Below are 57671 nucleotides of genomic sequence, written 5' to 3' on the forward strand. Positions count from 1 at the left end.
AGGACGGATATCAAATCCCCAACGTAAAAAAGCCCCAGTCTTTCGAGGGGGACGCCTAGTCTGAGGCTTTGCGTCAGTGAGAAATTATCAGAACCCTGAATAGCAAAAAACCCAGCCATTGCTGACTGGGTTTCTCTAAGAAGTGGCGGAGCGGACGGGACTCGAACCCGCGACCCCCGGCGTGACAGGCCGGTATTCTAACCAACTGAACTACCGCTCCACACGGCTGAAACCAGACTGTATCTGATTTCTAAATAGGGCGCCTGGCGATGTCCTACTCTCACATGGGGAGACCCCACACTACCATCGGCGCTGCTGCGTTTCACGTCTGAGTTCGGCATGGGATCAGGTGGTTCCACAGCGCTATGGTCGCCAGGCAAAATTTGTTCAACAATCTCGGAAAAATCTGACTAAAGTTCTCAGCACATCATTCAAGTGCTCATGGAGTCCGTACTTAAAACCCCTTGGGTGTTGTATGGTTAAGCCTCACGGGCAATTAGTACAGGTTAGCTGAGCGCCTCACAACGCTTACACACCCTGCCTATCAACGTTCTAGTCTCGAACAGCCCTTCAGGAGACTCAAAGTCTCAGGGATGACTCATCTCAGGGCCAGCTTCCCGCTTAGATGCTTTCAGCGGTTATCTGTTCCGAACTTAGCTACCGGGCAATGCGTCTGGCGACACAACCCGAACACCAGCGGTTCGTTCACTCCGGTCCTCTCGTACTAGGAGCAACTCCCTTCAATCATCCAGCGCCCACGGCAGATAGGGACCGAACTGTCTCACGACGTTCTAAACCCAGCTCGCGTACCACTTTAAATGGCGAACAGCCATACCCTTGGGACCGACTTCAGCCCCAGGATGTGATGAGCCGACATCGAGGTGCCAAACACCGCCGTCGATATGAACTCTTGGGCGGTATCAGCCTGTTATCCCCGGAGTACCTTTTATCCGTTGAGCGATGGCCCTTCCATTCAGAACCACCGGATCACTATGACCTGCTTTCGCACCTGCTCGAACCGTCATTCTCGCAGTTAAGCGGGCTTATGCCATTGCACTAACCTCACGATGTCCGACCGTGATTAGCCCACCTTCGTGCTCCTCCGTTACGCTTTGGGAGGAGACCGCCCCAGTCAAACTACCCACCAGGCACTGTCCGCACCCCGGATAACGGGGCGACGTTAGAACATCAACACTACAAGGGTGGTATTTCAAGGACGGCTCCACAGATACTGGCGTACCTGCTTCGAAGCCTCCCACCTATCCTACACATGTAGGGTCAATGTTCAGTGCCAAGCTGTAGTAAAGGTTCACGGGGTCTTTCCGTCTAGCCGCGGGTACGCAGCATCTTCACTGCGATTTCAATTTCACTGAGTCTCGGGTGGAGACAGCGTGGCCATCATTACGCCATTCGTGCAGGTCGGAACTTACCCGACAAGGAATTTCGCTACCTTAGGACCGTTATAGTTACGGCCGCCGTTTACCGGGGCTTCGATCAAGAGCTTCTCCGAAGATAACCCCATCAATTAACCTTCCGGCACCGGGCAGGCGTCACACCGTATACGTCATCTTTCGATTTTGCACAGTGCTGTGTTTTTAATAAACAGTTGCAGCCACCTGGTATCTGCGACTGCCAGCAGCTCCAAGAGCAAGTCTCTTCACCGCCGGCAGCGTACCTTCTCCCGAAGTTACGGTACCATTTTGCCTAGTTCCTTCACCCGAGTTCTCTCAAGCGCCTTGGTATTCTCTACCCGACCACCTGTGTCGGTTTGGGGTACGATTCCTTACTATCTGAAGCTTAGAGGCTTTTCCCGGAAGCATGGCATCAATGACTTCATCACCGTAGTGACTCGACATCGGGTCTCAGCCTTGAGATGGTCCGGATTTGCCTAAACCATCAGCCTACACCCTTGAACCAGGACAACCGTCGCCTGGCCCACCTAGCCTTCTCCGTCCCCCCATCGCAATAGTAAGAAGTACGGGAATATTAACCCGTTTCCCATCGACTACGCCTTTCGGCCTCGCCTTAGGGGTCGACTTACCCTGCCCCGATTAACGTTGGACAGGAACCCTTGGTCTTCCGGCGGGGAGGTTTTTCACCCCCCTTGTCGTTACTCATGTCAGCATTCGCACTTCTGATACGTCCAGCATGCCTTACAGCACACCTTCAGCCGCTTACAGAACGCTCCCCTACCCAATACGATAAATCGCATTGCCGCAGCTTCGGTGTATCACTTAGCCCCGTTAAATCTTCCGCGCAGGCCGACTCGACCAGTGAGCTATTACGCTTTCTTTAAATGATGGCTGCTTCTAAGCCAACATCCTGGCTGTCTGAGCCTTCCCACATCGTTTCCCACTTAGTGATACTTTGGGACCTTAGCTGGCGGTCTGGGTTGTTTCCCTCTCCACGACGGACGTTAGCACCCGCCGTGTGTCTCCCGGATAGTACTTACTGGTATTCGGAGTTTGCAAAGGGTTGGTAAGTCGGGATGACCCCCTAGCCTTAACAGTGCTCTACCCCCAGTAGTATTCGTCCGAGGCGCTACCTAAATAGCTTTCGGGGAGAACCAGCTATCTCCAGGTTTGATTGGCCTTTCACCCCTAGCCACAAGTCATCCGCTAATTTTTCAACATTAGTCGGTTCGGTCCTCCAGTAAGTGTTACCTCACCTTCAACCTGCCCATGGCTAGATCACCTGGTTTCGGGTCTAATCCCAGCAACTGCACGCCCAGTTAAGACTCGGTTTCCCTACGGCTCCCCTATACGGTTAACCTTGCTACTGAAATTAAGTCGCTGACCCATTATACAAAAGGTACGCAGTCACCCCGAAGGGCTCCTACTGCTTGTACGTACACGGTTTCAGGTTCTTTTTCACTCCCCTCACAGGGGTTCTTTTCGCCTTTCCCTCACGGTACTGGTTCACTATCGGTCAGTCAGGAGTATTTAGCCTTGGAGGATGGTCCCCCCATCTTCAGACAAGATAACACGTGTCCCGTCCTACTCGTTTTCACGTTTAAGGTATCGTCGGTTACGGGGCTGTCACCCTGTATCGCGGCACTTTCCAGAGCCTTCACCTGACACAAAAAACGCTTAAGGGCTAATCCGGTTTCGCTCGCCGCTACTGCCGGAATCTCGGTTGATTTCTCTTCCTCGGGGTACTTAGATGTTTCAGTTCCCCCGGTTCGCCTCATCAGGCTATGTATTCACCTGATGATAACCGCTTATGCGGCTGGGTTTCCCCATTCGGAAATCGGTGACTCAAGTGGCTCTTACTGCCTCATCACCGCTTATCGCAAGTTAGTACGTCCTTCATCGCCTCTGACTGCCCAGGCATCCACCGTGTACGCTTAGTCACTTAACCATACAACCCCAAGAGGTTTCGTATGTTCAAACAACCAAGGTTTGATTTGTTTCGCCGGACTCACTTTGCTTTCACTTTTCAAAAGTGAAGACAAAAAATACAAGACACTTGAATGTGTTTTGCTTGAGAACTCTGTTTCTTTCGAAACAGTTTGATTCAATCTCAAAGATTGAATTTACTAGTCAGCTTTCCAGATTGTTAAAGAGCATTGTGAATTATCGACAGATAACCACTTTCTAAAGATTCTCGGGGAAAACCCTTAAAGAGTGGTGGAGCTAAGCAGGATCGAACTGCTGACCTCCTGCGTGCAAGGCAGGCGCTCTCCCAGCTGAGCTATAGCCCCATCGAGTTTTGCAAGAGTGTTCAACCACTGTGTTTGGGAAAACAGTGGTGGGTCTGAGTGGACTTGAACCACCGACCTCACCCTTATCAGGGGTGCGCTCTAACCACCTGAGCTACAGACCCTTCTCTTGCGCTCTTTACATTTTAACCAGGCAATCTGTGTGGACACTGCGTCAACAACGCAGTCTTTAGGTAAGGAGGTGATCCAGCCCCAGGTTCCCCTAGGGCTACCTTGTTACGACTTCACCCCAGTCATGAACCACACCGTGGTAAACGCCCTCCCGAAGGTTAAGCTATCTACTTCTGGTGCAGCCCACTCCCATGGTGTGACGGGCGGTGTGTACAAGGCCCGGGAACGTATTCACCGTGGCATTCTGATCCACGATTACTAGCGATTCCGACTTCATGGAGTCGAGTTGCAGACTCCAATCCGGACTACGACGTACTTTGTGGGATTCGCTCACTATCGCTAGTTGGCAGCCCTCTGTATACGCCATTGTAGCACGTGTGTAGCCCTACTCGTAAGGGCCATGATGACTTGACGTCGTCCCCACCTTCCTCCGGTTTATCACCGGCAGTCTCCCTGGAGTTCCCACCCGAAGTGCTGGCAAACAAGGATAAGGGTTGCGCTCGTTGCGGGACTTAACCCAACATTTCACAACACGAGCTGACGACAGCCATGCAGCACCTGTCTCAGAGTTCCCGAAGGCACCAAAGCATCTCTGCTAAGTTCTCTGGATGTCAAGAGTAGGTAAGGTTCTTCGCGTTGCATCGAATTAAACCACATGCTCCACCGCTTGTGCGGGCCCCCGTCAATTCATTTGAGTTTTAATCTTGCGACCGTACTCCCCAGGCGGTCTACTTAACGCGTTAGCTCCGAAAGCCAGTGTTCAAGACACCAACCTCCAAGTAGACATCGTTTACGGCGTGGACTACCAGGGTATCTAATCCTGTTTGCTCCCCACGCTTTCGCATCTGAGCGTCAGTCTTTGTCCAGGGGGCCGCCTTCGCCACCGGTATTCCTTCAGATCTCTACGCATTTCACCGCTACACCTGAAATTCTACCCCCCTCTACAAGACTCTAGCATGCCAGTTCCAAATGCGATTCCGAGGTTGAGCCCCGGGCTTTCACATCTGGCTTAACACGCCGCCTGCATGCGCTTTACGCCCAGTAATTCCGATTAACGCTCGCACCCTCCGTATTACCGCGGCTGCTGGCACGGAGTTAGCCGGTGCTTCTTCTGCAGCTAACGTCAAAGATGAGCACTATTAATACTCACCCCTTCCTCACTGCTGAAAGTGCTTTACAACCCGAAGGCCTTCTTCACACACGCGGCATGGCTGCATCAGGGTTTCCCCCATTGTGCAATATTCCCCACTGCTGCCTCCCGTAGGAGTCTGGACCGTGTCTCAGTTCCAGTGTGGCTGATCATCCTCTCAGACCAGCTAGGGATCGTCGCCTAGGTGAGCCGTTACCCCACCTACTAGCTAATCCCACCTGGGCCAATCTTAGCGCGCGAGGCCCGAAGGTCCCCCGCTTTGCTCCGTAGAGATTATGCGGTATTAGCCATCGTTTCCAATGGTTATCCCCCACACTAAGGCATGTTCCCAGGCATTACTCACCCGTCCGCCGCTCGCCGCCCATAACGTCCCCCGAAGGTTCAGTCATGTCGCTGCCGCTCGACTTGCATGTGTTAGGCCTGCCGCCAGCGTTCAATCTGAGCCATGATCAAACTCTTCAATTAGAATTTTGTTGCCTTTCCGAAGAAAAGCGGCTCAGTGATTACTGATAAATTGACTGTGCCGAAGCTCTAATAAAAGAACTTTCGATTTGGTCACTCAGTTCACTGATAAAATCTTTTTGACTGTATCATTGTCGAGTGCCCACACAGATTGCATGGTCAAATTGTTAAAGAACGTTGACTTTCAATGCTTTAGCGCGTTTCGCTTCAGCAAGTCAGGACGCGTATATTACGCTTCCCTCATTTGAAGTCAAGACAAAATTTTCATCTTTTTTCGTCCCGGTCCGCGACCGGTCAAAAAGCAAAAACTCTGTGTTGACTCCGCTCACGAAGCATTCACTCCGGAGCGAAGAAAAAGCCCGTCCGCGACGGGCTTCTCAAATAGGGAGCCTGGCGATGTCCTACTCTCACATGGGGAGACCCCACACTACCATCGGCGCTGCTGCGTTTCACGTCTGAGTTCGGCATGGGATCAGGTGGTTCCACAGCGCTATGGTCGCCAGGCAAAATTTGTTCAACAATCTTGGAAAAATCTGACTAGGTTCTCAGCACATCATTCAAGTGCTCATGGAGTCCGTACTTAAAACCCCTTGGGTGTTGTATGGTTAAGCCTCACGGGCAATTAGTACAGGTTAGCTGAGCGCCTCACAACGCTTACACACCCTGCCTATCAACGTTCTAGTCTCGAACAGCCCTTCAGGAGACTCAAAGTCTCAGGGATGACTCATCTCAGGGCCAGCTTCCCGCTTAGATGCTTTCAGCGGTTATCTGTTCCGAACTTAGCTACCGGGCAATGCGTCTGGCGACACAACCCGAACACCAGCGGTTCGTTCACTCCGGTCCTCTCGTACTAGGAGCAACTCCCTTCAATCATCCAGCGCCCACGGCAGATAGGGACCGAACTGTCTCACGACGTTCTAAACCCAGCTCGCGTACCACTTTAAATGGCGAACAGCCATACCCTTGGGACCGACTTCAGCCCCAGGATGTGATGAGCCGACATCGAGGTGCCAAACACCGCCGTCGATATGAACTCTTGGGCGGTATCAGCCTGTTATCCCCGGAGTACCTTTTATCCGTTGAGCGATGGCCCTTCCATTCAGAACCACCGGATCACTATGACCTGCTTTCGCACCTGCTCGAACCGTCATTCTCGCAGTTAAGCGGGCTTATGCCATTGCACTAACCTCACGATGTCCGACCGTGATTAGCCCACCTTCGTGCTCCTCCGTTACGCTTTGGGAGGAGACCGCCCCAGTCAAACTACCCACCAGGCACTGTCCGCACCCCGGATAACGGGGCGACGTTAGAACATCAACACTACAAGGGTGGTATTTCAAGGACGGCTCCACAGATACTGGCGTACCTGCTTCGAAGCCTCCCACCTATCCTACACATGTAGGGTCAATGTTCAGTGCCAAGCTGTAGTAAAGGTTCACGGGGTCTTTCCGTCTAGCCGCGGGTACGCAGCATCTTCACTGCGATTTCAATTTCACTGAGTCTCGGGTGGAGACAGCGTGGCCATCATTACGCCATTCGTGCAGGTCGGAACTTACCCGACAAGGAATTTCGCTACCTTAGGACCGTTATAGTTACGGCCGCCGTTTACCGGGGCTTCGATCAAGAGCTTCTCCGAAGATAACCCCATCAATTAACCTTCCGGCACCGGGCAGGCGTCACACCGTATACGTCATCTTTCGATTTTGCACAGTGCTGTGTTTTTAATAAACAGTTGCAGCCACCTGGTATCTGCGACTGCCAGCAGCTCCAAGAGCAAGTCTCTTCACCGCCGGCAGCGTACCTTCTCCCGAAGTTACGGTACCATTTTGCCTAGTTCCTTCACCCGAGTTCTCTCAAGCGCCTTGGTATTCTCTACCCGACCACCTGTGTCGGTTTGGGGTACGATTCCTTACTATCTGAAGCTTAGAGGCTTTTCCCGGAAGCATGGCATCAATGACTTCATCACCGTAGTGACTCGACATCGGGTCTCAGCCTTGAGATGGTCCGGATTTGCCTAAACCATCAGCCTACACCCTTGAACCAGGACAACCGTCGCCTGGCCCACCTAGCCTTCTCCGTCCCCCCATCGCAATAGTAAGAAGTACGGGAATATTAACCCGTTTCCCATCGACTACGCCTTTCGGCCTCGCCTTAGGGGTCGACTTACCCTGCCCCGATTAACGTTGGACAGGAACCCTTGGTCTTCCGGCGGGGAGGTTTTTCACCCCCCTTGTCGTTACTCATGTCAGCATTCGCACTTCTGATACGTCCAGCATGCCTTACAGCACACCTTCAGCCGCTTACAGAACGCTCCCCTACCCAATACGATAAATCGCATTGCCGCAGCTTCGGTGTATCACTTAGCCCCGTTAAATCTTCCGCGCAGGCCGACTCGACCAGTGAGCTATTACGCTTTCTTTAAATGATGGCTGCTTCTAAGCCAACATCCTGGCTGTCTGAGCCTTCCCACATCGTTTCCCACTTAGTGATACTTTGGGACCTTAGCTGGCGGTCTGGGTTGTTTCCCTCTCCACGACGGACGTTAGCACCCGCCGTGTGTCTCCCGGATAGTACTTACTGGTATTCGGAGTTTGCAAAGGGTTGGTAAGTCGGGATGACCCCCTAGCCTTAACAGTGCTCTACCCCCAGTAGTATTCGTCCGAGGCGCTACCTAAATAGCTTTCGGGGAGAACCAGCTATCTCCAGGTTTGATTGGCCTTTCACCCCTAGCCACAAGTCATCCGCTAATTTTTCAACATTAGTCGGTTCGGTCCTCCAGTAAGTGTTACCTCACCTTCAACCTGCCCATGGCTAGATCACCTGGTTTCGGGTCTAATCCCAGCAACTGCACGCCCAGTTAAGACTCGGTTTCCCTACGGCTCCCCTATACGGTTAACCTTGCTACTGAAATTAAGTCGCTGACCCATTATACAAAAGGTACGCAGTCACCCCGAAGGGCTCCTACTGCTTGTACGTACACGGTTTCAGGTTCTTTTTCACTCCCCTCACAGGGGTTCTTTTCGCCTTTCCCTCACGGTACTGGTTCACTATCGGTCAGTCAGGAGTATTTAGCCTTGGAGGATGGTCCCCCCATCTTCAGACAAGATAACACGTGTCCCGTCCTACTCGTTTTCACGTTTAAGGTATCGTCGGTTACGGGGCTGTCACCCTGTATCGCGGCACTTTCCAGAGCCTTCACCTGACACAAAAAACGCTTAAGGGCTAATCCGGTTTCGCTCGCCGCTACTGCCGGAATCTCGGTTGATTTCTCTTCCTCGGGGTACTTAGATGTTTCAGTTCCCCCGGTTCGCCTCATCAGGCTATGTATTCACCTGATGATAACCGCTTATGCGGCTGGGTTTCCCCATTCGGAAATCGGTGACTCAAGTGGCTCTTACTGCCTCATCACCGCTTATCGCAAGTTAGTACGTCCTTCATCGCCTCTGACTGCCCAGGCATCCACCGTGTACGCTTAGTCACTTAACCATACAACCCCAAGAGGTTTCGTATGTTCAAACAACCAAGGTTTGATTTATTTCGCCGGACTCACTTTGCTTTCACTTTTCAAAAGTGAAGACAAAAAATACAAGACACTTGAATGTGTTTTGCTTGAGAACTCTGTTTCTTTCGAAACAGTTTGATTCAATCTCAAAGATTGAATTTACTAGTCAGCTTTCCAGATTGTTAAAGAGCATTAAAGCAAACAGCTTTAATCAATAGCGTGTGCCATTCATTAAGGCTTTCTGCTTTTCTTTGAACGATTTCACCAGGCAATCTGTGTGGACACTGCGAAACAACGCAGTCTTTAGGTAAGGAGGTGATCCAGCCCCAGGTTCCCCTAGGGCTACCTTGTTACGACTTCACCCCAGTCATGAACCACACCGTGGTAAACGCCCCCCCGAAGGTTAAGCTATCTACTTCTGGTGCAGCCCACTCCCATGGTGTGACGGGCGGTGTGTACAAGGCCCGGGAACGTATTCACCGTGGCATTCTGATCCACGATTACTAGCGATTCCGACTTCATGGAGTCGAGTTGCAGACTCCAATCCGGACTACGACGTACTTTGTGGGATTCGCTCACTATCGCTAGTTGGCAGCCCTCTGTATACGCCATTGTAGCACGTGTGTAGCCCTACTCGTAAGGGCCATGATGACTTGACGTCGTCCCCACCTTCCTCCGGTTTATCACCGGCAGTCTCCCTGGAGTTCCCACCCGAAGTGCTGGCAAACAAGGATAAGGGTTGCGCTCGTTGCGGGACTTAACCCAACATTTCACAACACGAGCTGACGACAGCCATGCAGCACCTGTCTCAGAGTTCCCGAAGGCACCAAAGCATCTCTGCTAAGTTCTCTGGATGTCAAGAGTAGGTAAGGTTCTTCGCGTTGCATCGAATTAAACCACATGCTCCACCGCTTGTGCGGGCCCCCGTCAATTCATTTGAGTTTTAATCTTGCGACCGTACTCCCCAGGCGGTCTACTTAACGCGTTAGCTCCGAAAGCCAGTGTTCAAGACACCAACCTCCAAGTAGACATCGTTTACGGCGTGGACTACCAGGGTATCTAATCCTGTTTGCTCCCCACGCTTTCGCATCTGAGCGTCAGTCTTTGTCCAGGGGGCCGCCTTCGCCACCGGTATTCCTTCAGATCTCTACGCATTTCACCGCTACACCTGAAATTCTACCCCCCTCTACAAGACTCTAGCATGCCAGTTCCAAATGCGATTCCGAGGTTGAGCCCCGGGCTTTCACATCTGGCTTAACACGCCGCCTGCATGCGCTTTACGCCCAGTAATTCCGATTAACGCTCGCACCCTCCGTATTACCGCGGCTGCTGGCACGGAGTTAGCCGGTGCTTCTTCTGCAGCTAACGTCAAAGATGAGCACTGTTAATACTCACCCCTTCCTCACTGCTGAAAGTGCTTTACAACCCGAAGGCCTTCTTCACACACGCGGCATGGCTGCATCAGGGTTTCCCCCATTGTGCAATATTCCCCACTGCTGCCTCCCGTAGGAGTCTGGACCGTGTCTCAGTTCCAGTGTGGCTGATCATCCTCTCAGACCAGCTAGGGATCGTCGCCTAGGTGAGCCGTTACCCCACCTACTAGCTAATCCCACCTGGGCCAATCTTAGCGCGCGAGGCCCGAAGGTCCCCCGCTTTGCTCCGTAGAGATTATGCGGTATTAGCCATCGTTTCCAATGGTTATCCCCCACACTAAGGCATGTTCCCAGGCATTACTCACCCGTCCGCCGCTCGCCGCCCATAACGTCCCCCGAAGGTTCAGTCATGTCGCTGCCGCTCGACTTGCATGTGTTAGGCCTGCCGCCAGCGTTCAATCTGAGCCATGATCAAACTCTTCAATTAGAATTTTGTTGCCTTTCCGAAGAAAAGCGGCTCAGTGATTACTGATAAATTGACTGTGCCGAAGCTCTAATAAAAGAACTTTCGATTTGGTCACTCAGTTCACTGATAAAATCTTTTTGACTGTATCATTGTCGAGTGCCCACACAGATTGCATGGTCAAATTGTTAAAGAACTTTGTTTCTCGTTAAGCCTTGTGACTCAACTCTCGAAACGGGCGGCCATTCTATCGAATCAAAAGTCAGTGTCAAACACTTTTTTCAATTTAATTTCTTGCCGCTTACCTTTCCGTACCGAACCGCTTTGCTGCCGTTCCTCCGTGTCGGTGAGGCGGCATTATAGAGAGTTCGATCACATTGGCAATAGCGAATTTGAAATAAATTCGTCATTTTTGTTTAAGCGCGCATTATTCACACAACATCACAATTTTTCGATGGTATAAACACCGGAGAACTCGCAAATTCAGTGAACATGCTCCGCAATAACCTGAGGTACTGCAATGCAAAACTCACTTCGCCCTTATCAGGGCATACGCCCAACAGTGGGGCAACAAGTTTATATCGACGCTTCCGCCGTTCTGGTTGGTGACATTCATTTAGCCGACCACAGCAGCATCTGGCCATTGGTTGCTGCACGCGGAGACGTCAACTACATCAAGATAGGTGAACGCACCAATATACAGGACGGCACTGTTTTACATGTCACCCGTAAGAGCGGTGCCAAACCGGATGGTCATCCCTTAATTATTGGCGATGATGTGACAATTGGCCACAAAGCAATGCTGCATGGCTGCCAAGTCGGGAACCGGGTACTGGTTGGTATGGGTGCTATTCTGCTGGACGGTGCAATGATCGAAGACGATGTGATTATCGGGGCAGGGACATTAGTGCCACCCGGAAAAGTTCTGGAAAGCGGATACTTGTATGTCGGAAGCCCAGCCAAACAGGCAAGGCCGCTCACAGATGCGGAACGCGCCTTCCTGCCGCAATCGGCGGACAATTATGTTCGGCTGAAAGATGAGTATCTGAATGAAGCCGAATGACTTCAATCGATCATCACGTCGCCATCCTGATTAAAATCTTCATCATCAATCAGAGATTCAGCAAGCTCCTCCAAATCGAAGCGACAGCTGTTAAAGGCGGTTAATATAGCCGCCTCATCCGTCAGCACTTCACCGGTCTGCTTTTCTAGCCATGCCAGACGCACCCAGCAACGGATCAGCGCACCGGCCTGCTGCGCAGGAAAACATACCGCCTGACGCTCGCTGTCCCAAGTTTGGATATCAGCGAATAAGATGTCTTGATTCATAGTGACCCACTATTTTACTTGCAGTGTACGACGAAGTTCACGCAATACCTGTTCTGTTCCGGGGCGGATACCCCGCCACAAGAGAAAACTTTCAGCCGCCTGGCCCACCAGCATTCCAAGTCCGTCTATCACTTGACCTGCACCGAGTTCAGCCGCCCACTGGTTGAAGGTCGTTTCCTCCGGCCCATAGACCATGTCGTAACAAACCAGGCCAGGATGAACCAAAGCAGCAGGAATACCAGGGAGTGACTGACTCAGACTGGCGGATGTCGAGTTGATAATCAGATCAAAATGCTGATCAGCAGATAAAGCATCAAGTGCGTTTGCAGAAACCTTTCCGTGCGAGGCAAACAACGCGGCCAGTGCTTCAGCTTTGGAAAGGGTACGGTTGGTCACCGTCAGGCTGGCAGGTTCCTGAGCCAGCAAAGGCAGAATCACGCCGCGGGCAGCACCACCGGCGCCCACCAGCAGGATGCGCTTGCCTTTCATCTCAACCTGATTGCGCAGCAAGTCCTGCACCAAACCTTCACCATCAGTGTTATCACCAAGGATCCCGCCGTCATCCAGCTTTTTTAAGGTATTGACCGCACCCGCCAGACGGGCACGTTCAGTCAGCTGCGTCGCATAGCTAAAAGCCTGCTCTTTAAAAGGAACCGTGATATTGCAGCCACGGCCGCCACCGGCAAAGAACTGACTGGCTGCTGCCTGAAAGCCATCCAGCGGCACCAATTGCGCTTCGTATGTCATCTCCTGAGCGGTCTGACGCGCAAACAGCGTATGAATGAAAGGCGATTTACTCTGGGCAATCGGGTTGCCGAACACAACGTATTTATCCGCGTCCTGACTCATGGCTGCAATTTCTTCCTTAACTTAAAGTTGCTTTCTTCTGTCTGGATTACCACTCACGCGGAGTGAGGTAATCGTACAAACGAGCTTCCTGAGAACCCGGCTCTGGCTGGTAACAATACTCCCAGCGTGCCAGAGGGGGCATCGACATCAGAATGGATTCGGTGCGCCCGCCGCTCTGTAAGCCAAACAGCGTACCGCGGTCATACACCAGATTAAACTCAACATAGCGGCCACGGCGATACAACTGGAACTCACGCTCGCGTGAACCGTATGGGGTAGGGGCACGCTTTTCAACGATTGGCAGATAAGCGTCCAGATAACCCAGACCAACCGCCTGCATGTAAGCAAAGCTTTTCTCAAAACCCCACTGATTCAAGTCATCAAAGAACAGACCACCCACACCCCGGGTTTCCTGACGATGCGGCAGGAAGAAATATTTATCGCACCAGGCTTTGTGTGCTGCATAGACATCATCACCAAAAGGAGCACACAGGTCTTTGGCGACCTGATGCCAGTGCCGGCAGTCTTCCTCAAACGGATAGAAAGGCGTCAGGTCGAACCCGCCGCCAAACCACCAGACCGGATCTTCACCCTCTTTCTCGGCAATAAAGAAGCGGACATTGGCATGCGACGTCGGGATATAAGGGTTTTTCGGATGGATCACCAGAGAAACGCCCATGGCCTCAAAACGACGGCCAGCCAGCTCCGGACGATGTGCGGTGGCTGAGGCTGGCATCTGCGCCCCGTAAACATGTGAAAAGTTCACACCACCTTGCTCAAAGACTGCACCATCACGGAGTACCCGGCTGCGACCACCGCCGCCTTCTTCACGATCCCAGCTGTCTTCCACAAAACGGGCCTCACCATCCTGTGCTTCCAGCGCCTGGCAGATTTTATCCTGTAGATCGAGTAAGAACGCCTTCACGGCGTGTTTATTGACGTCTTGCATGCGTATGTTATCCCTGTCGGAAAATTTGTCCTGTGGCAGCATCGCGAATTTCGGACGGATTGTCACGGCCACCCGTCTCACCGTGCAAAATTGTCTTCAGATGCGCTCCGAGTTGTGATTCCACTTCCTGCACATTGCGGCAAGGCGGCTCACCGGTCAGATTTGCGCTGGTCGATGTCAGTGGTTTCCCGAACGCCCGGCACAGCTGCTGCACCAACGGATGATCCGTCACCCGGACCGCAATCGTTGAAAACTGCCCTGTCAGAAACGACGGAACACCCGGTTTGGTTGGCATCACCCAAGTGACCGGGCCCGGCCAGGAGGCAAAAATCAGGGCCTTCTGGTCTTCAGTCAACTGGCTGTCATCCACATAAGGTGCGAGCTGAGCATAATCGGCCGCGATCAGAATCAGGCCTTTCTCTACCGGGCGCTGTTTCAATGCCAGCAGTTTGGCAACAGCCTCTGGGTTATCCGGATCGCATCCGACACCAAACACGGCTTCAGTCGGGTAGGCAATCACTTCACCTTGCTCGAGCGCGGTGACGACTTGGCTTAAATTATCCACACTATCCTCAATGTGTTGTCGCCGGATCAATGCGATGGCGACGGCTGATTTTCACTGGCTGCTATTTTAACCGAATCCCAGCGAACTGCACCTATTGCGCACCAGAGCGCGACGCAAACGTTTTCCTTAAGGAAAAATCTCCGTATAATGCGCCGCAAACCCTCTTGCCTGATTAACATGACCCTAAGGAGTTCGGGATGAAAGTCGGTATTATTATGGGCTCAAAATCTGACTGGCCAACCATGCAACACGCAGCTGAAATGCTGGATCGCTTTAATATTGCGTACGAAACCCGTGTGGTTTCCGCACACCGGACTCCACACCTGCTGGCTGAATATGCCGAAACCGCTCATCAGCGTGGTCTTTCAGTGATTATCGCAGGTGCCGGCGGCGCTGCACATCTGCCGGGCATGACTGCCGCATTCACCAGTCTGCCGGTCCTGGGCGTCCCGGTGCAGTCCCGCGCCCTGAAAGGCATGGATTCCCTGCTGTCGATTGTACAAATGCCCAAAGGGGTTGCTGTCGGCACATTAGCTATCGGGGAAGCCGGTGCAGCCAATGCCGGCCTCTTGGCAGCCCAGATTATCGGTACCCAGGATGCAACAGTCATGGCCGCTATTGATGCATTCCGTAAAGAACAGACCGACACCGTCCTGAGCCAGCCGGATCCATCTGAGGACGCATAACCATGAAGAAGGTTCTGGTACTGGGCGCGGGTCAGCTGGCCCGCATGATGGCACTGGCTGGTGCTCCCTTGAATATCGAAGTCATGGCCTATGACGTGAATAACGGTCAGGTCGTCCATCCGCTGACGCTGGCACCGGTGCTGTCCGGACTGAACAATGCCATCGGTTATGCTGATGTCATTACCGCTGAATTTGAGCATGTACCGCATGATGTGCTGGATGCCTGCGAGGCCAGCGGTAAACTCAAACCCAATGCAGCCGCCATCAAAGCCGGTGGCGACCGCAGGATTGAAAAAGCTCTGCTGGATCAGGCTGGCGTGGCCAATGCCAGATACCAGTTGATCAGCACAGAAGCAGATTTGGCGCTGGCTGCAGAAACGATCGGCCTGCCACTGGTGCTGAAAAGCGCACTGGGCGGCTATGACGGGAAAGGTCAGTGGCGCCTGAAAACAACGGAGCAGATCCCGGCCATCTGGCAGGACATTGCCGATTTCCTGACCCACGCACCGGAACAATCTATTGTTGCAGAGGCTTTTGTCCCTTTTCAGCGCGAAGTGTCGATGATCGGTGCGCGGAATGCAGCGGGAGATACCGCCATCTATCCGCTGACTGAAAACGTTCATACCGACGGCGTGCTCAGCCGCTCTCTGGCACTGGAAGAGCAGGGGGCTTTACAACAGCAAGCGGAGATGATGTTCAACGCCGTCGCTGCAACCCTGGATTATGTCGGCGTCCTCGCCATTGAGTTCTTTGACGTGAACGGCCAGCTGCTGATCAATGAAATTGCCCCGAGAGTACATAACTCGGGCCACTGGACGCAGCAAGGTGCAGATACCTGCCAGTTTGAGAACCACCTGCGGGCGGTCTGCGATCTGCCTCTGGGCAGCACAACACAGACTCGCAGCACAGTGATGCTCAATATTCTGGGAGAAGATACACTGCCGGCGGCGGTTCTCACCATTCCGGGCTGCCATCTCCACTGGTACGGAAAGGAAAAACGTCCGGGCCGTAAGATGGGCCACATCAATGTCACTGCAGCCAGTCATCCTGAACTGGTGCAGACACTGAACCAACTGGCTCAGATACTGCCTGCTGACAGTTTCCCGGTGGTCCGCCTCGGCTAAACCCTTTCCCCTGATATGTAAAAAGCCAGCAGAGCTGGCTTTTTCTTTAAATGTCATCCGCCTCAGAGGACGGCGTCGTTTCCGGTTCCGACTGATAATGACCGCATTTCCGATCGGCACACTGCAGTTTAGTGCCCCGGGCCAGCTTCTTCTCGATCAGCAAGCCGAAACCGCATTGCTCACAATGGCCGGGAACCGGCTGAAAATTGATCGCAAACCGGCAGGACGGATACTGATCACAGGCATAGAAGCGCTTGCCGTACCGGGATTTTCGCTCAACCAAATGTCCTGTTTTACACTCAGGACAAGTCATGTGGGTCTCTTCGGCCTTCTTCTCGGGCGAAGCCAGATAGTGGCAAGCCGGATACGCACTGCAGCCAATAAACATTCCGTAGCGGCCCTGGCGCAACACCAGCTCGCTGCCACAATCCGGACATGGCTGTCCCAGAGGTTTTACGATATGGCCGTCATTATGGTGCAAAGGCTTGATATAATCGCAAGCCGGGTATGCACTGCATCCCAGAAACGGACCATGTTTTCCGTGCCGTATGAACAGAGCCGCCCCGCATTGTGGGCAGGGCGTCTCATTGTGAGCAGGGTGGGTTGAAAACAATTCAGGATTAATCTTACTGGCCATACGTCAGGCCTTATCTCCTGTGAAAGTGGCGATTAATGCAGATAGCCGTCTTCTGCGCCGTACAGCAATTCTTCCATCTGGCTGTAGGCACTTTCGTTACCTGGTGCATTAAAGAGCACCATCAGAATAATCCACTTCAGATCATCGAGCACAAATTCGGCAGTTTCCAGCTCCATCACCCGGTCAATGACCATTTCGCGCGTTTCAGAGCTCAGCACATGGATCTGCTCAAGGTAGGTCAGAAAACCACGGCAGGCGACGTCCAGACGGTTCATCTCTTCCAGGGTATAAATACGGATTGATGTGACCGCACTGGTATTCATGTACGGTGTGTGGTCTGTATCCTGTAATGCCGCGAGTTTCTCCAGCCAGGTCAGAGCCTTATAGATATCTTCCTGATGAAAGCCCGCACGCAGCAACTCTTCAGACAATTCGTCCTGATCCACCATTAACTCAGCGTCGCTGTGAATATAGGTTTCAAACAGGTACATGAGTATATCCATCATGACTAGCCCCTCCTCGTTCTGATATAGCCACCGGGCACTGAAGTGACAACCCCTTGCAACTCTAACTCCAGCAGTTGCGTCATGACCTCATGAACTGGTTGTGCACAGCGTTCAGCAACCACATCTACGGGTGTTGCTTCATTGCCTACGTTAGCCAACACCGCATTAAATGGCAATTGCTCATTTTCAGGATGTGGCAGCGATACGCTCAATTGACTACTTTTTGCACAGCGGGTGAGTATCCCCACCTCCTCAAAGATATCGACCGGACTTTCCACCAGTTTAGCACCGGATTTTATCAAGGCGTTACAACCTTTGCTTCCGGGTGCATAAATCGACCCGGGCAGAGCAAAAACATCGCGATTCTGCTCCAGCGCATAGCGAGCCGTGATCAGCGAACCGCTCTTCAGCGCGGCCTCCACCACCAGCACGCCCACAGACAACCCGCTGATGATTCGATTACGTCGTGGAAAATGTTGCGGTCGCGGTGGCTCGGACGGCCAGAACTCTGACACCAGCGCCCCCTGTTCTGCAATTTGTGCCGCCAGTTCCCGGTGCCCGGCAGGGTAAATCCGCCCAAGACCTGAGCCCAACACAGCCACCGTAGCCCCGCCGTTTTTCAGGGCACTGTGGTGGGCATGTCCATCAACACCCAGAGCCAGACCGCTGGTCACCACATAATCAGCTGCAACCATGGCCGCGGCAAAATCCCGCGCGGCTTCCCGGCCGTCCAGACTGGCAGAGCGGCTGCCCACGATCGCCAACTGGGGTTCACTGAGCCAGCGGGGATCGCCCCGGATAAATAAAACCGGGGGCGGAGAGCTGATTTCTTTCAACAATCCGGGGTAAGCCGGATCTGTCAGCACCAGCAGATGCTGATTCTCCTGCTCACACCAGCGCAAGGCTTCACTGAGGCGCTCTGGCTTCGGATGTCTAAGCAGAGCTATCTGCGATGCTTTCAGCCCCAGAGACAACAGTGCCTGCTCCGGCATGGTCCGTAGTTCAGACACATGGCCGTGCTGTAACAGCCTCTCGATACGCTGTCCGCCCAGACCGGGGACAGCAGCTAAGGCCAACCAATCTTCGAGATGGCTCATCTCAGTGCGCAACCCAATGTGCCACATCGCCGGACCGGATCGGCCCCTGACTCCGGATCACCCGGGCCAGGCTGAACTGCTCCGAGGTATTCTTCACTTCAATCTCCGCCACCAGCGGCCGCCCCAACAAACCACGTTCAATCCGCCAGCATTGCCCCGGAACTAAGCCGTGCCTGGCCCCCCGGTCCAGTACCAGCCAGTCATCCGGAGCCAGATACGTACGCGCCTGCAGTCCGCCAAGAACACGAACAGAAGATGGAGGGGTCGTGTCTGCTGCCTGCGGAAGCAATGCCGCTAACGACAGCAGACGGTCACCCGGGCGAACTTCCTGCAGCCAATCTGTCATCAGAAGACGGCTGCCTTGCGAATCACTGTCCGTCACCCTTACCCGGGCCACCGGAAGCATCCCCCAAACATCAGCGGTTGAATGAGAGTCCGGAACCATATCACTGAACGCCCGGGTCGGGCGGAACACGCCCCATTCGCTCCCTTTCGTCAGGATTTCCCTGACCAGCAGCCCGTCGTCACCAGCCAGATACCGGCGGCTGCTCAGCACAGGGACAATCCGCGGTGCCGCATCCAGCTGCGCCGCAGAGATCAGCCGGGCCTGTGACTCAGAGGATGCCTGCAAGTCACCAGCCCATAATGCCAGACAAAGAACGCCAATCGGATCCAGTTTTCTCATCTTACTTTTCCTGCTTCATCATCATCGTGCCGCAGGATGTCAGAGCTTTTTTCCGCTCGTCACCTCAGTCACGCCCCAGATCATTGCGGTTGCGGCTGGAGTCGCGCTTTCGGGTCATCATTTCAGCCCGCTTTCTTCTTTCTAACGGTCCGCTTCACAGCTGACAGCGCAACAGGGCCGAACGGCAAAGCTGTTCATTAAGGTCGAAAATGACTAGAATTAGAGCAAATACAGTTATTCTCCTTTTATATCTCTATTTTTACGGGAATCTATGTCTGTTCTAAACGTGTTAACTTTCCCTGATGAGCGCCTGCGCACGGTTGCTAAACCCGTCGAAGCGGTCACACCAGAAATCCAGAAAATCGTCGATGACATGCTGGAAACCATGTATGACGAAGATGGTATCGGTCTGGCGGCCACCCAGGTGGATTTTCATCAGCGAATCGTAGTCATTGATATCTCGGAAGAACGCAATCAGCCGATGGTGCTGATTAACCCTGAAATTCTGGAAAAACGCGGCGAAGACGGTATTGAAGAAGGCTGCCTGTCTGTGCCGGGCGCCCGTGCCCTTGTGCCGCGTGCTGCTGAAGTCATCGTTCGCGCGCTGGACCGTGACGGCAAGGAATTCACCTTCGAGGCCGACGACCTGCTAGCTATCTGTGTGCAGCACGAGCTGGACCATCTGGCCGGAAAACTGTTCGTCGATTACCTGTCGCCGCTCAAACGCCAGCGCATCCAGAAGAAACTGGAAAAAATGAAGCGTTACCAAGAGAAAGTCTGATCAGCCGAGGTTATCTTGAGTCAACCCTTACGTATCGTATTTGCTGGTACACCTGATTTCGCCGCCCGTCATCTGGCGGCGTTATTGTCTTCTCAGCATGAAGTCATTGCCGTCTACACCCGTCAGGACCAGCCTGCCGGTCGCGGTAAAAAACTCACGGCCAGCCCGGTCAAAAATCTGGCGCTGGAGCATCAAATTCCTGTTTATCAGCCGAAGACCCTGCGTGACGAAACAGCCCAGCAGGAGCTGGCAGCGCTGAATGCCGACATCATGGTCGTGGTAGCCTACGGATTGATCCTGCCGAAAGTCGTGCTAGAGACACCGCGTCTGGGCTGTATCAATGTACACGGTTCAATTCTGCCGCGCTGGCGGGGTGCAGCACCGATCCAGCGCTCAATCTGGGCCGGCGATGCTGAAACCGGTGTCACCATCATGCAGATGGATGAAGGGCTGGATACCGGCGATATGCTCAATATCGCCACACTGCCAATTGAATCGACCGATACCAGCGCGACCCTGTATGGCAAGCTGGCTGAGCTGGGTCCGCAGGCACTGCTGACCTGTCTGGATGATATTGCGGCTGGCCGGGCTGTGCCTCAGAAGCAGAACGACGAGCAGGCCAACTATGCTGAAAAGCTCAGCAAGGACGAAGCAAAAATCGACTGGTCGATGGATGCCGCAGCGATTGAACGTTGCATTCGTGCCTTCAACCCATGGCCCATGAGCTTTTTTGAAGTAGCGGAGCAAAACGTCAAAGTCTGGCAGGCCGAAGTTGAAGCCGATAACCAGGGCCAGGTACCCGGCACGATTTTATCTGCCGACAAGCAGGGCATTGTTGTCGCGACCGGCAAAGGCGCGCTGCGACTGGTCCAGCTTCAGCCACCGGGTAAAAAAGCCATGGCGGCCCAGGATCTGCTGAACTCCCGCCGCGAGTGGTTTACGCCGGGTACCGTGCTGTAATCTCCGGTTTCGGATCATCATCAGCCAGTGAACAGAATATCTGACTGTTTCACTGGCTTTTTCTTTCGCCGCTCCGGCGGCAGGATGGCAGTCAAACCACTGGCATCCGGTAGTCATCAAGTCAGGAACACACTCATGAATGTAAGAGCTGCTGCGGCCCAGGTGATTTATCAGGTTGTAGATCAAGGCCAATCGCTTTCGACGGCCCTGCCTGCGGCCCAACAAGAGATCAAACCCCGCGACCATGCCCTGCTGCAGGAAATCTGCTATGGCGTGCTGCGCTGGCTGCCGCGTCTGGAATCGGTGACTCAGGCACTGATGGATAAACCGCTCAAAGGCAAGCAGCGGGTCTTCCACCACCTGATCCTGGTCGGTCTCTATCAACTGAGTTTTATGCGGATTCCGGCCCATGCTGCGGTGGCAGAAACCGTGGATGCGACCAAACCCCTGAAAAAGCCCCAGCTGCGCGGCCTGATCAACGCTGTACTGCGTAATTACCAGCGCCAGCAGGAGACACTGGATCAGCAAGCCATGAGCCACGATGCCGGCAAATACGGTCATCCGGGCTGGCTGCTGAATATGTTGCGGGCTCATTACCCGGAGCAGTTGGAAGCCGTCACGTCCGCCAATAATACCAAGGCGCCAATGTGGCTGCGGGTCAATCGCCGTCACCATACCCGTGACCAGTACCAAAGCTTGCTTGATGCTGCAGAGATCAGTGCCGCTGTTCATCCGCAGGCAGGTGACGCCCTGAAACTGGCCAGTGCCTGCGATGTCCAGCAACTGCCGGGCTTTGCCGAAGGCTGGGTGTCCGTGCAGGATGCTGCAGCCCAGTTAGCGGTCGATTACTTGCAGCCGAAGGCCGGCGAGCTGATCCTTGACTGCTGTGCCGCACCGGGTGGTAAAACCGCGCATATTCTGGAACGCGAACCGGGAGCCCGTGTAGTTGCGATCGACAGTGACGACCACCGCCTGCTGCGAGTCAAAGACAACCTGCAACGCCTGAAGCTGGACGCTGAAGTACTGTGTGCCGATGCACGTTTTCCGCAACAATGGTGGCAGGGGGAAGCGTTCGATCGGATCCTGCTCGACGCTCCTTGCTCAGCCACAGGTGTTATCCGTCGTCACCCGGATATCAAATGGCTGCGGCGGGCCGATGACATTGCCGCACTGGCAACGCTGCAGGCCGAAATTCTGGATGCGATGTGGCAGCAACTGAAGCCGGGCGGCACACTGGTTTACGCAACCTGCTCCATCATGCCGCAGGAAAACCGTGAACAGGTACTCGCCTTCCTGGCCCGCACCCCGGATGCAAGTCTGGCGGCTCGCGAAGACAATGGAAGCGACACAGCGCCGGGACGCCAGATCCTGCCCGGTGAATCGGATATGGACGGCTTTTATTACGCCGTACTGGAAAAACGTCCGTCAGTGTGAGTGACAGGGTGAAAGAAGCAGCATTGTTGACAAAATTGCAAAGTTAAGTCTTTGTGCAAACTGGCTAAAAATGCTGCTTCTCTCGCCAAGGCAGTGTACCCTAGGGCTTTTGCCCTTATTGGCAACTGTATCGATCTGAGACCATTTATCAGGCAACAGCTATGAAAATTATCATCCTTGGCGCAGGCCAGGTCGGCGGGACGCTGGCTGAAAACCTGGTCGGCGAGAACAATGACATCACCATTGTCGATTCCAATCCGGAGCGGCTGCGGGAATTGCAGGACAAGTACGATCTGCGGGTCGTGCAGGGCTATGCCAGCCATCCCCGTACCTTACGCGATGCCGGCGCCCAGGACGCAGACATGCTGGTGGCGGTGACCAATTCCGATGAAACCAACATGATTGCCTGCCAGATTGCTTTCTCGCTGTTCAACACCCCAAACCGGGTCGCCCGGATCCGCTCACCGGAATACCTCAAGGAAAAACATCAGCTGTTCCATACCGACGCCGTACCGGTCGATCACCTGATCGCACCCGAAGAACTGGTCACCGGATATATCGAACGTCTGATCGCCTATCCGGGAGCCCTCCAGGTGGTGGGCTTTGCCGATAACAAAGTCGGGCTGGTGGCAGTCAAAGCCTATTACGGCGGTCCGCTGGTGGGCAACGCCCTGTCGGCTTTGCGCGAACATATGCCGCATGTCGACACCCGGGTGGCAGCTATTTTCCGTCAGGGCCGACCGATCCGTCCGCAGGGAACCACCATTATTGAAGCCGATGACGAAGTCTTCTTCGTGGCGGCCAGCAACCATATCCGCTCCGTGATGAGTGAACTGCAGCGGCTGGAAAAACCCTATAAGCGCCTGATGATTGTCGGCGGCGGCAACATCGGAGCCGGTCTGGCCAAACGGCTGGAAAACAGCTATAGCGTCAAACTGATTGAGCGCAACCCGCAGCGGGCGGAAAGCCTGTCCGAAATGCTGACTAATACCATTGTGTTCTGCGGAGATGCATCGGATCAGGAGCTGCTGAGCGAAGAACATATCGAGCAGATTGACGTCTTCATTGCCGTCACCAACGACGATGAGGCCAATATCATGTCGGCCATGCTGGCCAAACGGATGGGGGCCAAAAAAGTCATGGTGCTGATCCAGCGCGGCGCTTACGTCGATCTGGTTCAGGGCGGCACCATTGATATCGCGATTTCACCACAGCAGGCAACCATTTCGGCCCTGCTGACCCACGTGCGGAAAGCGGATATCGTCAACGTCTCCTCCCTGCGCCGCGGCGCCGCCGAAGCAATTGAAGCCATTGCTCACGGCGATGCCACCACCTCAAAAGTGGTTGGGAAAGCCATCGGAGACATTAAACTGCCGCCGGGCACAACCATCGGGGCCATCGTCCGCGGTGATGAGGTACTGATCGCCCACGACCGTACCGTGATTGAGCAGGATGACCACGTGGTGATGTTCCTGGTCGACAAGAAGTACATCCCTGATGTGGAACGTCTGTTCCAGCCAAGCCCGTTTTTCCTGTAAGCAGCTATGGTCAATTTACGTCCCATTCTCTTCGTGATCGGGTTGGTGCTCTCCAAGATCGCCCTGTTCATGTATCTGCCCACCATACTGGCCTTCCTGACCGGTACGGGGGGCTTTATCGATTTTGCTACCGCAGTCATCATCACGCATATCGTGGCCTTTACCTGTCTCAGTCTGGGTAAAGTGAAGGAGTTCAAACTCGGGGTCCGGGATATGTTCCTGCTGACCACCCTGGTCTGGACGGTCGCCAGTGCGTTTGCGGCGCTGCCCTTTATGCTGATTAACCACATCAGCTTTACCGATGCCTATTTCGAAACCATGTCCGGGATCACCACCACAGGCTCCACGGTGCTGAGCGGACTGGATGACATGGCGCCGAGTATTCTGCTGTGGCGTTCAACCCTGCAATGGCTGGGCGGGATCGGATTTATCGTGATGGGGGTCGCCATCCTGCCAATGCTGAACGTCGGGGGGATGCGCCTGTTCCAGACCGAATCTTCGGACTGGTCGGAAAAAAGCTCGCCGCGGACCAAAAACGTTGCCAAGAACATTGTGACGGTCTATCTGAGTCTGACCCTCATGTGCATCCTGGGCTACATGTGGGCGGGCATGAACACTTTTGACGCCATCAACCATGCCTTTACGACGCTATCGACCGGCGGCTATTCAACGTCTGATGGCTCCATGAATCACTTTTCCCCGGCTGCACACTGGGTGGCGATCATCTTTATGTTTGCCGGTGGCCTGCCATTTCTGCTGTTTGTACAGGCACTGCGAAAACGCCACCCGGGCGCTCTGTTCCGGGATGCCCAGGTGCGGGGATATACCATCACCATTGTGATCGTCAGTCTGATGGTCGCCATGTGGCTGTGCTGGCAGGATGGCTATGATTTCAGCCACGCGATCCGGGTGTCCATGTTCAACATCATTTCCGTGGTCACCACCACAGGGTTTGGACTGGAAGATTTCACGGCCTGGGGGGCCTTCCCGACCGTTATTTTTGCCTTCATGATGCTGGTCGGCGGCTGCTCCGGTTCAACTGCCGGCGGATTCAAGGTCTTCCGTTTTCAGGTCGCGATTGCCCTGCTGCGCAAGCAGCTGATGCAGTTAATCCACCCGTCCGGGGTCTTTATCCAGCGTTACAACCAACGCCCGGTTACAGATGGCATCGTCCGTTCCGTGGTGGCCTTTGCCCTGACGTTCATCATGACCATCATCATTATTGCCGCGCTGCTGGCCATGCTGGGACTGGATCCGGTCACCGCCATCAGCGGTTCAGTCACGGCGGTCGCCAATGTAGGACCCGGCATGGGAACCGTCATCGGACCGACCGGAAATTTTGCGACGTTGCCAGATGCTGCGAAATGGCTGCTCAGCCTTGGCATGCTGATGGGACGACTGGAGATCCTGACTGTGCTGGTGCTGGCATTCCCGGCGTTCTGGAAAAACTGATCTGCTGAATGGGTTGCCGGGCTTTACAGCCCGGCGGTCGGCGCCACATACCAGTAAATCGCCAGAAAGTGACACACCGTGCCGCCCAGCACAAACAGGTGCCAGATAGCATGGTTATAAGGGATTTTTTTGTTCACATAGAACACCACCCCCAGCGAATACACCACGCCGCCAACGGCCAGCAGCACCAGCCCGGCAGTCGACATGGCCATCGCCAGCGGATAGACCGCCACCAGAGACAGCCAGCCCATCGCCAGATAAATCACCAGCGACAGCCGCTTGAAGCGATAGACAAACGCGACTTTGAAAATGATCCCCAGCAGGGCAACCGTCCAGATCACCGCCATCAGGGTGACCGCCAGCGGCGTCCGCAGCGTGATCAGCAAAAACGGGGTGTAGGTGCCGGCAATCAGCAGGTAAATGGCACAATGATCCAGGGTTTTCAGAACCCGTTTCGCACTTTCAAAGGGAATGGCGTGGTACAGGGTCGATGCGAGATACAGCAAAATTATGCTGGCGCCGTAAATGCTCAGACTGGCAACACTCAGTGCATCAGCATTCACTTCAACCGCCCGCATCAGCAGCATCACCAGCGCCACAATGCCGAAAATCATCCCGGCACCATGGCTGAGGCTGTTGGCCATCTCTTCGGCCACGGAATATGAATAAGCAGTTTTCTGTTGTCTGGGCATGAGCGCTATCCGCTGTCTTTATAATTCCAGCAGTATGGCACAGTTTAGCTTACACTTGTAAGCTGAATTTCATGGCGCCGTTGTGACAACGGTGCCACACCTTCATCACTGATCGTCAATCTGCTCCAGATACGCGAGAACCCGTTCCCCGGCCTCCGCCGGACTGACCGTCTGAGGGATTGCTAACTGCCGCTTGAGCTCACCGCTACCAAGCAGTCTGGCCAGCATCCCGCTGACGCCGCGCTGACGGCGATCGATGGCAAACCACAGTTTCAGGTAGTCGCCGTCAACCTGAGTGATCAGTTCCAGTTCCCGCCAGCAGCCGTGATAAGGACCGGCGACCGGAACAAACTCAAACACCTGAACAAAGGGCAGGGCGAAACCATCTGTGGCTTCACATTCCACCTGCAACAGCCGGAATCCGGCCTGCTCAAGGGCAGAAAATACGGCATCCAGCAGCGGGTCCGGCCGTATCGTCAGCGGATCCTTGTCCTTGGGATCCAGCGCCAGCGGAATATCCAGGTGAGTTTCCAGCCAGACACCGGAGTCTCCAATGGTGATCGGCGTATTCACGGGCAGATCAAAACGGCAATCAAACTGGCGCTGCTCTCCCGCCCGGAGCGTGAACGCCTCCGGAAGGCTCCACTGCGCCAGAGTATAGGTCTGCTTCACTTTTTCCATCCGGCGTTCGCTGTCGCCTCGGCTGACCGGCATTTCGTCCTCATAGCGGCAGCACAAATACAGATGAATGTTATCTACCGCCTGATCCACTTTGCCACCTTTCACATCAATACGCACCGGCAGGCTCTCGCCGGGCAGCAGGACTTCCGTTTCCAGTACAGTATCAACTCTGGCACCGCCTAACCCCAGACTGGCCAGTGTTTTATGAAAAAGTGACATCATGACTCCTTGTCAGTATTTATCGGTCACGCAAAGGTATGAAACCAGTTTATCTGCCCATTCCGACTTCATCAAGCCACCGGATTGATTGGTTTCAGGGTGCAATTGACCTCTGTTATAATCCCCACAAAGTATAAGCTTATAGAAGGAAGCTGGCATGGCCGAACACCGCATCACAGAATTACTGGCACTGCTCCAGCCATACTGGCAGCAATACCCAGAACTGAATCTGGCCGCCTTACTGGATCAACTGGCCAAAGAAGCAGGTTTCGTAGGACCGCTGAATGAACTCAGCGACGACATCCTGATTTATCAACTGAAAATGTGCGGTGAAGGCCAGGACTCCATGATTCCGGGTCTGGCGAAAGACTGCGAAACCGATTTCAAAACGGCGCTGCTGAAAGCCAGAGGCGTGCTCAAATAAACCATATCATTAATAAGCTTTTATCCGTGCGTTTTTTGAGCGAGGTAGAATATTCAACCAGTTAGATAAGATATAATCACGTTTTATTCCCAATGAACCATGATTGCCCAGGCCATGTACCCGGGCGACGAACGCCAGTATTGGCAATGCCCAAGGAATGCAATGTCATGAGCCAAGAGAGAATTAACATCAAGGATATCACTCCCAAGGAGTTTAATCCGAAAACCCATAAAGGCGGGGACGACCGCTTTAACCCAAGCAACCGCATTTATGTGCGGGCCATGAAAGGAGCTTACCAGCAACTGCGTCAGCGGATGGGCTGGCTGATGATGGGCCTGTTTCTGGCACTGCCCTGGATCACTTACAACGGACGGCAGGGCATCCTGCTCGATATCGGCCGCCAGCAATTCAACATCTTCGGAACCACTTTCTGGCCACAGGATCTGACGCTGCTCGCCAGCCTGTTTATGGTTGCAGCTTTCGGACTGTTTTTTATCACCACCTTTTTAGGCCGCGTCTGGTGTGGCTATATGTGTCCGCAAACGGTCTGGACCTTTATCTACATCTGGTTCGAAGAAAAACTGGAAGGCCCGGCCAACAAACGCCGGACTCAGGACGGTAAATCGCTGACCCGGGAACTGTTGGTGCGCAAGACTCTCAAGCACATTGCCTGGCTGGCGGTCGCACTGATCAGCGGTCTGACTTTCGTCGGTTACTTCCTGCCGATCCGAGAGCTGTTTGCCGATTTCTTTACCTTCAATGCCAGCTTCCTGGCTGCCTTCTGGGTCCTGTTTTTCACCTTCTGTACCTACGGCAACGCCGGCTGGATGCGTTCGATTGTCTGTATCCACATGTGTCCGTATGCCCGTTTCCAGTCGGCCATGTTCGATAAAGACACCTACATTGTCGGCTACGACGCAGCACGCGGTGAGAACCGGGGTCCGCGCTCACGCAAAAAAGATCCCAAAGAACTGGGGCTGGGCGACTGTATCGACTGTAACCTCTGTGTCCAGGTCTGCCCGACCGGAATCGACATCCGTGACGGCCTGCAATATGAATGCATCAACTGCGGTGCCTGCGTCGATGCCTGTAATCAGACCATGGACAAAATGGGCTATCCGCGCGACCTGATCAGCTACACCACAGAGCACAAGCTTGAAGGCCATAAAACCAAAGTGATGCGACCCAAACTGATAGGCTATGGCGTGGTCATGCTGGCGATGTTTGGTCTGATGGCCTATCTGATTGCGACCGTGCAGCCGATGGGGCTGGATGTGATCCGTGACCGGAATCAGCTGTTCCGGATCAATACGGCAGGGCTGGTGGAGAATACTTACACCCTGAAAATCCTCAACAAAACACAGCAGGATGCAACCTATAACCTGAGTGTTGAGGGGCTGGAAGGCGTCGAATGGTATGGCCCGAAACAGGTTCATGTGGAAGCGGGTGAAATCTTTACCCTGCCGATCAGCCTGGGAGTCGACCCTTATGAGCTGGCTCGTCCGATTGTCGACATCCGCTTTGTGATGGAACAGCAGGACGACGACGACGTGAACCGCTTAGTCACCGACAGCCGGTTTATCGGTGAGCTGCGATAAGCCACATTTGGGTGCAAAGTTAAGTAAATAAAGGGCCGCTTACGGCCCTTTTTCATTATGCTGTATACTGATGCAACCTTTTTAAAGATGGCTGTAACACCATGACAGCACTAGATGATTTCAGCTTTGCCGACCTGACCCCGGATCAGCTGCTCAATGCACTGGAAAGCATCGGCGTCTATGCCGCCTCCGGGCTGTTGCCGCTGAACAGTTATGAAAACCGGGTGTACCAGTTTACCGACGATGAAAACCGCCGTTTTGTGGTGAAATTCTATCGGCCACAGCGCTGGACAGATGCGCAGATCCAGGAAGAGCACGATTTTGCCGCCGAGCTGGCCGAGCAGGAAATCCCGCTTGCCGCACCGCTGATGATGTACGGCAATACACTGCACCACTTCGAGCAACACCGGTTCGCGCTTTTCCCGAGTCTGGGCGGACGTCAGTTTGAGGTCGATAATTTTGACCAGATTGAACAGGTCGGTCGTTTCCTGGGCCGGATCCACAAGGCAGGTCAGCAACGGACTTTTATCCACCGCCCGACAATCGGTCTGGATGAATACCTCCTACAGCCCCGGAGCGTACTGGCACAGTCCGGCTTTATTCCGGCGCATCTGGAAGATGCATTTTTTCAGGATCTCGATCGCCTGATTGCCGCACTCACTGAAAGATGGCACAACAACTGGCAGCCACTAAGGATCCACGGAGACTGCCATCCGGGTAACATTTTATGGAGAGACGGCCCGCTATTTGTCGATCTGGACGATGCCCGAAACGGCCCTGCCGTTCAGGACTTGTGGATGCTGCTCAACGGCGACCGCGCCGATCAGCTGGCCCAGCTCGATACTCTGCTCGAAGCTTACGGAGAATTTGCCGATTTTGATCCCCGTGAATTGCAACTTATTGAACCATTACGTGGTCTCAGAATGGTGCATTACATGGCATGGTTAGCAAAACGCTGGCAGGATCCGGCCTTCCCGCGTGCATTCCCCTGGTTTGCTGATGCAAAATACTGGGAAGGGCAAGTCCTTGCCATCAAAGAACAACTGGCAGCCCTCGACGAGCCGCCACTGCAGCTGATGCCCCAATGGTGATCAGTCTGACTTAAATCCGAACGCTGGTGCCTGTATCAGGCACGGCATTGATTTTTCAGGGAGAACCCGATACATGTTTAAACAACTTTTCGCACTGGCAACCGCAGCGCTACTGTCTTTTTCGGCTTATGCCACCCAGTTTACCGAAGGCGACTACTATCAGGTACTGGAACAACCAAAATCTTCCAATCAGGTGGTCACTGAGTATTTCTCGTTTTACTGCCCGCACTGCTACAACTTCGAACCCCTGATCCAGCAGCTGAAAACCAAACTTCCGGACAATGCCAAGTTCCAGAAAAACCATGTGTCCTTCATGGGCGGTAACATGGGTACTTCCATGAGCAAGGCTTATGCAACCTCCGTGGTCCTGGATATTGAAGACAAGATGATCCCGGTTCTGTTCAGCCAGATCCACAAGCTGAATAAAGCACCGCGTAACGACGAAGAACTGCGTCAAATCTTCCTGGACAACGGTGTCAAAGCTGAGGATTTCGATGGTGCCTTCAACAGCTTTGCTGTGAACTCGATGGTCAATCGTTACAACAAAGGCTTCCGTGACAGTGGCCTGACCGGCGTCCCATCGGTTATCGTCAACAATAAATACCTGGTAAAAACCGACAAAGTGAAATCAGCCGATGAGTACTTCGAGCTCATCAACTTCCTGCTGAAAAAATAAGTCTGATTTCTCGATGAAAAAAGGGCCGGATGGCCCTTTTTTTATATCTAAATGAATCTGGAAAGCGAACAACCACTAGATCCTGAGCTGTTTACTGAGCCAGTCACAGGCTCTCATAGAGTAATACATCAAGAAAACAAACCCCAAACCTATCAGAAAAATAAGACCAATAACCAACCACTTATTTGTCATCTCCATTACGGGAGCATTAATATCCACACCAAATAAGTTAGGGAGCATATTGATAAATATTGTGACCAAGACGCCATCAATCGCAAATGCAACATTCATCAGTATGAAACGCAGAAAACGATAAAACTTTGTCCGTCCTTCTGCGATTGAAAATGGATGATCTTTCATATCAACTTCCGATTTAAATACTCGTCAACATTACCACCAAACCCAACAAATCAAACTAAAATCAATCTCTTAATTTAGCAACCAGCATTAAACGCAGAAGTTCGGTTCACACCACCTGACTCGTCAATTGCTTCAGCAATCGATCCATGGCGCGGTAGCCTAATGCCTCAGCCAGATGCGCCCTTTCAATGTCAGGCTTACCGGCCAAGTCGGCGATAGTGCGGGCAACTTTAATAATCCGGTGATAGGCGCGAATCGACAGCCCGAGTTGATGCAGGGCAGTTTCGAGGAATTCCGCATCAACTTTGGCCAGGGCACAGTGTTTATCCAGCTCACGGGTTCCCAGAAGGGCATTGATCTTACCACTGCGGTGATGCATCCGACTGCGTGCCTCAGCCACTCTTTCCTTAATCACAGGCGTGGCTTCGCCTCGATCGCCGCCCTGCGCCAGTGTTCCCCGGGGCAGGGCTGGTATTTCAATCGACATATCAAACCGGTCCAGCAAAGGGCCGGAGAGTCGTCCCAAATAGCGCAATATCGCCTGAGGATTAGTGCGCGCCTGGCTGCCTTCGTAGTAACCGGTCGGACTGGGATTAAGTGCCCCGATGAGCTGAAACCGTGCCGGAAAGGTGGTTTTGCTGCTGGCACGAGAAATCACGATCTCGCCAGATTCAAGCGGTTCCCGTAAAGAATCCAGCACTTTCCGCTCAAACTCCGGCATTTCATCTAAAAACAAAATGCCGTTATGAGCCAGCGAGATTTCACCGGGGCGGGGGATCGAACCGCCACCGACCAGTGCTGCCATTGAACTGGAATGATGCGGTGCCCGAAACGGACGATTGCGCCAGTTACCGGCATGGAGCGACTGAGCGGTCAGAGAAGTAATGGCAGCGGTTTCCAGTGCTTCCTCAACAGCCATCTCGGGCAGCAGATCGCACAGCCGCGAGGCCAGCATCGTCTTACCGGTGCCGGGCGGGCCGACAAACAGCAGGTTGTGACCGCCTGCAGCTGCAATTTCCAGCGCCCGTTTTCCCTGCTGCTGACCGATAATGTCCTGCATGTCCCGGCCGTGATTTACCTGCTCGCGCTGTCCCGGTTCCCGGCAATGCAGCGACAAGGACTCCTGTCCACACAGATAAGCGCAGACCGCCAGCAAACTGGCGGCTGATTTGTGTCTGTCGCGGCCCACCAGCGCGGCCTGATCCCCATTGGCATCCGGCAAAACCAGACAACGGTTGGCCTCTTTGGCCGCCAGTGCGGCGGGCAGGGCGCCTTTCACTGGCCGCAGTTCACCGGAAAGCGCCAATTCCCCTAAAAACTCATGATCGTGCAGCTTACTATCAGGAATCTGCCCGGAAGCTGCAAGAATACCCAAAGCGATGGGCAGATCAAACCGACCGCCTTCTTTCGGCAAGTCCGCGGGCGCCAGATTGACCGTAATCCGCCGGGCCGGAAATTCGAAATTGGCATTCACGATGGCACTTCTGACCCGGTCTCTCGCTTCCTTCACCGTCGTCTCCGGCAGCCCAACCAGATTCACCGCAGGCAGACCATTACTGAGGTGAACTTCAACGGTAACAGCCGGAGCATCAACTCCGACACAAGCCCTACTGTGCACGATTGCCAGCGTCATTTTCATCCCCTTGAATATCGAAATTAACCACCTTCTCACTAAATATCTGAGGTGAGGCAGCACAATGTCTGCAAGATATCCAATGCGTATTGAAAATAACCACAACAAATTTCTTGTCATGCGACGAAAGTCTGTGATAAGACTAAAGGCGCACAACATCTATACAAGAATTTTGGACAGACAAGTCAATGCTATTTAACCTCAACCTACTAGTCCTCATTATCAACGTCATCGTGGTGATTATTTCACCGCGACGGGGGCTGGCAGGCGGAAAATAGCACACAAGCAAACACACGCAGAAAAAGCCCCCGCACCGAAAGGTCCGGGGGCTTTTTTCATACCTGAGCCGGGAAAAGACTGCACCAAACCAATAAATCGCAGCAACCGGCCAAGGTCATCAAAAACAGGGAGCCATGATGACAGGCGCAGAGTTAGTAGTAGAAGCCTTGAAGCAACAAGGGGTGAGCACCGTATTCGGATATCCGGGCGGCGCAATCATGCCCATCTATGATGCCTTGTACGACGGCGGACTCCGGCATGTTCTGTGTCGCCACGAACAGGGAGCCGCCATGGCCGCCATCGGCTATGCCAGAGCCAGCAACACCCTTGGTGTCTGCCTGGCGACCTCAGGACCGGGCGCTACCAACCTGATCACCGGACTGGCTGATGCCATGCTCGATTCCATACCGCTGGTTGCCATTACCGGTCAGGTCGCCAGCCCGATGATCGGCACCGATGCCTTTCAGGAAGTGGATGTACTGGGCATGTCACTGTCATGCACCAAACACAGCTATCTGGTCACAGATCCGAGCGAGCTGCCAGCTGTGCTGAATGAAGCCTTTGAAATCGCCCAGAGCGGTCGGCCGGGTCCGGTGCTGGTCGATATCGCCAAAGACGTCCAGCTGACTGCAATTGACCATCCGCTGGCACCGCTGCACGAAGCGCCGGCCTTACCTGCCACCGATCCGGAACAGTTTGCACTGGCACAGCAATTGTTAGCCGACAGCCAGCGCCCAATCCTTTATGTCGGCGGCGGCGTCCAACTGGCGGGTGCAGTCGATCAGGTCCGCGATTTCCTCGCCACCACACAGATGCCGGCGGTATCGACCCTGAAAGGCCTGGGCGTTGTCGACAAAGATTATCCCTATCATCTGGGCATGCTGGGTATGCACGGCACCAAAGCCGCGAATCTGGCGGTCCAGGAATCTGATCTGCTGATTGCGGTCGGTGCCCGCTTTGACGACCGGGTAACCGGCAAGCTGGATACCTTCGCGCCCCATGCCAAAGTGATTCATCTGGATATCGATCCGGCCGAACTGGGCAAACTGCGCCGTGCCCATGCCGCCCTGCGTTGCGATATCAGCACAGTACTGCCCCAGCTGGCCCGCCCGATGTCACTGGTACCATGGCAACAGCACATCACCAGTCTGATGTCAGAAAACGGCTGGCGCTATGACCATCCGGGCGAGCGGATCTACGCGCCGCTGCTGCTGAAACAGCTGTCAGACACGATGGACGACCGGACAGTGATCAGTACGGATGTCGGCCAGCATCAGATGTGGGTCGCGCAGCATGTTGCCCATCGCCAGCCCCACAACCTGCTGACCTCTGCCGGTCTCGGCACCATGGGCTTCGGTCTGCCGGCGGCCATCGGCGCCAAACTGTCCCGCCCGGATGATCAGGTGGTGCTGGTCTCCGGCGACGGCTCTTTCATGATGAATGTGCAGGAGCTGGGCACCATCCGCCGTCTGGGCCTGCCGGTGAAAATTATCCTGCTGGACAACCAGCGTCTGGGCATGGTCCGCCAGTGGCAGGAACTGTTTTTCGATGGCCGCTACAGCGAAACCATTCTGTCCGATAACCCGGATTTCGTCACCCTGGCCAGTGCCTTCGGCATCCCGGGCCAGACCATTACGCGCAAGGAAGAAGTTGGTCCGGCGCTGGAGACCCTGCTGGCAAGCGAAACAGCCTATCTGCTGCACGTTGCCATTTCTGAAGCTGATAACGTCTGGCCACTGGTTCCCCCCGGTGGTGCCAACCACGACATGATGGAGGAACCACAATGACTCAGCATACTTTAACGATCCAAGCTGCCAGCCGTCCTGAACTCCTGGAACGTGTTCTCCGGATCACACGCCACCGCGGATTCATGGTAAAACAGTTTTCAATGGCGCATAGTGAAGACTATAAGTCCGTCGACATTGAAGTCACGGTCGATAGTGAGCGTCCCATCCTTGCCCTCTACAATCAGTTGGACAAATTGTGGGATGTCACCGGCGTTACTATTTTAGAGCAGCAACAAAAACAACAAATCAGCGCATAACGAAAGGATTAGACAATGGCAAACACAGCAGATTACATCTGGTTCAACGGCGAAATGGTTCCTTGGCAGGACGCGAAAGTTCACGTGCTGACCCACGCTCTGCATTACGGCACTTCCGTTTTTGAAGGCATCCGTTGCTATGACACCCCGAAAGGTCCGATCGTCTTCCGTCATCGTGAGCACATGGAGCGCCTGAAAGATTCAGCCAAAATCTACCGCTTTCCGATCCCGTATACCGTGGATGAACTGATGGAAGCCTGCCGCGAGACCCTGCGAGCCAACAAACTGACTTCTGCTTACATTCGCCCGCTGGGCTATGTCCCGAATGTCGGTCTTGGCGTTTGCCCGCCAAACGGCACCGAAATGGACCTGATTATTGCAGCCTTCTCCTGGGGTGCGTATCTGGGCGAAGAAGCCCTGGCGAACGGGGTGGACGCCATGGTGTCCAGCTGGAACCGCGCGGCACCCAATACCATTCCGACAGCAGCCAAAGCTGGCGGGAATTACCTGTCTTCACTGCTGGTGGGAGGGGAAGCCCGTCGTCACGGCTATGCAGAAGGCATCGCGCTCGATGTGCGCGGTTACCTCTCCGAAGGAGCCGGTGAGAACATCTTCGTCATCCGCAACGGTGTGATTTCCACGCCACCGGCCACCAGCGCCATTCTGCCGGGTATCACCCGCGATGCGATCGTGACCCTGGCAACCGAAATGGGCTACGAAATCCGCGAGGAAAACATTGCCCGTGAAGCCCTGTATCTGGCCGATGAAATCTTCATGACCGGTACCGCCGCTGAAATCGTTCCGGTTCGCAGTGTGGATCAGATCACCGTGGGTGAGGGCAAACGCGGCCCGATCACCGAGAAAGTCCAGTCGGCATTCTTCGGCCTGTTCAACGGCCAGACCGAAGACAAATGGGGCTGGCTGGATCCGGTCTACCCGGCCGAAAAATAAACCACACTATAATAAGCAAGCACAGCAATGTCCCGCCGGTATCTTGCATACCGGCGGCTCAAAAAGGAATTTCACGTTATGCCTAAGTACCGCTCCGCCACCACCACCCACGGCCGAAATATGGCCGGTGCCCGCGCCCTGTGGCGTGCCACCGGAGTCAAAGATGAAGATTTTGGCAAACCCATCATCGCCGTTGTTAACTCCTTTACCCAGTTTGTACCGGGCCACGTGCACCTCAAAGATCTCGGCCAGCTGGTTGCAGCCGAAATCGAAAAAGCCGGTGGGATTGCCAAAGAATTCAACACTATTGCCGTCGACGACGGTATCGCAATGGGCCACGGCGGCATGCTGTATTCCCTGCCGTCCCGCGAGCTGATTGCCGACTCGGTCGAATACATGGTCAACGCCCATTGTGCCGATGCCATGGTCTGTATTTCTAACTGCGACAAAATCACCCCGGGGATGCTGATGGCCTCTATGCGCCTGAACATTCCGGTGATCTTCGTTTCCGGCGGCCCGATGGAAGCCGGCAAAACCAAACTGTCGGATCAGATCCTCAAACTGGATCTGGTTGATGCCATGATCCAGGGCGCCGATCCGAAAGTTTCCGACGAACAAAGCGAGCAGATCGAACGTTCCGCCTGTCCGACCTGCGGATCCTGCTCCGGTATGTTCACGGCCAACTCCATGAACTGCCTGACTGAAGCCCTGGGTCTGAGCCAGCCGGGCAACGGCTCCTGTCTGGCCACCCATGCCGACCGTAAGGAACTGTTCCTGACCGCAGGCCAGCGAATTGTCACGCTGACCAAACGCTACTACGAGCAGGACGATGCCAGCGTCCTGCCGCGTAATATCGCCAATAAACAGGCCTTCGAGAATGCCATGGCGCTGGATATCGCCATGGGCGGTTCAACTAATACGGTGCTGCACCTGCTGGCCGCCGCGCAGGAAGGCGAAATCGATTTCACCATGGAAGATATCGACCGCATGTCACGCAAGGTTCCGCACCTGTGCAAGGTGGCGCCATCAACCCAGAAATATCACATGGAAGATGTCCATCGTGCGGGCGGGGTTTACGGCATTCTGGGTGAACTGGATCGGGCTGGACTGCTGCACAATGATGTCCCGAACGTGCTGGGAATGACGCTGGCCGAAGCACTGACGCAGTACGATATCAAGCAAACCGACTCCGAAGCCGTACAGTCTTTCTTCCGTGCCGGTCCGGCCGGGATCCGGACCACACAGGCATTTTCTCAGGACTGCCGCTGGGACAGTCTGGATGATGACCGCGAGAACGGCTGTATCCGCAGCAAAGAACACGCCTTCAGTCAGGACGGCGGTCTGGCGGTGCTGTCCGGTAACATGGCGATTGACGGATGTATTGTCAAAACCGCCGGTGTGGACGAAAGCTGTCTGACCTTTGAAGGCCCGGCGGTTGTATTCGAAAGCCAGGAAACTGCCGTGGAAGGAATTCTGGGCGGCAAAGTCAAAGCAGGCGATGTGGTCATCATCCGCTATGAAGGCCCGAAAGGCGGCCCGGGTATGCAGGAAATGCTGTATCCGACCACCTATCTCAAGTCGATGGGACTGGGCAAGGACTGCGCCCTGATCACCGACGGTCGTTTCTCCGGTGGCACCAGTGGCTTGTCAATCGGTCACGTGTCTCCGGAAGCGGCCAATGGCGGCACCATCGGTCTGATTGAAGACGGCGACCGGGTAGCGATCGACATTCCAAACCGCAGCATCGAACTCAAAGTTGATAACGCGACGCTGGCCAAACGCCGTGCCGCTGCTGATGCACGCGGCTGGAAACCGGTAGATCGCCAGCGTACGGTGTCTTTTGCCCTGCGCGCCTATGCCAACCTGGCCACCAGTGCTGATAAAGGTGCGGTTCGCGACAAATCCAAGCTGGAAGGGTAAGTATGATGAGTGAGCTGACACAGGCCAGAGCCGCTGAGTTTCTCAGCGGGGCTGACTATTTAAGGGAGACGCTGCGCGCACCGGTCTACGAAGTGGCGCAGGTCACCCCGTTGCAGGAGATGGAGCGGCTGTCAAGCCGGTTGGGCAACCGTATCCAGATCAAGCGTGAAGACCGCCAGCCCGTGCACTCATTCAAACTGCGCGGTGCCTACAATATGATGTCCCAGCTGACACCGGCACAGCGTCAGGCCGGTGTGATTGCGGCTTCGGCAGGCAACCACGCTCAGGGACTGGCACTGTCCTCCCGCCAGCTGAACGTGAAAGCCATCATTGTGATGCCACGGACCACCCCGGATATCAAGGTGGAGGCTGTCAAAAGCTTCGGCGGCGAAGTGATGCTGCACGGCAGCAACTTTGATGAAGCGAAAGCCTATGCCATTGAGCTGGCAGAAAAACATCACTACACCTTCATTCCCCCGTTCGATCACCCGGCAGTGATCGCCGGGCAGGGCACAATAGGGATTGAACTGGTACAGCAGAACGGCCATCTCGACTATGTCTTCGTCCCTGTCGGAGGCGGCGGTCTGGCGGCAGGCGTGTCGGTCCTGCTCAAGCAGCTGATGCCGGAAATTAAAGTGATCGGCGTGGAAGCCGAAGACTCCGCCTGTCTGCGGGCCGCGCTGGATGCCGGTGAACCGGTCACGCTGGATCAGGTCGGGCAATTTGCCGACGGGGTCGCGGTGAAGCGCATCGGTGATGAAACGTTCCGTCTGTGTCAGCAGTATCTGGATGATGTCATTACCGTCAGCAGTGACGAGATTTGTGCGGCAGTCAAAGATATCTTCGAAGATACCCGGGCCATCGCCGAGCCATCCGGCGCGCTGGCGCTGGCCGGTCTGAAGAAATACAGCGAACAGCATCAGGTGAAAGGCAAACAGCTCGCCTCGATTTTGTCCGGTGCCAACCTCAACTTCCACGGCCTGCGCTATGTGTCGGAACGCTGCGAACTGGGTGAAAAACGAGAAGGACTGCTGGCTGTCACCGTACCGGAACGGCCGGGCGCCTTCCTTGATTTCTGTCGCCTGCTGGGCGGCCGGGCGGTCACTGAGTTCAACTACCGTTACAACGATGACACCCTGGCCAATGTTTTTGTCGGTATCCGACTGATCCAGGGACAGGAAGAACTGGACAGCATCATTACCGATCTGCGCAAAGGCGGTTATCCGGTGGTGGATCTGTCAGATGACGAGATGGCCAAAGTGCACGTTCGCTATATGATTGGCGGCCGGCCGTCCAAACCGTTGCAAGAACGGCTGTACAGCTTTGAGTTTCCCGAATATCCGGGCGCGCTGCTCAGATTCCTGACCACGCTGGGCACCCACTGGAACATCAGCCTGTTCAACTACCGCAACCACGGCGCTGACTACGGCCGGGTCCTGTGCGGTTTTGAACTGGAAGATCACGACCTGCTGTCGTTCACCAGTCACCTGCGTGAACTGGGTTACCAGTGGAAAGACGAGACCGACAACCCGGCCTACCGCTTTTTCCTGGCCCAATAAGCGACAAAAACAGCCCCGCATGCCGGGGCTGTTTTCTCTTGCTGATCCGTCATTCCCTGATGATTACCGGGCGATTTCAGGACTTATCTTTTTGTGTCAGCGCACGGGTATATTCCGCCATGAAACTGGCCAGGTTGATACTCTGCTGCAAAATCACATTCCGGGCCGAATGGGGCAACCGGCTGAAATACTGCAACAGGCGATCAATTTCTTCTTTATATTCACTTTCCAGAATCTCGAGTCCCTCATCACCGTAAACAAACCAGGTCAGCGGCCGCTCGGTGATTTCCGAAATCGCTGACAGCAAACGCACCTTGGGTTCCGTCTTTCCGGTTTCCAGGTCCAGATAAGTTTGCCGCGCCACGCCCAACTGCTGGGCCATATGTACCTGAGTCAGGCCTTTCCACTCTCGCGCTTCCTTGATTCGCGAGGCGATCATCGCTTTAGGATCTGTCATCAATACCTCCACCACTGCAATATGTACTGACCAAAGGCCAGCATAAAATCAGCCAACTCAGGAGCTATTATTTTTTTATTTATTATCAGCACGTTATATGAAGCCACATTCTCATCTTGCAAAGTGCAATGCAAAACCGGAAGGATTCAGGCAAAGCGTCTGATTTCGCAAATAAAAACGTCACTTCTGTATTCAATCATAGACGCTGGGGATCAGGGCGGAGCGTAAACCGAATCCAGGCGCCACAATTGACGCCTTTATCTCAACGCTAAGACAGGGTTGTCTGACTCAGCAGTCACTGACCCGGACGGATTCCGGGCAACCCGTTGAATATGAAGCGAACGTCTTACACGTCCTTTTCAATTTCTGCCGGGTTCAAGCGTATGGAGGAAGCCGTATTCATCCGCCAGTAAGCAATGACCCCCATCAGCACGGTACTGGCCATGACGACCGGCGTCCAGTTCGCGAAAGCCGACTCTAAGAGCCAGCCGAACACCAAATAGCCGGCGGGAACCGAAAGAAAGCGGACAGAAGAGAACAGCGTCATCACCCGCCCGAACAAAGCTTCAGGCACCACGGTTTGGATCAGGGTGACTTCAATCGGACCAGCAAACCCGAGGCACAGCCCGATAACAAAAAGCTGAATGAAAAACAGCGGCTGGCTCGCGAAGAATGACATTGAGAGAAGCACCACCGCCAGCGATAAGTAGCCCGTGAACATGATCTGCCGGTTCGAAAACCGCTTGCCGAAAAAGCCAAAAAGCAAAGACGAAACGCTGGTACCGGCCCCGAAGCATGTCATGGATACCCCCAGACTCATCACGGACTCAAATACAAACTTGTTCAAATAGGGCAGATAGACAAAAAGGAACGGGGTGATGACAAGATTAACCGTGGCACTGAGGTAAAGCACAGACAAAAGGGCGCGCTGCTGTCTCAGGTACTTCATCCCTTCTGAAAAATACCTCAGCGGAGGGGCAGAATCAGGCTTCGTGCGTTCCGCCTCCGGCCTGAAATGCTTCTTCAGAACAATCATGCCGAATGCAACCGCGAAGAATGTCGCTGCATCAAAGTACAGAGCGCTGATCGTGCCAAAAGCCGCCACAATCAGAGCCGCAACCACCGGGCCCAAAAGATCACAGATGTTTTCCAGGGTGGTATTCACCCCATTAATCAGGTGATGATCCAACTGATGCCGTTTGATTTCATGTCTTAAAATCACATCCTTGGCTAAACGGCTTGGGGTATCCAATAACGTGCTGAGCACCAGCAATGCCGCCAGAAGACTGAGGGTCAGCAGATCAGCATGATAGAAAACAGGGATCAGCAAGACACTGAAAAAGTTCACCAGATCAGAAAGGACCGACGCCCTGAATGCCCCTAACCGATCGACAAATGGCGCGCTAAAGAAAGTCGACAAAATCACAGGGGTGATTTTCGCAGCCATCACAGCAGCAACCAGAGCCGGGCTGTCTGAGATTTCCAGAATGAGCCAGGGGATAGCCACCTCTGTGAGGGCATTCCCTAAAATCGTTATCCCATTGAGGGTCAGCAACCCACAGATTGACCACGACATCCTGCGCATCTACGAGACTCCTTTCACGTCATTCGCTCTTTCGTCCGCTACATCCCGGCGACATATGATACAAGTTAAATATCCATTAACAAGATGAATCCCACAATGAAAAACCTCCTGCCGGGTATGACCCGACAGGAGGCTTGAAATAGACATCACATGCTATGTTCAGGACTGAATTCTGACGCAGCAGAACATCCTGAATGGCAATCTCACCGAGGTGAAGATCAACCGGACTTACTCAACCGTTACAGACTTGGCCAGGTTCCGGGGCTGATCGACATCCGTCCCTTTGATCAGCGCGACGTAATAAGACAGCAGCTGCAATGGCAGGGTATAGAGGATCGGCGCGATAAACTCATCACAGTGCGGTACGTTCAGCACGGTCATGGTGTCATCGCTGGCGAAGTGGGCATTCACATCCGCAAACACATACATCAGGCCGCCACGGGCACGGACTTCTTCCACGTTCGACTTCAGTTTCTCCAGCAATTCATTGTTCGGCGCCACCACAATCACCGGCATGTCGGCATCGATCAGGGCCAGCGGACCGTGTTTCAGCTCGCCTGCTGCATAGGCTTCCGCATGAATGTAAGAGATCTCTTTCAGCTTCAGCGCACCTTCCATCGCAATCGGAGACTGCTCACCACGGCCCAGGAACAGGGCATGATGCTTATCTGCGAAATCTTCCGCCAGTGCTTCAATGTCGCCCGCCATCGCCAGAGTCTGCTCAATTTTAGACGGCAGGCTTTGCAGGGCCGACACCAGTTGTGCTTCCTGTGTTTCATCCATGGTCTGATTGCCACGGCCAATCGCAGCCACCAGCATCAGCAGGCCCGCCAGCTGAACGGTAAAGGCTTTGGTTGAAGCCACACCGATTTCTGCCCCGGCTTTCATCATGTAAGCCAGATCGGATTCGCGCACCAGGGATGACCCCGGCACGTTACAAATCGTCAGGCTGGCCATGTAACCCATCTCTTTCGCCAGACGCAACGCCGCCAGGGTATCGGCGGTTTCACCGGACTGAGACAGCGTCACCAGCAGGCTGTTCTCAAACACATGCGATTTGCGGTAACGGAATTCGGAGGCAATCTCCACATTACAGGACACACCGGCCCATTGCTCCAGCCAGTAACGGGCAACCAGACCCGCATGGTAGCTGGTACCGCAGGCAATGATCTGCACATGCTTCACTTTCTGCAGCAGCTCGGCAGCATGCTCACCAAACGCAGAAGCCAGAACCTGACCATTCGCCAGACGGCCTTCCATCGTGCGCTGCAGGGCAATCGGCTGCTCGTAGATTTCTTTCAGCATGTAATGGCGGTACTGGCCCTTGTCGCCGGCGTCATGGGAAACTTCAGATTCTTTAATTTCGCGTGCAACCGGCTCGCCGTGCTTGTCAAAAATCTTCACGTCAAAACGGGTCACTTCGGCCACATCCCCTTCTTCCAGGAATGCAAAACGGCGGGTGACCGGCAGCAGGGCCAGCTGATCAGAAGCCACAAAATGCTCATCCACACCATAGCCGATCACCAGCGGGCTGCCGGAACGGGCAACCACAATCCGGCTCGGATCGCGACGGTCCATGACCACAGTGCCGTAGGCACCTTCCAGCTGAGTTACAGTCTTCTGCACGGCTTCCAGCAGGGTGGCTGCTGTGCGCAATTCCCAGTCAACCAGGTGAGCAATCACTTCGGTATCTGTCTGAGAAAGGAAAGTATAACCACGTTCAGTCAGCACTGCGCGCAGGGATTCATGATTTTCAATAATGCCGTTGTGCACAATGGCAATCTCATCACCGGACATGTGCGGGTGAGCATTGGTTTCCGATGGCTCACCATGGGTCGCCCAGCGGGTATGTGCGATGCCGGTGCCGCCGGAAATCGGACTGGCCGCAACCGCATCCGCCAGTTCCTGAACTTTACCCAGACGACGAACACGATTCAGCGCGTTGCTGCCATCGACGACCGCCACACCAGCCGAGTCATAACCCCGGTATTCCAGACGGCGCAGGCCTTCAATCAGAATGCCAGCTACATCACGCTGGGCAACAGCCCCAACGATTCCACACATAGGATTCTCCTGCAAAAATATCGTTATTGATTGATGGCGGCACAGATCACCTGCACCCCTTGTTGTTCAATTTCCGCCCTGGCGGCCGGATCCAGCCCTTCATCGGTGATCAGGGTGTTGATACTGCTCCACGGCAGTTCCAGATTGGGGATACGACGGCCGACCTTGCTGGATTCGACCATCACCACCACTTCGCGGGAAACTTCAGCCATAACCCGGCTCAGGCCAATCAGCTCATTGAAAGTGGTGGTGCCGCGACTGATGTCGATACCGTCTGCACCGATAAACAGCTGGTCAAAATCATAGGAACGCAGGACAGACTCCGCGACTTGCCCCTGAAAGGCTTCAGAATGAGGGTCCCAGGTGCCACCGGTCATCAGCAGCGTGGGTTCGTTTTCCAGTTCATTGAGGGCATTGGCAACATTGAGCGAGTTGGTCATCACGATCAGTCCCTGCTTGTCACCCAGCAATCCAATCAGCGCCGCCGTGGTGCTGCCGCTATCGATAATCATCCGGTTATGGTCACGAATACGGGCAGCTGCGGCCTGAGCGATAGCTTGCTTTCGAATCGAAACTTCAGGTTCGTGCCCGGCGGCGACGATTTCAGACGGCATGGCAATCGCACCGCCGTAACGGCGCAACAGCAGACCTGTGGTTTCTAACGCCGCGAGATCTTTGCGGATGGTGACTTCAGACGTCGCAAACTGCTGGGCCAGTGCATCCACACTGACTTCGCCCTGTTCATTCACCATCGCCACAATGGCATGACGCCGTTGCTGAGTGTTTCGTTTCGACATAAAAGTTTTTCTTATGATTTAAGTTTCGAACTGAAACCAAATATAGCAAAACAAAACAACTGAGATCAAGAAATTACCAAAAGCGCTGAAACGTTGTTGCGAGGAGGTGTGACTGCAGATCCAAAAAAGCAGCGCCGATGCGCTGCCTTCTCTGTTCCGGGATTCGGATTATTTTTTCTTCTCAGGCCGCTTCCAGCCTTTGATTGTCCGGGCCGGGGCGCGGGTAATCACTAACTCACCTTCACCCACATCCCGGTTGATCGTTGCACCGGCACCAATGGTGGCACCTTTGCCGATTTTCACCGGAGCGATCAGCTGCGTATCCGAGCCCACAAATACATCGTCTTCAATTTCAGTCCGGAACTTATTGGCACCATCATAGTTACAGGTAATGGTTCCTGCACCAATGTTCACGCGGTCACCGATCTCAGCATCCCCCAGATAAGTCAGATGGTTGGCTTTCGACCCTTGACCCAGACGGGCCTTCTTCATCTCGACAAAGTTACCGACATGAGAATCACCGACCAGCTCAGCACCCGGACGCAGGCGGGTAAACGGACCGACCGTACAGTCTTCACCGACCGTCGCACCTTCCACGATGCTGTAAGGACGAATCAGGGTGTTATCGTCAATTTCACAGTCAATCAGAACAGAACCAGCGCCAATCACGACGTTATTCCCCAATGTCACGTTGCCTTCGATCACAACATTGACATCAATTTCCACATCCTGACCACACTGTAGTGTCCCTCGCAGATCAAAACGGGCCGGATCACGCAGCATGACTCCCTGCTCCAGCAACCGCTCAGCCTGCATCAACTGATAAGCCCGCTCCAGACGCGCCAGCTGAACACGGTTGTTCACGCCTTCAACTTCCACCGCCATGGCCGGATGAACCGCCTGGATCTGACGGCCTTCTGCATGCGCCATTGCGATGATATCGGTCAGGTAGTACTCAGCCTGAGCGTTGTCATTCTTCAGCTGACCCAGCCAGCGCTTCAGATCACCACCATTCGCCACCAGCACACCGGTATTGATTTCACAGATGGCTTTTTGTGCCTCGGTCGCATCTTTCTGTTCAACAATCGCAACCACGGCCTCATCTTCACGTACAATCCGGCCATAACCGGTCGGATCTTCCAGCACCACAGTCAGCAGACCGATCCCGCCTTCCGGTTGTGCATCCAGCAGGTTTTCCAACGTTTCGCTGCTGATCAGCGGGACATCACCGTACAGCACCAGCACCTGCTCATCATCCGCGAAAGACTCAGCCGCCTGATTCACCGCATGACCGGTTCCCAGTTGCTCAGCCTGCAGAACCCAGTTCACCGGTTCTCCAACCAGGCGTTCTTTCATCAAATCGCCGCCATGACCATAAACCAGGTGAAGATGGGCAGCCCCTGCATCGGTGCAGGTATCGATCACGTGTTTAACCATAGGTTTGCCCGCCAGCGTATGCAGTACTTTCGGCAGGGCAGAATACATGCGAGTGCCTTTACCCGCAGCCAGGATCACAGCGCTGAAGCTCATGAATCAGTGTCCCTTCTAATGATGGTGAAAATTATCTTGATGCATTGTATCGGCACAGAGCGCCCGATATAAGCCTTTGCCGCATATTATTGACACAATGCATACAGGCGAGTGCCTGCTTTGTGAACTGTTCCTGCAGTTTCCGCCGGAAAGAAATCTACAGATATAAAAAAAGCGACCCAAGGGGTCGCTTTTTTGCTCAGGTGCCTGATTAACGCTTACGCTTGGTCAGCTCGATAACTCGAAGCTGAGCGATTGCTTTCGCCAGGTCACTGGCCGCTTGCGCGAAGTCGATATCGCCGTGCTGATTGTGGATACGCTCCTCAGCCTGACGTTTCGCTTCTTCAGCCTTGGCTGCGTCCAGATCAACACCACGGATAGCTGTATCAGCCAGAACAGTCACTGTCCCCGGCTGAACTTCCAGCATACCACCGGAGAGGTAGATCACTTCTTCCTCACCGTGTTGTTTTACGATCCGAACCATTCCGGGCGTGATAGCGGTCAGCAGCGGAGTGTGGCCTGCGTGAATACCCAGTTCACCTTCGCTGCCGGTCACCTGGATATTTTCAGCACGACCAGAAAAGAGACTCTTCTCTGCGCTTACTACATCCAGATGGAAAGTTATCGCTGCCATGTCGCCTCCTGTTCAGCTTACAGCTTCTTCGCGTTTTCCAGTGCGTCTTCGATCGCGCCGCAGTACATGAATGCCTGCTCTGGAATGTCGTCGTATTCGCCAGCCAGCAGGCCTTTGAAGCTGCGCAGGGTATCTTTCAGTGGAACGTAGATACCCGGGTCGCCAGTGAAGACCTGTGCAACGTGGTAAGGCTGAGTCAGGAAACGCTCAATCTTACGTGCACGGGCAACAGCTTGCTTATCTTCTTCAGACAGCTCGTCCATACCCAGAATGGCAATGATGTCTTTCAGCTCTTTGTAACGCTGCAGGGTGCTTTGAACACCACGCGCGATATCATAGTGCTCCTGACCAACCACCAGCGGATCCAGCATACGAGATGTAGAATCCAGTGGGTCGATCGCTGGGTACAGACCCAGAGAAGCAATCTGACGAGACAGTACAACAGTCGCATCCAGGTGGGCGAACGTGGTCGCCGGAGACGGGTCCGTCAAGTCATCCGCAGGAACGTAAACGGCCTGTACAGATGTGATAGAACCAGTCTTGGTCGAGGTGATACGCTCCTGAAGCACACCCATCTCTTCTGCCAGTGTAGGCTGGTAACCTACTGCAGAAGGCATACGACCCAGCAGTGCAGATACCTCTGTACCGGCCAGGGTGTAACGATAGATGTTATCGATGAACAGCAGTACGTCACGGCCTTCATCACGGAACTTCTCAGCCATGGTCAGGCCAGTCAGAGCAACACGCAGACGGTTACCCGGTGGCTCGTTCATCTGACCGTAAACCATTGCTACTTTAGATTCTTCAGGTTTCTCCAGGTTTACAACCCCGGCTTCCTGCATCTCGTGGTAGAAGTCGTTACCTTCACGCGTCCGCTCACCAACACCGGCGAATACAGACAGACCTGAGTGTTTCAGGGCGATGTTGTTGATCAGTTCCATCATGTTGACGGTCTTACCAACACCCGCACCACCGAACAGACCGATTTTACCACCCTTCGCGAATGGGCAAACCAGGTCAATAACTTTTACGCCGGTTTCCAGCAGTTCAACTGCGTTCGACTGCTCTTCGTAGCTTGGTGCTGCACGGTGAATTGAGTAACGCTCTTCTTCACCGATTTCACCGCACTCGTCAATTGGCTGACCCAGAACGTTCATGATACGTCCCAGAGTCGCTGTACCGACTGGTACTTCAATTGGTCGACCTGTGTTTTCAACAGACAGACCACGACGCAGGCCATCAGAACTACCCATGGCGATACCACGAACTACGCCACCGCCCAGCTGCTGCTGAACTTCCAGTACCAAGGTACCTTTTTCTTTGGCATCAACGTGCAGGGCATCATATACCTGGGGTACAGAATCCTGTGGAAACTCTACGTCGACTACCGCACCGATGATCTGTACGATCTTACCTGTAGCCATCGTTAATCCTCTAAACTTATTAATTCTTTGCCTTAAACAGCGGAGGCACCAGAAACGATTTCCGACAGCTCTTGTGTGATCGCAGCCTGACGGGCTTTGTTGTACACAAGTTGCAGTTCGTCAATCAAGTTACCTGCATTATCAGTTGCTGCTTTCATCGCAACCATTCGGGCCGCTTGCTCACAGGCAAGGTTTTCGACCACACCCTGATAGACCTGAGATTCGACATAGCGAACCAGCAGGGTATCCAGCAGAGGTTTTGGCTCAGGCTCATAAATATAGTCCCAAGCATGGTTGCGTTTCATTTCTTCGTCTTCTGACTTAGGCAAAGGCAGCAATTGATCGATCACTGGCGCTTGCACCATGGTGTTCACAAATTTGTTGTACACCAGATACAGACGGTCCAGTTGGCCTTCATCATATTTCTTCAGCATGACACCCACGGTACCGATCAGCTCATCAACAGAAGGCTTGTCACCCAGACCTGTTACCTGAGCCGCAACACGGCCACCGTAGTTGTTAAAGAAAGCTGTAGCTTTGGCACCAATCAGGGCCAGCTCAACCTCAGCGCCTTTATCTGACCAGGCCTTCATGCCGTGAATAGCTTGTTTGAACATGTTCACGTTCAAGCCACCACACAGACCGCGGTCAGTCGAAACAATGATGTAACCTACGCGCTTGGCCTCACGCTCCTCAAGATAAGGATGCTTATACTCGAGGCTACCAAGGGCGATATGACCGATCACTTTGCGCATTGTTTGTGCGTATGGGCGTGATGATTCCATCGCGTCTTGCGATTTACGCATTTTAGACGCAGCAACCATCTCCATCGCTTTGGTGATCTTCTGAGTGTTTTTCACACTGCCGATCTTGTTACGTATCTCTTTTGCGCCGGCCATCGTTACTCTCCTTGAGCTGGTGATCGCTTGCGATCACCAACCAATTACCAAGTCTGGGTCGCTTTGAAATCTTCAACCAGTTTCACGAACTGGGCTTCAACTTCGTTGTTCCACGCACCCGTTTCATCAATCTGAGCAACCAGCTCAGCGAATTGACTCTTGGCGTAAGACAGTAACGCAGCTTCGAAATCTGCCAGCTTCGTCAGCTCAACATCTTTCAGGTAACCTTTCTCAGCAGAGAAAATCACCAGCGCCTGCTCAAATACAGACATTGGAGAGTACTGCTTCTGCTTCATCAGCTCGGTTACTTTCTGGCCGTGATCCAGCTGACGCTTAGTTGCGTCATCCAGGTCAGAAGAGAACTGTGCGAATGCCGCCAGTTCACGGTACTGAGCCAGTGCGGTACGGATACCACCAGACAGCTTTTTGATGATCTTGGTCTGCGCAGCACCACCAACACGGGATACTGAGATACCTGGGTCAACCGCAGGACGGATACCGGCGTTGAACAGCTCAGTTTGCAGGAAGATCTGGCCATCGGTGATCGAAATCACGTTGGTCGGTACGAACGCAGAAACGTCGCCCGCCTGAGTTTCGATGATTGGCAGTGCAGTCAGAGAACCGGTTTTGCCTTTCACTTCACCGTTGGTGAACTTTTCTACGTACTCTTCGCTCACGCGAGCAGCACGCTCCAGCAGACGGGAGTGGAGGTAGAAAACGTCACCAGGGAATGCTTCACGGCCTGGTGGACGACGCAGCAGCAGAGAGATCTGACGGTAAGCAACAGCCTGCTTAGACAGGTCATCGTATACGATCAGTGCATCTTCACCGCGGTCACGGAAGTATTCACCCATAGCACAACCAGCATATGGCGCCAGGTATTGCAGTGCAGCTGCTTCAGAAGCAGAGGCAACAACAACGATGGTGTTCTTCAATGCGCCGTGCTCTTCCAGCTTACGAACCACGTTAGCGATGGTTGAAGCTTTCTGACCGATAGCAACATAGATAGAGTAGATACCAGAATTCTTCTGGTTGATGATGGCATCGATCGCCAGTGCGGTTTTACCGATCTGACGGTCACCGATGATCAGCTCACGCTGGCCACGGCCGATTGGAATCATCGAGTCAACCGCCTTGTAGCCAGTCTGTACAGGCTGGTCAACAGATTTACGGTCGATAACACCCGGTGCAATCACTTCGACAGGCGAGGTGAAGTCACTCTCGATTGGGCCTTTACCATCGATTGGCTCACCCAGGGTGTTCACAACACGACCCAGCAGGGCAGGGCCGACTGGAACTTCCAGGATACGACCGGTCGCGGTCACTTTCATGCCTTCCTGCAGGTCAGCATAAGGACCCATTACAACTGCACCAACCGAGTCACGCTCAAGGTTCAGTGCCAGCGCGTAACGGCCGCCTGGTAGTTCAATCATTTCACCTTGCATGACGTCTGCAAGGCCGTGGATACGAATGATACCATCGCTGACAGAAACGATCGTACCTTCGTTACGCGCTTCACTTGCAACGTTGAATTTTTCAATCCGCTGCTTGATCAGTTCGCTAATTTCCGTGGAATTAAGTTGCATGCTCCAATTCCCCAAATCAAGACTGCAACGTATCGTTCAGTCGGGCCAGTTTGCCGCGTACTGATTGATCGATGACTAAGTCTCCGGCTCTAATTACAACCCCGGCAATCAGGGTCTCGTCTACACTGCAGTTCAGCTTAACCTTACGCGCCAGACGCTTTTCCAGCTTTTGACTGATCGCACTCAGTTGACCCTCGTCCAGTGCAACCGCAGAGGTCACAGTGGCGTCGATGGTTTTTTCCAGTTCGTCTTTCAGGAACAGGAACTGAGCACTGACATCAGGAAGTGCTTTCAGACGTCCGTTTTCAGCCATTACCTTGATCAGGTTCTGGCCGGCTTCGTTGAGTTGCTCGCCGCAGACGGAAATGAAGATTTCCACCAGCTTATCCGCCGCATAACCACCATCCAGGACATCCTGAATCGTTTCGTTTTTTGCGACTTCTGCAGCAAAGGTGAGCATTTCTGACCATTGGGCCAGCTCACCTTTCTCAACCGCATAATCAAAGGCTGCTTTAGCGTAGGGGCGTGCGATTGTAGTCATTTCCGACATGTTGCTTGCCCCTTCTATTACAGTTCTGCAGTGACTTTGTTAAGAAGATCAGCATGAGCGTCTTTATCAATAGAACGCTCGATGATTTTCTCAGCACCAATCACAGCCAGAGTTGCAACTTGTTTGCGTAGTTCATCGCGCGCGCGATTACGTTCTGCATCAATTTCGGCACGACCTTGAGTCAGAATTTTTTCACGCTCAGCCGTCGCTTCCGCTTTGGCCTCTTCGATGATTTGAGCTTTGCGCTTGTTCGCTTGCTCAATCAGTTCAGTTGCAGTGCGTTTTGCTTCTTTCAGTTGCTCAGAAGCATTTGCCTGCGCCAGGTTGAGATCTTTGGCAGCGCGATCCGCAGCTGCCAAACCGTCAGCAATTTTCTTCTGACGTTCCTCAATCGCTTCCATAATTGGTGGCCATACATATTTCATGCAGAAGACCACAAACAGGAAAAACGCGATAGCCTGACCCAGCAAGGTTGCATTCATATTCACAACGGCATCTCCTAAAAAGGGTTGCTATGGGTCCGTTACGTTCGTGGATTAACCAGCCAGCTGTCCAACGAATGGGTTTGCGAATGTGAATAGCAGAGCGATTACGATACCGATCATTGGAACCGCATCCAGCAGACCTGCAATGATGAACATCTTAACTTGCAGCATTGGAGCCATTTCTGGTTGACGAGCAGCGCCTTCCAGGAACTTACCACCCAGCAGGGCGAAACCGATCGCAGTACCCAGGGCAGCAAGACCTACAATGATGCCCACGGCAATTGCAGAAAAGCTTAGTAAAGTTTCCATCACTATCTCCAGTTTATTGTTGTCGGCCTAAATGCCTGTAAAGAAAAACTTAAAAAATGTATTTACGTATTAATGATTGTCTTCGTGAGCCTGAGACAGGTACACGATAGTCAGCATCATAAAGACGAAAGATTGAATCGTAATGACCAGGATGTGGAATATTGCCCACGGAACCGAGCCCAGCCATTGTGCCCACCACGGCATCAGTGCCGCGATAAGGATAAACACCACCTCACCGGCGAACATGTTACCGAACAGACGCATACCCAGAGAAATAGGCTTCGCCAGCAGCGAAACTACTTCCAGTAGCAGGTTGAACGGAATCATAACCGGGTGATTGAACGGGTGTAATGCCAGTTCTTTGGCAAAACCGCCCAGGCCTTTGATCTTGATGCTGTAATAAATCATCAATGCAAAGACACCCAGCGCCATTGCCATGGTGATGTTAACATCGGCCGACGGTACTACCTTCAGATAAGGAATACCCAACCAATGCTCTGCCGGATAAGGAAGAAAGTCGATTGGAACCAAGTCCATGACGTTCATCAGGAAAATCCAACAGAAGATCGTCAGAGCTAGCGGAGCTATCAGCGCGTTGCGGCCATGAAAGGTTTCTTTGACGCTGTTGTCAACGAATTCCACCATGATTTCCACAAAACACTGCAGCTTACCCGGCACCCCTGAGGTCGCCTTTCTCGCTGCCAGACGGAACAATCCTAAAAAGATTGCACCCGTCAACACAGAGAAGAAGAGGCTGTCGATGTGTACCGCCCAGAAACTTCCCTCGCTCACCAGGCCCAGCTTATCGGTTGATAAGTTAGTCAGGTGGTGAGTGATGTAACTGGATGGTGTAAGCGCTTCACCTGGCGCAGCCATAACTCATCCTATTTGTTGTTGTTAATGAATAAAACCGGCGCACAGATATTAATACCCAGAGCCAGCAAATAGGTCAGTTTGAGGGGAACAAGTTCCACCTCGACATACAGGTAGACAAGGGAAAACAAGATGACTGTAGTGAGGATTTTCAGCACTTCTCCGCTGTAGAAAGACGCCATCACCAGACGGGCCTTACTGGCTCCGCCAAAGAGAAAAGCGCACACAGAAAAAACGGCGTTAGCTATCACAAAGATGCCGCCACCGATCAGTGCAGAGATTCCCCAGTCAACATTGACAGCAAACACTGCCATGATTGCCGTTGTCAAAACGACGCCAGATTGTAATAACAACAACCGCTTCGCCAATTGGCGTCCCGGTCTGACCAGCGCCGAAACCATGTATTCATTCCTCGAGTCCGTTCCACTACACATACGTCGTGCTGGGAAAACTGCGAAAATTATACGGTTCAATAAATTGAATGCAATCTAATCACAGCAAAAAAACAGTTAGATTTTATAACACATTATCCCGATCACGCGGTGGTTACTTTTACGGCAAAAATAGTACGAAACTCGTCACACTTCCGAACTTAACATTGCCAGCAGTTGCTCTAACTTCTGAGGCTCGTCAAAATTTATTATAATTTTACCTTTCCCGCTTTTGCTTTGATTAATCGCAACTTGAGTGCCGAATTGTTCACTCAGACGGTTTTCTATCGCTTCGACTTGGGGATCAACAGGGGCAGGGGCGACCTCTGGGGCCGGGGCGAGCATTTTCTTGACCAGACGCTCGGTATCCCGGACAGTCAGAGACTTCGCCACGACGGTGTGGGCTGCTTCCAGTTGCTGCTCAGCAACCAGAGACAACAATGCACGGGCGTGACCCATTTCCAGCTGACGCTGGGCCAGCAACCGCTTGACCTGAGGCTCCAGCTGATTCAGACGCAGCAGGTTGGAGACCGCAGCACGGGACTTGCCGAGTGCTTCGGCAATTTGCTGATGGGTGAGGGAGAATTCATTCTGCAATCGTTCCAGCGCCTGGGCTTCCTCAATGGCATTGAGGTCTTCACGCTGGATGTTTTCAATCAGAGCAATCGCAACGGTGGCACGGTCGTCCACGTTTTTCACCAGACAGGGAACGACTTGCAGTCCGGCCTGACGTGATGCCCGCCAGCGGCGTTCGCCGGCAATGATTTCATACTGTTGAGGTGCCAGCTGGCGAACCACGATTGGCTGGATCACCCCCTGAGCACGGATGGAGTCAGTCAGTTCCGCCAGCGCTTCCGCCGACATATCCTGACGAGGCTGATACTGACCCGGTTGCAGCTGACTGACCGGCAGTTCGCGCAGTGCGCCTTCGGCCGGTACCGTTTCTTCCTTGCTGACGGCCTCTGCGGCCTGTTGTCGTTCACGGGCCACCGAACTGGTGGCCAGCAGTGCGTCAAGACCCTTTCCCAGGCCTCGTTTATTCATGGACATGCTTGCTTACGCCTCTACCTGAGCCGGTTCCCGCTGGGTTTCCTCACGACGAATCATCTCTCCGGCCAGCGCCAGGTAAGCCTTGGCACCGCTGGAGGTTTTATCGTAGTACATGGCCGGGCAACCATGACTCGGGGCTTCGGCCAGACGTACGTTACGTGGGATCACGGTGCGGTACACCTTATCACCAAAATGCTTCTTCAACTGCTGGGACACTTCATTCGCCAGCCGGTTGCGCGGATCATACATGGTGCGAAGCAAGCCTTCTATCTTAAGATCGGCATTGACTACGGCAGCCAGCTTACTGATGGTGTCCATCAGGGCTGTCAGGCCTTCCAGTGCAAAATATTCGCACTGCATTGGTACCAGAACCGAGTCTGCTGCTGTCATTGCGTTGATGGTCAGCAGGTTGAGGGAAGGCGGACAGTCAATGAAGATAAAATCATAGTGTTCACGAACCGGTTCAAGGGCCGTGCGCAGCCGGACTTCACGGGCAAAGACTTCCATGAGTTTGATTTCGGCAGCGGTCACGTCGCCGTTGGCCGCCACCAGGTGGTAACCACCGGCATTTTCAGTGATCACCACATCAGAGAACGGGGTTTCTTCGACCAGAAGTTCATATGCGGTCGCGTCAACCTGATACTTGTCGACACCGCTGGCCATGGTGGCATTACCCTGCGGGTCCAAATCAATCACCAGCACCTTGCGCTGGGTTGCGGCCAGGGACGCAGCCAGGTTGACACAGGTCGTGGTTTTACCCACGCCGCCCTTTTGGTTGGCAACAGCTATGACTTTTCCCACGAATCACCCTCGTTCATTCATTCCTTTGCCGTCAAGAGTACTAAATGACGCGCCCCCTCCAAGTCGGGGACATGCAAAGATTTGACCTCACTCACAGAACACCATGACGGCAGTTCTGCCAGCTCCTCTTCCGTAACCTGGCCCTTCAGTGCCATAAACCGGCCTTCAGCCGAAGGCAGATGACGGCACCAGTGAACCATGTCAGACATCGACGCAAAAGCCCGGCTCAGGACAGCATCGAAGCCCTGTTCCGGGATAAATTCTTCAACACGGCTCTGGACCGGCGTGACATTGCCGAGTCCCAGCTCATGCACAACCTGGCGGATAAACCGGATCCGCTTCCCCAGACTGTCAAGCAGGGTAAACTGCTTGTCCGGGTGCATAATGGCCAGCGGAATCCCGGGTAAACCCGGGCCGGTTCCGACATCGATAAACCGGGATCCCTGCGCCAGATAAGGGCTGACGACGATACTGTCCAAAATATGTTTGACCAGCATCTCGTTCGGATCTCTGACCGACGTCAGATTATACGCTTTGTTCCACTTGTGCAGCAGGCTAACATAACCCACCAACTGCTCAAGTTGCTGTTCTGTGACCTTGAGTTCAGTTTTTGAAATCAGTTGTGCCAGACGTTCTTTCACGCTGCTGCCTCCGCGTCACCTTTCTTCAGCAACCCATGTTTTTTCAGGTAGACCAGCAGCAGCGAAATCGCGGCTGGCGTGACGCCGGAAATCCGGGAGGCCATGCCAATCGTCGCGGGTTTGGCTTCATTCAGCTTAGCAATGACCTCATTAGAAAGGCCTTTCACCAGACTGTAATCCAGATCAGCCGGCAGCTTGCTCTGCTCATGACGCAGCGATTTCTCCACCTCTTCTTTCTGGCGGTCGATATAGCCCTGGTATTTAACCTGAATTTCAACCTGCTCACTGGCCTGGGCATCCTCATGCGCCGGGCCAAACGGCGCCTGGGCCGTCAGCTGCTCATAGGTCACTTCCGGACGGCGCAGCAGATCTTCACCGCTGGCTTCGCGAACCAGCGGGGTTTTCAGAAATGCATTGACGGACGCCGCATGCTCAGAAGCCGGATGGATCCAGATCTCTTTCAGACGCTGACGTTCCTGCTCCATATGATTCATTTTTTCATTGAAGCGTGCCCAGCGTGCGTCATCGACCAGACCCAACTGACGACCGAGTTCGGTCAGACGGATATCGGCATTGTCTTCGCGCAGCAGCAGGCGGTACTCGGCACGGGAGGTAAACATGCGGTACGGTTCTTTGGTGCCCATGGTTGACAGGTCGTCGATCAGTACGCCCAGATAGGCCTGATCACGACGCGGGCTCCAGCCGTCTTTGTCCTGCGACTGCAGTGCGGCGTTCATCCCGGCCAGCAGCCCCTGTGCGGCCGCTTCTTCGTAGCCGGTTGTCCCGTTGATCTGACCGGCAAAGAACAGACCGTCAATAAATTTGGTTTCCAGCGTCGGTTTCAGATCACGCGGATCAAAGAAATCGTACTCAATGGCATAACCCGGACGGATGATGCTGGCATTTTCAAAGCCTTTCATCGAACGAACGATTTGCATCTGCACGTCAAACGGCAGGCTGGTGGAAATCCCGTTCGGATACAGCTCATGGGTCGTCAGGCCTTCCGGTTCAATGAAGATCTGATGGCTGTTTTTATCGGCAAAGCGCATGACTTTGTCTTCGATCGACGGACAGTAACGCGGACCGATCCCCTCGATCACCCCGGAATACATCGGGCTGCGATCCAGGTTATTGCGGATCACATCATGGGTCTGCTCATTGGTGTGCGTGATGAAACACGGGATCTGACGCGGATGATCCGTCTGTTTCCCCATGAAGGAAAACACCGGCGTCGGATTGTCACCATGCTGTGCCTGTAACTGGCTGAAATCCACTGTACGGGCGTCAATGCGCGGTGGTGTACCGGTTTTCAGACGATCAACTCGGAAAGGCAGGGCACGCAGACGCTCCGCCAGTGCGATCGACGGTGGATCCCCGGCGCGGCCGCCGCTGTAATTTTCCAGACCGATATGGATCTTGCCCCCCAGGAAAGTTCCCACGGTCAGGACCACGGCACGTGCGCGGAACTTGAGTCCCATTTCAGTCACAACGCCGACAGCCCGGTCGTTCTCAACAATCAGATCATTGACCGCCTGCTGGAACAGCATCAGGTTTGGCTGGTTTTCCAGCGCTTCACGCACAGCGGCTTTATAAAGCGCACGGTCAGCCTGGGCACGGGTGGCTCGGACTGCCGGGCCTTTTGATGAATTCAGGGTCCGGAACTGAATGCCGCCCTTATCTATCGCGCGGGCCATGATGCCACCCAGGGCGTCCACTTCTTTTACCAGGTGACCTTTTCCGATCCCGCCAATCGCCGGGTTACAAGACATTTGTCCCAGCGTATCGATATTATGGGTCAACAGCAGGGTTTTCTGACCCATACGTGCTGCTGCCAGCGCGGCTTCCGTTCCGGCATGACCGCCACCTACCACGATGACATCAAAATTTTCCTGGTAAAACATGAAACTACCTCAGGTGATCAATTAGCCAGTCAATTTGCTTGGAGCAAAGGGGGGATATTCTACCGCGTTTCAAGGCAAGAAAGAATCACTCTTGACGATCAAATGATCAGGGGATTTGATCCTAAATATATATAAGATCTTTTAAAGAGATCT

Annotated in this window: 47 protein-coding genes, 3 tRNA genes and 6 rRNA genes; 17 read left to right on the plus strand and 39 right to left on the minus strand. The window is 53.8% G+C overall.

Annotation, left to right across the window (positions count from 1 at the left end; all coding sequences use genetic code 11):
• Positions 1-143 precede the first annotated feature (143 nt).
• The 9 genes from L4174_RS16190 to L4174_RS16230 form a co-directional block, all read right to left on the minus strand.
• Positions 144-220: transfer RNA gene (locus L4174_RS16190), tRNA-Asp, on the minus strand.
• Positions 221-261: 41 nt separating this feature from the next.
• Positions 262-377, minus strand: a 5S ribosomal RNA gene (rrf, locus tag L4174_RS16195).
• A gap of 98 nt (positions 378-475) precedes the next feature.
• Positions 476-3360, minus strand: a 23S ribosomal RNA gene (locus L4174_RS16200).
• Positions 3361-3627: 267 nt separating this feature from the next.
• Positions 3628-3703 (minus strand) — tRNA-Ala (locus L4174_RS16205).
• Positions 3704-3748: 45 nt separating this feature from the next.
• A tRNA-Ile gene (locus L4174_RS16210) sits at positions 3749-3825 on the minus strand.
• A 70-nt stretch (positions 3826-3895) separates the two neighbouring features.
• Positions 3896-5447: ribosomal RNA gene (locus tag L4174_RS16215) — 16S ribosomal RNA — on the minus strand.
• A gap of 385 nt (positions 5448-5832) precedes the next feature.
• Positions 5833-5948: ribosomal RNA gene (rrf, locus tag L4174_RS16220) — 5S ribosomal RNA — on the minus strand.
• Between the two features lie 97 nt (positions 5949-6045).
• Positions 6046-8930, minus strand: a 23S ribosomal RNA gene (locus L4174_RS16225).
• 324 nt (positions 8931-9254) lie between these two features.
• Positions 9255-10806, minus strand: a 16S ribosomal RNA gene (locus tag L4174_RS16230).
• Together the 16S, 23S and 5S rRNA genes with 3 tRNA genes alongside form the textbook arrangement of a ribosomal RNA operon.
• Before the next feature lie 496 nt (positions 10807-11302).
• Here L4174_RS16230 and L4174_RS16235 point away from each other — a divergent pair.
• Positions 11303-11845 carry a gamma carbonic anhydrase family protein gene (locus tag L4174_RS16235; protein ID WP_248144771.1) on the plus strand — a complete coding sequence of 181 codons (543 nt, stop codon included), beginning with the start codon at positions 11303-11305 and terminating at the stop codon, positions 11843-11845.
• Between the two features lie 2 nt (positions 11846-11847).
• Here L4174_RS16235 and L4174_RS16240 read toward each other — a convergent pair whose 3' ends face one another.
• The 4 genes from L4174_RS16240 to tsaC are packed head-to-tail and all read right to left on the minus strand — an operon-like array spanning position 11848 to position 14474.
• Positions 11848-12111: a DUF1488 domain-containing protein gene (locus L4174_RS16240; RefSeq protein WP_248144770.1), complete on the minus strand. Its 264-nt coding sequence runs from the start codon at positions 12109-12111 to the stop codon at positions 11848-11850.
• 9 nt (positions 12112-12120) lie between these two features.
• Positions 12121-12960, minus strand: a complete 840-nt coding sequence (gene aroE / locus L4174_RS16245; protein ID WP_248144769.1) for a shikimate dehydrogenase — start codon at positions 12958-12960, stop codon at positions 12121-12123.
• A gap of 46 nt (positions 12961-13006) precedes the next feature.
• Complete coding sequence (hemF, locus tag L4174_RS16250) at positions 13007-13909, minus strand: oxygen-dependent coproporphyrinogen oxidase (RefSeq protein ID WP_248144768.1); 903 nt, start codon at positions 13907-13909, stop codon at positions 13007-13009.
• 7 nt (positions 13910-13916) lie between these two features.
• On the minus strand, positions 13917-14474 hold the full coding sequence (tsaC, locus tag L4174_RS16255) for an L-threonylcarbamoyladenylate synthase type 1 TsaC (RefSeq protein WP_248144767.1): 558 nt from the start codon (positions 14472-14474) through the stop codon (positions 13917-13919).
• A 197-nt stretch (positions 14475-14671) separates the two neighbouring features.
• Here tsaC and purE point away from each other — a divergent pair, with 197 nt between their 5' ends.
• Together purE and L4174_RS16265 are read left to right on the plus strand one after the other, a co-directional pair.
• Complete coding sequence (purE, locus tag L4174_RS16260) at positions 14672-15160, plus strand: 5-(carboxyamino)imidazole ribonucleotide mutase (protein ID WP_248144766.1); 489 nt, start codon at positions 14672-14674, stop codon at positions 15158-15160.
• Between the two features lie 2 nt (positions 15161-15162).
• Positions 15163-16284 carry a 5-(carboxyamino)imidazole ribonucleotide synthase gene (locus tag L4174_RS16265; RefSeq protein ID WP_248144765.1) on the plus strand — a complete coding sequence of 374 codons (1122 nt, stop codon included), beginning with the start codon at positions 15163-15165 and terminating at the stop codon, positions 16282-16284.
• Between the two features lie 46 nt (positions 16285-16330).
• Here the strand turns inward: L4174_RS16265 and L4174_RS16270 are convergent, their stop codons facing one another.
• Genes L4174_RS16270 through L4174_RS16285 form a run of 4 tightly spaced genes read right to left on the minus strand, consistent with a single transcriptional unit; the run spans position 16331 to position 19209 of the window.
• On the minus strand, positions 16331-16921 hold the full coding sequence (locus L4174_RS16270) for a type I DNA topoisomerase (protein ID WP_248144764.1): 591 nt from the start codon (positions 16919-16921) through the stop codon (positions 16331-16333).
• A 32-nt stretch (positions 16922-16953) separates the two neighbouring features.
• Positions 16954-17427 carry a DUF494 family protein gene (locus tag L4174_RS16275; RefSeq protein WP_036752600.1) on the minus strand — a complete coding sequence of 158 codons (474 nt, stop codon included), beginning with the start codon at positions 17425-17427 and terminating at the stop codon, positions 16954-16956.
• A gap of 2 nt (positions 17428-17429) precedes the next feature.
• The gene (dprA, locus tag L4174_RS16280) at positions 17430-18524 is read right to left on the minus strand and encodes a DNA-processing protein DprA (RefSeq protein ID WP_248144763.1); all 1095 of its coding nucleotides are present in this window, start codon (positions 18522-18524) and stop codon (positions 17430-17432) included.
• 1 nt (position 18525) lies between these two features.
• Positions 18526-19209 (minus strand): hypothetical protein, encoded by a 684-nt coding sequence (locus L4174_RS16285; RefSeq protein ID WP_248144762.1) that lies wholly within the window; start codon positions 19207-19209, stop codon positions 18526-18528.
• A gap of 271 nt (positions 19210-19480) precedes the next feature.
• Between L4174_RS16285 and def the strand changes: the two genes are divergently transcribed.
• The 5 genes from def (at position 19481) to L4174_RS16310 (ending at position 25374) form a co-directional block, all read left to right on the plus strand.
• On the plus strand, positions 19481-19990 hold the full coding sequence (gene def / locus L4174_RS16290) for a peptide deformylase (protein ID WP_248144761.1): 510 nt from the start codon (positions 19481-19483) through the stop codon (positions 19988-19990).
• 15 nt (positions 19991-20005) lie between these two features.
• Positions 20006-20950, plus strand: a complete 945-nt coding sequence (fmt, locus tag L4174_RS16295; RefSeq protein ID WP_248144760.1) for a methionyl-tRNA formyltransferase — start codon at positions 20006-20008, stop codon at positions 20948-20950.
• A gap of 135 nt (positions 20951-21085) precedes the next feature.
• Positions 21086-22384, plus strand: coding sequence for a 16S rRNA (cytosine(967)-C(5))-methyltransferase RsmB (rsmB, locus tag L4174_RS16300; protein ID WP_248144759.1), 1299 nt, complete (start codon positions 21086-21088; stop codon positions 22382-22384).
• 161 nt (positions 22385-22545) lie between these two features.
• The gene (gene trkA / locus L4174_RS16305) at positions 22546-23922 is read left to right on the plus strand and encodes a Trk system potassium transporter TrkA (RefSeq protein ID WP_036752583.1); all 1377 of its coding nucleotides are present in this window, start codon (positions 22546-22548) and stop codon (positions 23920-23922) included.
• A gap of 6 nt (positions 23923-23928) precedes the next feature.
• Complete coding sequence (locus L4174_RS16310) at positions 23929-25374, plus strand: TrkH family potassium uptake protein (protein WP_248144758.1); 1446 nt, start codon at positions 23929-23931, stop codon at positions 25372-25374.
• Positions 25375-25397: 23 nt separating this feature from the next.
• Here L4174_RS16310 and L4174_RS16315 read toward each other — a convergent pair whose 3' ends face one another.
• Both L4174_RS16315 and L4174_RS16320 read right to left on the minus strand, forming a co-directional pair.
• Positions 25398-26066, minus strand: coding sequence for a hemolysin III family protein (locus L4174_RS16315; RefSeq protein ID WP_248144757.1), 669 nt, complete (start codon positions 26064-26066; stop codon positions 25398-25400).
• 105 nt (positions 26067-26171) lie between these two features.
• A complete protein-coding gene (locus tag L4174_RS16320) occupies positions 26172-26966 on the minus strand; it encodes a sporulation protein (RefSeq protein ID WP_248144776.1) in 795 nt (264 codons plus the stop codon).
• A 157-nt stretch (positions 26967-27123) separates the two neighbouring features.
• Between L4174_RS16320 and L4174_RS16325 the strand changes: the two genes are divergently transcribed.
• From L4174_RS16325 to L4174_RS16340, 4 genes are all read left to right on the plus strand, one after another.
• Positions 27124-27390: a YihD family protein gene (locus L4174_RS16325; protein WP_248144756.1), complete on the plus strand. Its 267-nt coding sequence runs from the start codon at positions 27124-27126 to the stop codon at positions 27388-27390.
• A gap of 167 nt (positions 27391-27557) precedes the next feature.
• A complete protein-coding gene (gene ccoG, locus L4174_RS16330; protein ID WP_248144755.1) occupies positions 27558-28988 on the plus strand; it encodes a cytochrome c oxidase accessory protein CcoG in 1431 nt (476 codons plus the stop codon).
• A 101-nt stretch (positions 28989-29089) separates the two neighbouring features.
• The gene (locus tag L4174_RS16335) at positions 29090-30079 is read left to right on the plus strand and encodes a serine/threonine protein kinase (RefSeq protein ID WP_248144754.1); all 990 of its coding nucleotides are present in this window, start codon (positions 29090-29092) and stop codon (positions 30077-30079) included.
• Positions 30080-30152: 73 nt separating this feature from the next.
• Positions 30153-30755: a thiol:disulfide interchange protein DsbA/DsbL gene (locus tag L4174_RS16340; RefSeq protein WP_248144753.1), complete on the plus strand. Its 603-nt coding sequence runs from the start codon at positions 30153-30155 to the stop codon at positions 30753-30755.
• A gap of 75 nt (positions 30756-30830) precedes the next feature.
• Here the strand turns inward: L4174_RS16340 and L4174_RS16345 are convergent, their stop codons facing one another.
• The gene (locus L4174_RS16345) at positions 30831-31115 is read right to left on the minus strand and encodes a hypothetical protein (protein WP_248144752.1); all 285 of its coding nucleotides are present in this window, start codon (positions 31113-31115) and stop codon (positions 30831-30833) included.
• A gap of 106 nt (positions 31116-31221) precedes the next feature.
• The gene (locus L4174_RS16350) at positions 31222-32748 is read right to left on the minus strand and encodes a YifB family Mg chelatase-like AAA ATPase (protein ID WP_248144751.1); all 1527 of its coding nucleotides are present in this window, start codon (positions 32746-32748) and stop codon (positions 31222-31224) included.
• Between the two features lie 416 nt (positions 32749-33164).
• Between L4174_RS16350 and ilvG the strand changes: the two genes are divergently transcribed.
• From ilvG to ilvA, 5 genes are all read left to right on the plus strand, one after another.
• The gene (ilvG, locus tag L4174_RS16355) at positions 33165-34814 is read left to right on the plus strand and encodes an acetolactate synthase 2 catalytic subunit (protein ID WP_248144775.1); all 1650 of its coding nucleotides are present in this window, start codon (positions 33165-33167) and stop codon (positions 34812-34814) included.
• Complete coding sequence (ilvM, locus tag L4174_RS16360) at positions 34811-35071, plus strand: acetolactate synthase 2 small subunit (protein WP_248144750.1); 261 nt, start codon at positions 34811-34813, stop codon at positions 35069-35071. The genes ilvG and ilvM overlap by 4 nt, the downstream gene beginning before the upstream one ends.
• A gap of 15 nt (positions 35072-35086) precedes the next feature.
• Entirely contained in the window at positions 35087-36022 is a 936-nt protein-coding gene (locus tag L4174_RS16365) for a branched-chain amino acid transaminase (protein ID WP_248144749.1), read from the plus strand.
• Between the two features lie 78 nt (positions 36023-36100).
• Positions 36101-37942, plus strand: a complete 1842-nt coding sequence (gene ilvD / locus L4174_RS16370) for a dihydroxy-acid dehydratase (protein WP_248144748.1) — start codon at positions 36101-36103, stop codon at positions 37940-37942.
• A gap of 5 nt (positions 37943-37947) precedes the next feature.
• Positions 37948-39501 (plus strand): threonine ammonia-lyase, biosynthetic, encoded by a 1554-nt coding sequence (gene ilvA / locus L4174_RS16375; RefSeq protein WP_248144774.1) that lies wholly within the window; start codon positions 37948-37950, stop codon positions 39499-39501.
• Between the two features lie 76 nt (positions 39502-39577).
• Here the strand turns inward: ilvA and L4174_RS16380 are convergent, their stop codons facing one another.
• From L4174_RS16380 to mnmG, 18 genes are all read right to left on the minus strand, one after another.
• Positions 39578-39958, minus strand: a complete 381-nt coding sequence (locus L4174_RS16380; protein ID WP_036751176.1) for a helix-turn-helix transcriptional regulator — start codon at positions 39956-39958, stop codon at positions 39578-39580.
• A gap of 346 nt (positions 39959-40304) precedes the next feature.
• A complete protein-coding gene (locus tag L4174_RS16385; protein ID WP_248144747.1) occupies positions 40305-41543 on the minus strand; it encodes an MFS transporter in 1239 nt (412 codons plus the stop codon).
• 228 nt (positions 41544-41771) lie between these two features.
• A complete protein-coding gene (gene glmS, locus L4174_RS16390) occupies positions 41772-43607 on the minus strand; it encodes a glutamine--fructose-6-phosphate transaminase (isomerizing) (protein WP_248144746.1) in 1836 nt (611 codons plus the stop codon).
• 23 nt (positions 43608-43630) lie between these two features.
• The gene (locus tag L4174_RS16395) at positions 43631-44404 is read right to left on the minus strand and encodes a DeoR/GlpR family DNA-binding transcription regulator (protein WP_248144745.1); all 774 of its coding nucleotides are present in this window, start codon (positions 44402-44404) and stop codon (positions 43631-43633) included.
• 168 nt (positions 44405-44572) lie between these two features.
• Positions 44573-45934 carry a bifunctional UDP-N-acetylglucosamine diphosphorylase/glucosamine-1-phosphate N-acetyltransferase GlmU gene (glmU, locus tag L4174_RS16400; protein WP_248144744.1) on the minus strand — a complete coding sequence of 454 codons (1362 nt, stop codon included), beginning with the start codon at positions 45932-45934 and terminating at the stop codon, positions 44573-44575.
• A gap of 211 nt (positions 45935-46145) precedes the next feature.
• Positions 46146-46568 carry a F0F1 ATP synthase subunit epsilon gene (locus L4174_RS16405; RefSeq protein WP_248144743.1) on the minus strand — a complete coding sequence of 141 codons (423 nt, stop codon included), beginning with the start codon at positions 46566-46568 and terminating at the stop codon, positions 46146-46148.
• A gap of 17 nt (positions 46569-46585) precedes the next feature.
• On the minus strand, positions 46586-47992 hold the full coding sequence (atpD, locus tag L4174_RS16410; protein ID WP_248144742.1) for a F0F1 ATP synthase subunit beta: 1407 nt from the start codon (positions 47990-47992) through the stop codon (positions 46586-46588).
• 32 nt (positions 47993-48024) lie between these two features.
• Positions 48025-48891, minus strand: coding sequence for a F0F1 ATP synthase subunit gamma (gene atpG / locus L4174_RS16415; RefSeq protein WP_248144741.1), 867 nt, complete (start codon positions 48889-48891; stop codon positions 48025-48027).
• Between the two features lie 44 nt (positions 48892-48935).
• Complete coding sequence (gene atpA / locus L4174_RS16420; RefSeq protein WP_248144740.1) at positions 48936-50477, minus strand: F0F1 ATP synthase subunit alpha; 1542 nt, start codon at positions 50475-50477, stop codon at positions 48936-48938.
• Positions 50478-50493: 16 nt separating this feature from the next.
• On the minus strand, positions 50494-51027 hold the full coding sequence (gene atpH / locus L4174_RS16425) for a F0F1 ATP synthase subunit delta (RefSeq protein ID WP_248144739.1): 534 nt from the start codon (positions 51025-51027) through the stop codon (positions 50494-50496).
• Between the two features lie 17 nt (positions 51028-51044).
• Complete coding sequence (atpF, locus tag L4174_RS16430; RefSeq protein WP_248144738.1) at positions 51045-51515, minus strand: F0F1 ATP synthase subunit B; 471 nt, start codon at positions 51513-51515, stop codon at positions 51045-51047.
• A 48-nt stretch (positions 51516-51563) separates the two neighbouring features.
• Entirely contained in the window at positions 51564-51821 is a 258-nt protein-coding gene (gene atpE, locus L4174_RS16435; protein ID WP_005302247.1) for a F0F1 ATP synthase subunit C, read from the minus strand.
• Between the two features lie 69 nt (positions 51822-51890).
• The gene (atpB, locus tag L4174_RS16440; RefSeq protein WP_036751196.1) at positions 51891-52697 is read right to left on the minus strand and encodes a F0F1 ATP synthase subunit A; all 807 of its coding nucleotides are present in this window, start codon (positions 52695-52697) and stop codon (positions 51891-51893) included.
• Positions 52698-52705: 8 nt separating this feature from the next.
• Entirely contained in the window at positions 52706-53095 is a 390-nt protein-coding gene (locus L4174_RS16445) for a F0F1 ATP synthase subunit I (RefSeq protein WP_248144737.1), read from the minus strand.
• Between the two features lie 177 nt (positions 53096-53272).
• On the minus strand, positions 53273-54169 hold the full coding sequence (locus L4174_RS16450) for a ParB/RepB/Spo0J family partition protein (RefSeq protein ID WP_248144736.1): 897 nt from the start codon (positions 54167-54169) through the stop codon (positions 53273-53275).
• Between the two features lie 12 nt (positions 54170-54181).
• On the minus strand, positions 54182-54976 hold the full coding sequence (locus tag L4174_RS16455) for a ParA family protein (RefSeq protein ID WP_248144735.1): 795 nt from the start codon (positions 54974-54976) through the stop codon (positions 54182-54184).
• A 17-nt stretch (positions 54977-54993) separates the two neighbouring features.
• Complete coding sequence (rsmG, locus tag L4174_RS16460) at positions 54994-55617, minus strand: 16S rRNA (guanine(527)-N(7))-methyltransferase RsmG (protein WP_248144734.1); 624 nt, start codon at positions 55615-55617, stop codon at positions 54994-54996.
• Positions 55614-57518 (minus strand): tRNA uridine-5-carboxymethylaminomethyl(34) synthesis enzyme MnmG, encoded by a 1905-nt coding sequence (gene mnmG, locus L4174_RS16465; RefSeq protein WP_248144733.1) that lies wholly within the window; start codon positions 57516-57518, stop codon positions 55614-55616. Before mnmG ends, rsmG begins: the two co-directional genes overlap by 4 nt.
• Between the last annotated feature and the right edge of the window lie 153 nt (positions 57519-57671).

Origin of the sequence: Photobacterium sp. CCB-ST2H9 (assembly GCF_023151555.2) — a bacterium.
Classification (GTDB): domain Bacteria; phylum Pseudomonadota; class Gammaproteobacteria; order Enterobacterales; family Vibrionaceae; genus Photobacterium.

What these genes read in the sequence shown, in the direction of transcription:
- L4174_RS16235 (WP_248144771.1), top strand. Translation starts at nt 11,303, where the DNA reads ATGCAAAACTCACTTCGCCCTTATCAGGGCATACGCCCAACAGTGGGG.
- L4174_RS16240 (WP_248144770.1), bottom strand. Translation starts at nt 12,111, where the DNA reads ATGAATCAAGACATCTTATTCGCTGATATCCAAACTTGGGACAGCGAG.
- aroE (WP_248144769.1), bottom strand. Translation starts at nt 12,960, where the DNA reads ATGAGTCAGGACGCGGATAAATACGTTGTGTTCGGCAACCCGATTGCC.
- hemF (WP_248144768.1), bottom strand. Translation starts at nt 13,909, where the DNA reads ATGCAAGACGTCAATAAACACGCCGTGAAGGCGTTCTTACTCGATCTA.
- purE (WP_248144766.1), top strand. Translation starts at nt 14,672, where the DNA reads ATGAAAGTCGGTATTATTATGGGCTCAAAATCTGACTGGCCAACCATG.
- L4174_RS16265 (WP_248144765.1), top strand. Translation starts at nt 15,163, where the DNA reads ATGAAGAAGGTTCTGGTACTGGGCGCGGGTCAGCTGGCCCGCATGATG.
- L4174_RS16270 (WP_248144764.1), bottom strand. Translation starts at nt 16,921, where the DNA reads ATGGCCAGTAAGATTAATCCTGAATTGTTTTCAACCCACCCTGCTCAC.
- L4174_RS16275 (WP_036752600.1), bottom strand. Translation starts at nt 17,427, where the DNA reads ATGATGGATATACTCATGTACCTGTTTGAAACCTATATTCACAGCGAC.
- dprA (WP_248144763.1), bottom strand. Translation starts at nt 18,524, where the DNA reads ATGAGCCATCTCGAAGATTGGTTGGCCTTAGCTGCTGTCCCCGGTCTG.
- L4174_RS16285 (WP_248144762.1), bottom strand. Translation starts at nt 19,209, where the DNA reads ATGAGAAAACTGGATCCGATTGGCGTTCTTTGTCTGGCATTATGGGCT.
- def (WP_248144761.1), top strand. Translation starts at nt 19,481, where the DNA reads ATGTCTGTTCTAAACGTGTTAACTTTCCCTGATGAGCGCCTGCGCACG.
- rsmB (WP_248144759.1), top strand. Translation starts at nt 21,086, where the DNA reads ATGAATGTAAGAGCTGCTGCGGCCCAGGTGATTTATCAGGTTGTAGAT.
- trkA (WP_036752583.1), top strand. Translation starts at nt 22,546, where the DNA reads ATGAAAATTATCATCCTTGGCGCAGGCCAGGTCGGCGGGACGCTGGCT.
- L4174_RS16310 (WP_248144758.1), top strand. Translation starts at nt 23,929, where the DNA reads ATGGTCAATTTACGTCCCATTCTCTTCGTGATCGGGTTGGTGCTCTCC.
- L4174_RS16315 (WP_248144757.1), bottom strand. Translation starts at nt 26,066, where the DNA reads ATGCCCAGACAACAGAAAACTGCTTATTCATATTCCGTGGCCGAAGAG.
- L4174_RS16320 (WP_248144776.1), bottom strand. Translation starts at nt 26,966, where the DNA reads ATGTCACTTTTTCATAAAACACTGGCCAGTCTGGGGTTAGGCGGTGCC.
- L4174_RS16325 (WP_248144756.1), top strand. Translation starts at nt 27,124, where the DNA reads ATGGCCGAACACCGCATCACAGAATTACTGGCACTGCTCCAGCCATAC.
- ccoG (WP_248144755.1), top strand. Translation starts at nt 27,558, where the DNA reads ATGAGCCAAGAGAGAATTAACATCAAGGATATCACTCCCAAGGAGTTT.
- L4174_RS16335 (WP_248144754.1), top strand. Translation starts at nt 29,090, where the DNA reads ATGACAGCACTAGATGATTTCAGCTTTGCCGACCTGACCCCGGATCAG.
- L4174_RS16340 (WP_248144753.1), top strand. Translation starts at nt 30,153, where the DNA reads ATGTTTAAACAACTTTTCGCACTGGCAACCGCAGCGCTACTGTCTTTT.
- L4174_RS16345 (WP_248144752.1), bottom strand. Translation starts at nt 31,115, where the DNA reads ATGAAAGATCATCCATTTTCAATCGCAGAAGGACGGACAAAGTTTTAT.
- L4174_RS16350 (WP_248144751.1), bottom strand. Translation starts at nt 32,748, where the DNA reads ATGACGCTGGCAATCGTGCACAGTAGGGCTTGTGTCGGAGTTGATGCT.
- ilvG (WP_248144775.1), top strand. Translation starts at nt 33,165, where the DNA reads ATGACAGGCGCAGAGTTAGTAGTAGAAGCCTTGAAGCAACAAGGGGTG.
- ilvM (WP_248144750.1), top strand. Translation starts at nt 34,811, where the DNA reads ATGACTCAGCATACTTTAACGATCCAAGCTGCCAGCCGTCCTGAACTC.
- L4174_RS16365 (WP_248144749.1), top strand. Translation starts at nt 35,087, where the DNA reads ATGGCAAACACAGCAGATTACATCTGGTTCAACGGCGAAATGGTTCCT.
- ilvD (WP_248144748.1), top strand. Translation starts at nt 36,101, where the DNA reads ATGCCTAAGTACCGCTCCGCCACCACCACCCACGGCCGAAATATGGCC.
- ilvA (WP_248144774.1), top strand. Translation starts at nt 37,948, where the DNA reads ATGAGTGAGCTGACACAGGCCAGAGCCGCTGAGTTTCTCAGCGGGGCT.
- L4174_RS16380 (WP_036751176.1), bottom strand. Translation starts at nt 39,958, where the DNA reads ATGACAGATCCTAAAGCGATGATCGCCTCGCGAATCAAGGAAGCGCGA.
- L4174_RS16385 (WP_248144747.1), bottom strand. Translation starts at nt 41,543, where the DNA reads ATGCGCAGGATGTCGTGGTCAATCTGTGGGTTGCTGACCCTCAATGGG.
- glmS (WP_248144746.1), bottom strand. Translation starts at nt 43,607, where the DNA reads ATGTGTGGAATCGTTGGGGCTGTTGCCCAGCGTGATGTAGCTGGCATT.
- L4174_RS16395 (WP_248144745.1), bottom strand. Translation starts at nt 44,404, where the DNA reads ATGTCGAAACGAAACACTCAGCAACGGCGTCATGCCATTGTGGCGATG.
- glmU (WP_248144744.1), bottom strand. Translation starts at nt 45,934, where the DNA reads ATGAGCTTCAGCGCTGTGATCCTGGCTGCGGGTAAAGGCACTCGCATG.
- L4174_RS16405 (WP_248144743.1), bottom strand. Translation starts at nt 46,568, where the DNA reads ATGGCAGCGATAACTTTCCATCTGGATGTAGTAAGCGCAGAGAAGAGT.
- atpD (WP_248144742.1), bottom strand. Translation starts at nt 47,992, where the DNA reads ATGGCTACAGGTAAGATCGTACAGATCATCGGTGCGGTAGTCGACGTA.
- atpG (WP_248144741.1), bottom strand. Translation starts at nt 48,891, where the DNA reads ATGGCCGGCGCAAAAGAGATACGTAACAAGATCGGCAGTGTGAAAAAC.
- atpA (WP_248144740.1), bottom strand. Translation starts at nt 50,477, where the DNA reads ATGCAACTTAATTCCACGGAAATTAGCGAACTGATCAAGCAGCGGATT.
- atpH (WP_248144739.1), bottom strand. Translation starts at nt 51,027, where the DNA reads ATGTCGGAAATGACTACAATCGCACGCCCCTACGCTAAAGCAGCCTTT.
- atpE (WP_005302247.1), bottom strand. Translation starts at nt 51,821, where the DNA reads ATGGAAACTTTACTAAGCTTTTCTGCAATTGCCGTGGGCATCATTGTA.
- atpB (WP_036751196.1), bottom strand. Translation starts at nt 52,697, where the DNA reads ATGGCTGCGCCAGGTGAAGCGCTTACACCATCCAGTTACATCACTCAC.
- L4174_RS16445 (WP_248144737.1), bottom strand. Translation starts at nt 53,095, where the DNA reads ATGGTTTCGGCGCTGGTCAGACCGGGACGCCAATTGGCGAAGCGGTTG.
- L4174_RS16450 (WP_248144736.1), bottom strand. Translation starts at nt 54,169, where the DNA reads ATGAATAAACGAGGCCTGGGAAAGGGTCTTGACGCACTGCTGGCCACC.
- mnmG (WP_248144733.1), bottom strand. Translation starts at nt 57,518, where the DNA reads ATGTTTTACCAGGAAAATTTTGATGTCATCGTGGTAGGTGGCGGTCAT.